The following is a 57,671-nucleotide window of genomic DNA, read 5'->3' as shown; positions in this document are numbered from 1 at the left end:
CAGTATGTTAATTTTTGGCTAATACTGTTTGTTATGGCTTAAGATAGTTTTGAATATCTTGTTTAGTAATTTTGCTTGGTTTAGTTCGACCAGATTTTCTGTAAAGATCGATCAAATCTTGCGGGCTCCAAGACATTGAGTCATAGCCAAACTTGCCTACACGTTTACGCAGTTGAGCTATTTGCTTGTTAGTAACTGTTTTACCATGTACCTTGTGGTTGCCCATAGAACCTTCACCGGTTTTACCGGCATTGCCAGTATCTGGTCCTTTGCCTGAAATTGAATTGTAGCTTTGACTTGAGGAACCATTATTATTTTCTTTAGCAGCTTTTTGGTTATCTTTGAGACCTTTTTCTGCTTTTGTCTTGTACTGACTGTAATATTGTTCATCAATATAAGGCAGATCCAGCACCTTTTGGTATTGGTCAGCTGCTTTAAGATATTGCTTAGCTAATTCCGCTTGGGATGCAGCGAGGAAGATTGGTTGAATTTCATGTTCATAATTATCTTGAACATCTTCGATAGTAGTCTTTAATTTTTTACCTTGTTTTACTAAAACTGCATAGCCGTTTTTTCTTTGAATTACATTGGCAGTTTCGTTTAACGCATCATTATATTTGCCTTTTTTAGTTGCGTTAATTGCGGAAATCATATTATCCGACTGGTTTTTATAAGCTTTAGCCTGGTCAGTCTTCTTGATACTGAAAGCTTTGGCAAATGCAGAGCTTGCTTCTGAATAGTCCTTATCAGCAACCGCATTTTTACCGGTAGTCATTGCACTATTATAGGAAGCTTCAACTTTATCATTATTGGATTTTTGTGTTGCGTAAAAAACGCCACCACCAATAGCGATAATTACTACTGCTACAATCGTACCAATTGTCGTTTTTTTCATAATAGGAATTTATCCTCCTTACTAATACTTAGTTTAATTATAGATGGTTTAAGCAGATTTGACTACTCAATGGTGTTTTTTCACCTTTACGTGACCATTTTTTAAGAAAAAATGTTACATTTTGCCGCCCATTTTCGTTAGTAATAGTGTAAGACATCTGGCGCGCGGGTTGATTACACTATTTAGAAAAGGAAGAAAGATAATATGAATTTTGCATTATTAGAACAATCAGTCCAATACACATTTTTAAATTCCAAATACAGCAAAGACGGTACTAAATCACGAATTTTATAGAACGTTAGAGAAGGAGCAACAGCTGGCAGTTTGGCTAAAGTAGGTGCAGCTTTAGCACAGCTTCAGGGTGATGATCTGGGCGCAGCGACTTTAATTCAAAGACAAGGTATCCCTATTGGTGATGAATAATAAAATCTCTCAACTAAAAATGATTAAGACAGGAGCAAATAATATGGTAACAAAAACCAAAACTTTACAATTAGTATTTCTAAACGGTGCAAACAAAAAGGTTAATTTGTCTTTACCAGATGCTGCCGCTAATTTGGCAGGAACAGAGGTAAAGAAAGCAATGGAAACAATAGCAAATGCAAAAGCATTTGCGCAAGAAGGGGTGGATTTGTATAAAACTCCACAATCTGCTTCATATGTTGAACGAACTGTTACTAGTTTGTTCGATAATACTCAGGGTCAGTCAATGTAACCTGCAGTTTTTGGAGACAATTAAAGAAACGATAATTAAAATCAAACAATTTTGCGGTAAAAATAATTAGTAAAGATAGGAAATCACGTCAAGGCAAGTTTGGCGTGATTTTTACTTTATTTCAAATTATTTTGTTATTATTTTGTAAAATTTAATAGAAAATAAAATAACTTTATTAACTTTGTTAGCGGCAAAAAACATTGAATGTAGTGCTGTTGAGGGTTTTATTATTTTTTGAAAAGTAAAAAATAAGCTGTAAATCTGTAAGCGTTTGTTACAAAAGTATGTTAAATAACTACATGTCTTGCAATTTGAGCAAAAGGTAGGTACAATAAGAAATGTGGTAAGTAATAGCTATGCTTCAGGTTCGAATGCCTGTACGCATGCGCGTTCTTCAGCTCGAAAGCTACCTCATAAGAGTTATAAACTTATGAATTCGGCTTGAAGGGTGTTGTAACAATGTAGGCTCATCACGACTGAACCTATAGCCTATTACTATTTTGTATATACACAAGGAGGAAAGACCACATGAAGAAAAATTTAAGAATTGTTAGTGCTGCTGCAGCTGCTTTATTAGCTGTTGCTCCAGTTGCTGCAGCCGGTGTATCAACAGTATTTGCTGATACTAATATTCCAGTTGTTGGCGGAACTACACAAGACGGCATTACTACTGCTACATTGGAATTGAATATAACTAACGCTACTAGTTTAGTAGATGGCGATGTAGCATCCAAAGTTGCTGCTTCACTCTCTACCCCAACTTTGCCAACAGGTGCTAATGTAATTCCTGGTAAAGCTTCTATTTATGAAGCTACAGCAAATGCTGATGGCACTGGTACTGTAGCTAGCGGTGCAAAAGCAGTTGATAAGCTTGAAAAAGGTAAATCTTATGTAGCTATTGTTCCAGTTACTATTAGTGGCTTGAAAGCTAATACAGACTATACTGTTAATAAAGCTACTAAGCCTTCAGATGGTACTGGCGTAATTTCAGGAGTTCAAGTTCAAAGTAAAGTATTTAGTGTTGCTAACACTGATTTGAAGGGTGCACCATACGTTACTTATAGAGATAAAGATACTGATAAGGATGTAATTGCTGACTCTGGTTCAGTAGATCTTGATACAAATAGTTACAGTGTTTCTGCTGTAGCAGACAAGATTGACGCTTCAAGAGGTAAGAATGGTAAGTATACCCCTAGAACAACTGCTGGCAATGACTCTTCAGCTGCTACACCAAGTTTCTTGAACCTTGAACAAGATATTAGAGATGGCTTGAAGGCTGCTGGCGTTACTGTAAAGGCTAATGGTAGTTTTGACAAACCAGCAGCTCCATTTACAGTTACTACACACCTGTATGCAACTAATGGTAAAACTGCTACATTTAATGTACGTGTTAACCCAACAGCAACGGAAGCTGATGGTTCATTCCCTCAAATGTACTTTAATGGACAAAGCACTGCTTTGAGAGGTACAACTACTCTTGACACAATTGGTGATGTTAGTTTCAACTATGTTCCAGTTAATGGTGTAGTTAATACTAAGGCTATTCAAGATGCATTTAAGACACAAGTAAGTAGTACTGACACAACTACTATGATTCCTACAGTTGATGTAAGTAAAGTTAATACTAAGGTTGCTGGTAAATATCCAGTTACTGTAAGTGCTACTAATGCTGACGGTAAGACTACTAAAGTTACTTTCTTACTAACTGTTGGTGTTAAGGGTGCAGAATACAAGACAGTTCAATCAGATGGTGACGTTCCAGTTTACAAGATTGACGGTAACACTGTAACAGATTCAAAGACTACTGTTAAGAACGGTGATCAGATTGCTATCTTTGGTGAACCAATCAAAGTTGGCGATAAGACATATTACCGCATTAACAGTGCTGATTCAGACCTTTACGTAGAAAGCAAGTATGTTGACGGTACATTTAAGCCTGCAAACAAGGTTAAGAAGACTGTTATGCACAACTCATACATCTACGATAAAGATCACAAGCGTGTTGGTACTGATATGTTACGTGCTTACTCCACAGTTGAAGTAATCGGTGCAGCTACTAAACTTGCTGATGGCAGCTTAGTTTACCAAATTGCTGACAACCAATACGTAATGGCTGATAACATCGATGGTACTTCACGTACATTAAGCCACAACGCTTATGTGTACAAGACCAGCAAGAAGCGTGCAGACAGACGTGTATTGAAAGCTGGCTCAAAGGTTACTACTTTTGGTTCACCTTACACATTCAAGAATGGTAAGGCTTACTACAGAATTGGTGGACCAAGCAAGCAATACGTTAAGGTTGCAAACTTTGCTAACTAATTATTAGTTTTATAGCTAATTAAGGAACAGGAGCGATTATATCGCTCTTGTTTTTTTGTGCTTTTTTACCTTTGATTGAGCTATGCAAGCGATAACATTTTCAGTATAATAGTATTCGTCTACTTTAATTAAAGGAGAGGAATGAATTGTCAAAAAAAGAAAGTGATATCTGGAACCTGCCTAGTGGACATAAATATCGTTTTTGGTCGCAAAAGCTTTTGCGTCAGAGAATTGGGATAGATCGAAAAATAGATAAATACTTGGTTGAAGATGAACTTTATTGTGTAAATCCTGCAACTATTGCTTTATATCAGTTTCAGAAGCAACCCCTTTTAGGAAAGTACAAAAGCTAATTTTTGACTGTGATCAGGGGATTATTTTAAGTTGTCGCAGTACTCAAGCCCACCTAACATCTTTTGCTCAGAATTGTCTGTTAGCAGGGCTGGAATTTCAAAGAGAATTTGCACGTAAGATTAATTTAGTCGGGCACAATGTGATTGCCACAGGACGCTTAGCTTATTTTTCCTTGCGTAGCTATAATACTGGTAATATTGACTGGATTGCTCTGCATAATATGGCAAGTTTTTCGTCATTGCGAAATAATGTAACTGCTTTTGAATCCGTGACAGTTAATCGCTTTAGCTATATTTTCACGTATAATAACTGCAGTCGTCATATTCCCCGCAAAGTTAGCGATAGTTTATTTTTTAATCACGCACTTTACCTTCTGGGTACAGTACATTTAAAAAGTAATTTAGGCTGGCGGGTCAAAAGTTCTGTCGGAGATTCTCTTATTGACCAGTCTTCTTACTTTCATCCCCATCAATCTCTGGAAGAAATATCGTTAAAAAAAGTAATGACCGAATTATTAGATAAAAAGCATGCTCGGTATGGCAATTTATTAGCTGATTATTATGAATTACCGTTAATTTCTGATGCTCACAAATCTGCTTATTTAAACAGTAAACGTCCAGATACTCTTTTTTAAGAAAATGCACAATCTTTCTGAAGTTCGTATATTTTTTTACTCTTTTTTTACCCGTAGATTTATTGTAATTATGATATATGGGATAAGCTTAAAGAAATTAAAAGTAAAAGTTAAATGTTTATTAATCTAAACGCTAAAAAATTAATATTATGTTTTTTAAATTTTAAGCAGTATTGCTAATCTATAAGAGCACAAGCGCTTGTGACATATTTGAAACAGAGGAATGTCACAAATGAAGATTAGTAGAAAAGCATTTATAACTGCATGGCAGAATCAGAAATTAGTCAGAGGCGCATTGAAGTACGCCCACGTCAGAATGGACTATACTAATTACGAAGACTTTTTGCAGGAAGGTATAATAATTTACGCAGAAATGTTAACGCGATTAGCAGGCAGAACAAGAACTGAAGTTGATCGGCTTAGTTTTCGTAAAATTATTTGGCATACTTTGGACTTATTGCGTAAGCAAAAGCGAATAACTGAGCAAGAAATTGGTTTTGACTCTGCTGAACAGGTAGGGTTGCTGGATAACTGGAATAATCATTTGGCACTTGAAAAAGAGTTAGCGCAAATGACTAAGGTTGAACGTATTTTGTTCATAGGTCATTTGCTGGGTGGACAGACAATCAGTGCTTTAGCTGAGAAGACTGGTATTAATCGAGTACAACTTCAAAGATTGAAACGAGAACTTTTGTATCATTTACAGGAAGTCTTAGACAAATAAATTACTATTTGTAATATTAAAACTGACAATATTACTTTTTGACTACAAATAAGCGGATTCTATTGTTAATACTTTAATTGCTCGATACAATAAAGATGTCGGTTAAGGAGGAAATTTTATTTATGAAGAAAAAACTAATCACTGGTTTTTCAGCAGCGGTGCTTGGTGCAGCGCTCTTGATGCCGGTTACCAACAACTTAATTGCCACTTCTCCAGCAAAGGCTGAGACAGTATCTGCAACTAAAGCAGATGAAACAACATTTTTAAATACTGCTGTTAAGCAGGCACAAAAAGTTTCTAAAAAATATGGGTTATACCCTTCAGTTATGATTGCACAGGCAATTGTGGAATCTAACTGGGGCAAATCAGGTTTGGCCGTTAATGCCAATAATTTATTTGGAATGAAGGCTGATGATAGCTGGCAAGGAGCAACCTATTCTTCTAAAACACGTGAAGAAGACAAAAATGGCAAGAGCTACTACGTGACAGCGAAATTTAGGAAATACAATACTTACCAGGATTCATTTGATGATAATGGTAAAAAACTTCGTTTAGGTGTTACCTGGCAGCCAGAGCGCTACAAAGGAGCATGGCTCGAAAATGCTGCTTCTTATGCAGATGCCACCAAGGCTCTAACTGGTACATACGCTACCGCCAATAATTACAACACTATTTTAAACACCAGAATAACTACTTCGAACTTAACGCAATATGATCCTAAGATTTCGAACACCAGCAAATCTTATGTTGTTAAAAAAGCAGGTGCCACTTATGCTTGTCCAACTGACCACTCAGTATCTGCCAAAACCGATTCAGTTGCTAAAGGTGATGCAGTTACTGTAACTAAGACCATTACTTTTTACAACGGTAAAAAGCGCTTGTACATTGCCGGTAAGGGCTGGGTTAACGATACTATTTTAAATATGGGCAGTGCTCTTCCACCGGCTTCTCAAGCTCCAAAGGGTGAGAAAAAAGTTAACAAGACTTTGATGCATAACGCTTATGTTTATAATTCCAAAGGCAAACGAGTAAAAAAAGTTAAGGCAATTAAAGTAGGCAACACCGGCAAGGTGATTGCTACCTATGGCACTAAAACTATTAATGGCAAAAAGTATTATCGCATTGGTGAAAATCAGTACATTGCCAGTGGCAATATTGACGGCACTATGAGACTTCTCAAGAAAAATGCTTTTGTTTACAACGACTATGGCAATCGTGACAATAAAAAGGTGTTAAAGAAGGGTCAATCCATTGCAACCTACGGTGGAGCAATTTCAATATACGGACTTAAATATTATAGGGTAGGCATTCACCAGTATGTTAAGAAAGGCAATTTTTAGACAAAGGTAATTTCTCACAAACGAAATAAGGAATGAAAATTTAGATGAAGATAAAGAAACTAATAACTACTGTTGCTATCGGAGTAGGTTTAGTTGCACCTATTTTTAACGTCAGTCAATCTCAGGCGGTAGAGGCTGCCTCAATTAACTCGATTGCTAAACAAAACAGCTATGTTGACGTTACTTTTTTATATAAAATGCTCCAGACACAGAACATTAAGTATAACAAATTTTACGCCAATGGCAATAAGATCAAGTACAGAAAAGGAAAGCCGGAAGGTATTGTAATTCACGAAACTGCAACTCCCGGGGCATCCGCTTATAATGAAGCTATTTATTTTAACCGTGAATGGAAAAATATGTACTCTTATGTCCACGCTTTTGTTGACCACAAACAGATTATTCAGATGATGACTCCAGGATATGGCGTCTGGGGTGCTGGAGCAATAGCCAACAACCGTTTTATTCAAATTGAACTTTGTCAAGAAACTACCAGAAATAAATTTGCTAAAAGTGTGAATAACAATGCCATTTATGCGGCTAAGTTGTTGCATCGATATAACATCGAACCCTCTAATGCTTCAAATACTGGTAAAGGGACAATCTGGTCTCATCATGCAGTATCGCGCTTTTTAGGAGGTACTAATCATACCGATCCTGATGGCTATTTCAAAAAATGGGGTTATTCAATGAATGACTTTTACTCACTTCTGAAGTACTATTACGATTTGCAGGCAGGAGAAACAGTTACTTCTACCCTTCCTGACGATTCATCAAATGCAACAGATTCTGATCCTGTTTCTCAAGCGCCTACTGGCAAGAAAACCTTGATGCATGATGCTTATACATATGATGCTCAAGGTAAACGCACTGATGCGGCATTAAAAACCACTGGGACGGTCGTAACCGTGGCACAAGAAAAGGTAATAAATGGTAAAAAATATTTGCAAATTGGTAAAAATGAATACGTTGTAGCCAGCAATATCATTGGTTCCAAGCGTGTATTAACCCATAATGCCTATATTTACGATACTACCGGAATTCGTATTGGCACTACCAAGTTTTTGAAGGGCAAATCCGTTCGGACATATGGTGGTCGCGTCAATATTAATGGTAATAAGTACTACCCAATTGATACTAATCGCTTTGTTAAAGCAGCCAATTTTTAATTAAAGAAACAGGTCATGATAATTGTCATGACCTGTTTTCATGTGCAGAAAAATTTTAATTTATTGATTTTTGAAAGCTATGAATACTTGCTACCCTTTTTATTTTTTCTGCTCGTCAATATTTTGTATAATCGACTAAGAATAAATGAGGAGGTAATCCTGTTGGCCCAGTTGTCTTTATTCCTAGTTGTTTTGTTTGCCTTAATTGTTCCTATTTTAATGGCACGATTAAAGGTAAATGCTGTTCCTACGGCCGTTGCAGAAATTATCATTGGTATTATTCTTGGTGCAAGTGGGTTTGATGTTGTACAGCCAACGCATGACCTCTCGTTTTTATCAAATTTGGGCGTCATTTTGCTATTGTTTTTGTCAGGGATGGAAATCAACTTTGATTTGTTGAAACCAAAGCATAAGCAAGAACAAAAGCCGGATCAGATATCTCCCTTTAAAATTGCTTTAGAAGCATTTTTAGGTGTGGCCCTTTTATCTGTTTGCCTAGCATTAGTTTTAAAATGGTTTGGCTTATTTGGCGATACGATGCTTGCAACCATTATTTTCATGACTATTGCACTGGGAGTAGTAATTGCGACCTTAAAAGAAAAAGATATTTTAAATAGACCGATAGGTCAGACGATTTTATTAACTGCAGTTTTAGGAGAAGTAATTCCGTTGATGCTGCTGACGGTTTATGCTGCAATTAATGGTGGCAATACTAGACAATTGTGGCTCATTATTTTGCTTTTTGGCGTGGCTATTTTACTGTTGTGGCACTTTAAGCAGCCTTATTTGTGGTTTGTTAAAGTGACCAAGTCAACTACGCAGTTAGATGTTCGGTTAGCCTTTTTCTTAATTTTTGCTTTAGTAACAGTTGCTGAAAGAGTCGGGGTAGAAAATATTTTAGGGGCATTTTTAGCCGGCATTGTCATGAAGCTGCTGGAGCCTAGTCAGGAAACTGCTGATAAGCTAACTTCAATTGGTTACGGCTTCTTTATTCCTATTTTCTTTATTATGACGGGAGTTAAACTCAATTTAAGATCACTTTTGGCACATCCCAACTCTTTAATTCTGTTACCAATATTAGTTCTGTTTTTATTTCTGGCAAAATTGCCTGTTGCGTTAGTTTATGCCAGAAAGTTTGGTTTCAGAAATGGTTTTGCGGGTGGTTTTTTAACCGCTACTACGATCACCATTGTTTTACCAACTTTAGCAGTGGCCAGAAAACTAAATGTTATTACACGCTTGCAATCTGATGTTTTTATTCTAGCCGCTGTAATAGTTTGCATTTTTTGCCCGATACTTTTTAATGCAATATTTAAATTAAAAGCTGAGGATCGTATCAAGGAAAAAGTTATAATTATAGGCACCAATGCGTTAACAGTTCCAGTCATGCTTGATTTGCATGATAATTGGTATTCAGTTCAAATGTATACTACCAGTAGTGAACACTATAATATTTATAAGAGTCGTGTGCCGGATTTAAAATTATTACCAAAACTGGATGAAGCAAATCTGCGTCAATCTGATGTTTTTGCCGGGAATATTTTTGTTGCAGCTATGAGATCTGACAAAACTAATTTGCGACTGGGGCAATTGGCAAAAGCTAAGGGTAATTTCAAGCGGATTATTATTTGTCAAAAACGTGCTGACATTGCCAAGGTCGAGCAATTGCGCAGCAGTGGCATGGAAGTTTTTGATTTAAGCAATGTTACTTCATCATTGCTGCGAGCACTGATAGAATCGCCTGCTGTTTATAATGTGATGAGCGATACCAAAAATGCTGTCTATTCTGTTGTTGTCCGCAATAGGCAGTACTCAGGTCGTCAATTGATGGATTGGGATATAGCAAGTGATATCACAGTCAGCCGTATTCGTCGTGGACAAGAATGGCTGGTTCCACATGGTCATACAGTTATTGAAATGGGAGACGAATTGATATTTACTTCTAAATATCAGGTTGCTGACCGTATCCGCAGGGTTGTAGGCAATAAGTAATTTTGTTAATTAAAAAAAACAGTTTGCAGGTATAACACTTAAATGTGGGATACTTTATTAGAATTTTAACTAAGGACTAACTTCCTATACAATAAGAGTTAGTCTTTTTTGTATGTCACATTTTGATAAATTGTAAAAGTATAGGAGATAATTTGATATTATTAAAAAGCAGACTGCTTAATTGCAATATACAAAATGTTTGCTGTAAAAATAGCAAAAATTAGAAAAAATTTTGCGAGTGTGTATGACAAAAAATAATAATTTATTAAAACTATAGTCTTTTTTTTGGATGTTTATAGTGCTAAAATTAATCCTATGTAACTCAGTAAGAGTTATAGCGTTCTTAAGTCTGTTTAGCTAGGGGCGTCGAATTTGTCAATGAAAAAGGAAGGCTCAAAAAAATGAGTAAAAATAGTTTTTATAAGAAAATGATAGTTTCAGTAGCTGGTGCATCATTATTAGCTGTTAATGTTAATCAGTTACCTACTAACGCTCTAAGTAGTGTCCCAACTGAAGTTAGTGCAGCTAAGAAGGCCGCTAAGACCAAGAAAGTCGGTGCTAATTCTGCTGTTTACAAACTTAAGGGCAAAAAATTAGTTAAGACTAAGAAGACACTTAAGGTTGGTCAAAAAGTAACTGTTCTTGGCAAAAAGACTGTTAAGGGCAAGAAGTACTACAAAGTTGGAAAGAACCAATACATCAAGGCTGTTAATGTTAATGGTAAGGCTGCTAAAGTAGCTAAGAATACTGTTTTGGTTACTAGGAGTGGCAAGGCTTTGAAGAACGGTAAAGTTCGTAAGGGCCAAAAAGTAACTGTATTTGGTGCAGCTGTTACCATTAAGGGCAAGAAATACTACTCAACTTCAGCAGGATACATTAAGGCAAGTGCTTTAGCTAAGAAGAAGACTTCAACCCCATCAACTGGTTCTAACGGCTCGACAAGTTCAACAGGTTCCAACGGATCTAATGGCTCGACAAGTTCAACAGGTTCCAACGGATCTAATGGCTCGACAAGTTCAACAGGTTCCAACGGATCTAATGGCTCGACAAGTTCAACAGGTTCCAACGGATCTAACGGCTCGACAAGTTCAACAGGTTCCAACGGATCTAACGGTTCTACTGGTTCCAACAGCTCAACTGGTTCAACCGGATCCAACGGTTCTACTGGTTCCAACAGTTCAACTGGTTCAACCGGATCCAACGGTTCAGCTAGCTCAACCCCTTCAAAGTAATGAGTAATCATTAATTTGCTTTTTATATTAAATTATTGAGTAAATTTAATATAAAAGATAAAGAGGTCTTTGATGTTTTTTGAAAAAATTGCTTTTACAGGTTTTTTCAAAATTCTCTGACCTCTTTTTTGATACAAAAAAACGCAACTTTCTCAACTGGAGAACTGATTGCGTTTTTTAGTTAATAATATTAATTATTAGAAACAGACTGCTTTGCTTTGGCTAATACATCCATGACAGCTATGCTATGCTCGTATAAATCATTAGCTTTCTGTGTATCGTGGGTATCAATAATTTTCACAAAATCCGTAAACTCACTTGCCATTCGGTGGTCAAACTCGTTAAAGTTGAACTCACTGTCATCACCGTTTCTGTGTTCAACCGTGAAATTTTTAATAACACCAGTTGAACCATCAAAATAGATAGTTCCTTTTTCACCTTCAATAAACGATCTTGGAGTAGTATAACTGTCTTTTGCGGCAATTAAAACTGCTTGTTTATCAGGATAAACTAAATTAAGTATGCCTGAAGTATCAACTTGTTTTTGCATTACTGGATAATATTGCACTTTTTCCGGCTCACCAAACAAACCAACAGCTAAGTGAATATTGTAAATGTTCAAATCGGTTAGGGTTCCACCATCTTTAGCAGGATCGAATACAGGCGCAATTTTGCCTTGCAAAAAATCATCATAGCGACTGGAATACTGCGTATAGTTTAAAGAAATAATGTGAATAGGTGCAATTTCAGCTAATTGTTGTTTAATCGCTTTGAAATTTGGCAAGTGAATATTTGTGATAGCCTCAACAATGATTAAATCCTTTTTGTCAGCTAATTCTTTAAGTTCTTCAGCTTGAGCAACATTTTCTACATATGGTTTTTCACAAATAACATTTTTGCCTGCAAGAAGAGCTTCTTTTACGATTTCATAATGTAAAGAATTAGGTACGGCTACATAAACTGTGTCGACATTTTCATCATGACACAACTGCCCGTTATCAGCAAATACCTCTTTAATGTTGTATTGCTTAGCTAAGTTTTTGGCAATAGGCTGACTACGTTTAGTAGTGGATATTGCTGCAAGTTCAAGGCCTTTAATTTTAGCAGCAGTCGTTAAAAAATCGTGAACAATTTTACCGCTGCCAATAATTCCTAATTTCATTTTTGGACCTCCGATTACTAATGAAAATATTTAAACGACTCTATAGTCATTTTATCTCATTAAGTAACCTAAAAGCACCATAATTATGATAGTTAAATATTTACTAAAAATAGTTGTTTTCATATAAAGACCTTTACTTTATTGCTCAAATTAGTTTGCAGATGCTGGAGTGGCGATTTTGACTTCATCTGGTAACTTCAAAGAGTCGGAATTACCGAAGCCAAAGATTCTAAAGTTGAATGAAGCTGGCATTTTTTTGTCGTAGTTCATTTTAAAAGAAGTAGCAGAGCTTGTTATTTTTTTATCTTTGATTTTAAAAGTAACATTACACTTGCTGAGTTTAACGTGCTTTTTGAACGACTTGAGATCTACCTTATAGTCTTTAAAAATTTTGTTCAGAAATTTACTTGCCTTAGTAATATTGACATTACTTTTGAGGGTATAAACTCCATCTTTATGACTAAGTTTGGCATTCTTGCTCAAATCAGTAGTGATGCTTTTAGCAAATTTCTTCAGATCGCTACTATATTTTTTTATATCAGTTTTGGCAGTATCAGCGTCTGCAATAGGTGTATATTGCCATTTGCCATCTGCTTTGGTGTAGACACGTTTTGCGTCCATATCAATCCATTGCTCTACTGTTTCAGCGTGTTTGCCAGATTTTACTTTAGTAATGGCTTGAACTAGTTCAGGCTTGGTGGTAAAAGCACCATGAGAGTCGAAATTTATTTTTTGCTTACCACTTTTAATCTTTGTGCTGGTAGTATATTGGCCACTAGTTTGGTTGCTCTCTTTCTTTTTAACAATTGCAATAGCCTGCTTTTTTGATAATGCTGCATCGACTGTTTTTGCATGAGTTAGACCACCACCAACTAAAGTGGCAGACAATAACATAGCCGTCAAAAATTTCTTCAATTTCATTGTGGACATCTCCTTTTTAATATTTTTATTTTACCTTAAGGAAATTATATAGCATTTTTAGTTAAGTTGATATAAAAACTTGTCCGATTTTTTTTCAGCGTAACAATTGCATCATTGACGCAATAGAGTTTAAAAATGATAAGAAATTGTTTTGTACATTAATCAGAGTATGATTTTTTAATTTTTTACATAAATTAGGCTTAAAAAAACAGGTTTTTGATGAATTAATTAATCCTAAATTTGCAAGTCTTGGTTTTGTCTCTGGTCAAAGAATTATCTTAGAAGTCTTACACAAATAAAAGCCCCGAAAGTTTTAGTTTCGAGGCTATGATTTAAAATTATTTTTTCTTTTTGTTGGTTTTAGGCAGTGGTTTAGCATTAAGGGCATTGGTAGGTATCTTTAAGAAGTCTTTGCTGCCCATGTTGCCATAACTTTGTCCAGCGCTGAATTGCATTAATTTATTTACTCTAATTTTAACTAGATATTGAAAGCTATACATCTTTTTATTTTTAACCACAAGTTTTGCAGTCATACCTTTAATTTTGCCCATTTTGACTAATTTATGATAGATGGTTTTTTGCTTAGGGCTTTGAGTATTGGTGGTAAATATCGGATCTAATGCATCTTTCATCGTTTTCTGGTCTGTGATGTTCGCTTTTAAAGTATAAGTGTGACCTTTTCTAGTCATTTTATAAGCGTTAGTAAGAGCCTTAGGTGGATCCATTAACATTGAATTATTAACTATAGAATCGAGTAAATCAGCGTAAGAGTGCCCGGTTAATTTGTTAAAATCCGCTTTATACCAGTCACTTGAGCCGTTAATATAAACGTGATTGGAATTATCAACCCACTCTTGCGAAGATTGTGTTTTACCTTTGGCTTGAGTTTGGTAGTTAAGTTGAAATACAGTAGGGTTGCCACCAAAAACAGCAGTTGTAGTAACAATTTGCTTGGAAGTATCGGTTCCTAAGGTTACGACCTGCTTGGCTTGTCCACTCTTAAATGATTTCTGTGAACATTTGATTACTTGGCTTTTAGTTAGAATGGGTTCGCTTTGCTTTTTCTGCTTGGAGCATCCGCCTGCAGCAAGCGCTGCAACTAAGCTCAAGCCCATTAATAATTTTTTGAATTTCATAGTGAGTTAGGTATTCTCTTTTCTTATAATCATCATTATATCTATTGTATCGTAAAACTTGGATTTTAAAAATGATTTTTAGTCCTAAACCCTATGAAAACAAAATGTAAATGTGTAAAATAGTAAGTGAAACATTTAATTTGCAAAGGAGATATTTCATGTCAAAATTAGTTTTGATCCGTCACGGACAAAGTGAATGGAACCTTGAAAATAAATTTACTGGTTGGATTGATGTAGATTTATCAGAAAAAGGCGTTGAAGAAGCAAAGAACGCAGGTAAGTTAATTAAGGAACATGGTCTGCAGTTCGATCAAGCTTATACATCTGTTTTAACTCGTGCCATTAAGACTCTACACTATGCTTTGGAAGAAAGCGGCCAACTTTGGGTTCCGGAAACTAAGAGCTGGAGATTAAACGAACGTCATTACGGTGGCTTGCAAGGCTTAAACAAGAAAGCTACTGCTGACAAATACGGTGATGAGCAAGTTCACATTTGGCGTCGTTCATATGATGTTTTGCCACCAAAGATTGAGGATGACTCTAAATACAGCCAAGTTCATGATCGTCGTTATGCCGATCTTGATCCACACATCATTCCTCGGACTGAAAACCTAAAGGTTTGTTTGGAAAGAGTTATGCCTTTCTGGGAAGACCACATTGCTCCAGACTTGTTAGCTGGCAAGAACGTTATTATTGCAGCTCACGGTAATTCACTTCGTGCCTTGACTAAGTACATCGAAAACATTTCTGATGCTGATATTATGAACTTGGAAATGAAGACCGGTGAACCAGTAGTTTACACCTTTGACGACAAGTTGAATGTCACTAACAAAGAAAAATTAGACGACTAATTTTAAGTTAAAAAATAAAATTCCTAACTTTCACAGTTAGGAATTTTTTTAGTACTTGCAACTAAGTTGTTACTTGTTACAAAAATGTTAAGTGCTGTCACTGTAACTCAGTATATTTTGATGAAACTTTAATCTATAGAAAACCAGAAAGATATATCTTCTCGCCTTTTATTTGCCTCAAGTTCTTAATCCGGTTCATTAATGTTTAAAATTGCATCGAAGACGCTTTGGGGCAACTTAATGTCGCTTTTAACAGCTTGTCTTTTATTTAAACTTTGTCTGCGTAAAAGTTGTTGCTTTTTCGAGATGCTTCTTTTTTCACCGTTCACAGCCGCATTTTTGCGTAAAGGCGGCACGTCAACTCTCGCAATTGATTTGTTTTCCACCATTGCTTGCACAGGCATCGGGTATAGATGACGCGGCACAGTATATTTCAATTTTTTAACTAACTTATGGGCGATCAAATCGGCTTTTTGACGTGGCACAATAATGTCGAGAGCATCAACAACGGCATAGTTGATCTGAATTTGAATTTTGACTACATCAACCAGTTCGTAATCCAGAAATTCGGTATCAAGTGTAGCAAAGCCATGAGTAATTGATTTTAAGCTGTTGAAAAAGTCATAGGCAATTTCAGAAACAGGCAATTTGTATGTCAATGTGACTAAATCTTGTTGATTGTCCAAGTCAATCATCTCTCCAAAATGCTGGTCACATAATTTCATGACTGCACCTAAATATTCATTGGGCGTTGTAATGACTGCTTTGACATAAGATTCAGTGACGTAATCAATCTCAGAAAAGTCAGGAAATTTCGCTGGATTGGTGATTATGAGGTATTCCTGCTTAGGCTGAGGCTGCTTGAGATAAACATGATAGGTTGCATTCGGTGCAGTGGTTAATACTTCCACATGATATTCATCGCGCAGTCGTTCCTGGATTATTTGCAAGTGAAAAATGCCTAAGAAACCGCAGCGAAAGCCAGCATCAAGAGCTTCAGACTGTTCGGGAGCGTAATGAAAAGCGGAATCATTTAGAGCCAGCTTACTAATAGCTTGTTTTAAGGCTTCATAACTGGTATCTCCCTTAGGATAAAAACCGGCATAAACCATTGATTGCGCTGGCTTAAAGTGGGGAATGGCATTTCTAGTAGGATTTTCTGCAGTGGTTAAGGTATCGCCAACCTGGACACTGGCAACATCTTTAATTCCAGTCACAATATAGCCGACTTCTCCCGCATTTAATTCCTTTACCGGCTGCATGTTTGGAGTGAAAATCCCTATTGCTTGCGCATTAAACTTGCTGCCGCCCTGCATTAGCTGCAATTTTTGCTGGTTCTTTAACTGACCATCAATTAGTCTGACATCCGCGATAATTCCCTGATATGAATCATACTGTGAGTCAAAAATCAGTGCCTTAAGTGCTGCATCGGGTTTTCCCTGAGGGGCTGGAATTTTTTGATAAATTGCTTCTAAAACTTGATGAATATTTTCTCCTGTTTTAGCAGAAATTTTTAAAATATCCGCATCTGCAAATTCTGGTCTTAAGGCACGTATTTGTGCCTCTGTTGCCTCTACGTCTGCCGCTGCATTGTCAATTTTGTTAATCACCGGAATGATAGTCAGATTATGTTTTAAAGCTAAACGCAAATTGGCTACGGTTTGTGCTTGTACACCTTGAGTTGCGTCGACCAGTAAAATAGCACCATCACTTGCAGCCAGACTTTTAGAAACTTCGTAAGAAAAATCAACGTGCCCTGGAGTATCGATTAAATTGTATTCGTATTCCTGACCGTTATCCGCTTGATAAAAGTTACGCACTGATCTTGATTTGACTGTCACGCCATGCGCCTGCTCAACTTCCATGCTGTCCAAAAGTTGGTCACTTAACTGTCTTTTGCTCACAGTATCAGTTTGTTCCATAATTCTGTCAGCTAATGTTGATTTACCATGATCAATATGAGCAATTATGGCAAAATTTCTAATATTAGCAAGTTTCATTTTATTTTGCTCCTTCCAGTTTTTGCTCTATGCCTTGTAAATAAAAGAGCATTAATTGATTTGCTTCTTGTTCGAGGTCGATTTGAAAAACTTTAAAATCAACGGGTAATTGATCGTGGTGAAACTCATCCAGGTTCATCATATTCATTAGTCCGCTAATAATTGCACTTTGAATGATGAAAAGGTGACTGGCTTGCTTAACGCTAAGCAGTGAAATTCTCTCGGCTATTGCTTGTCCCAATTTCCTGTTTATTTCGTAGAGTTTTTCGCGACCAGCCAATGTCTGTTCTCTGTCAGCGGCAGTTTCTAAAATTGGACCACGTAGCGCGTTAAGACGTAATAAATCAGTCCTCTGACTAATTAACAAATGGTTTTGCTCTAGTATAAAAGAGGAAAAATCAGCCCAAGAAGTGATATTTTCAGTTTTTTGAAAACGCAGAAGAACTTCCGTGAGGTAATCTTGGTAACCAGAAAGCAATAAGTACATAAAGATATTTTCTTTAGTTTTAAAATAATTAAATAGTGTGCCCTTTGCCACGCCAGATTCATTGGCAATTTGCGCCATAGATATTTGGTTAAAATCATTTTTTTGAAATAACTTGCTGGCAGCAGTTGCAATGAGCTGTTTTTTTGCTTCTTTTTCTTTGGGAGTCAAGACATACATAATGGCAAATATACTCCTTTCATTCAATAATGACCATCGGTCATTTTACAAATAATCATGAATTTTTGCAAGAAAAAACCATCTTTATATGAAGATGGTTTTCATTGCTGATTTAATTATTAATGTATTTCTTTAATTGCTCATTTTTCAGACCAGCACTTAAACCAACTAAGAGCTTAATTCTGGCTTTTTGTCCATTGAGGCCGCGGCAGAAGATAATGCCCATTTTGGCTAATCCGACACCGCCACCTTGATAATCATAAACTGGTTCAGCAATACCGTTAAAACAACGGGAAACCAATACCAGGGGAATTCCATTATCAAGCAGTTTTTGCAATTCAGGTAATGTTTGGGGTGGCATGTTACCGGCACCTAAAGCTTCAATTACTAACCCGTTTGTTGATGGCTTGTTTAAAGCTTGAAAGATCTCTGGTCCCATTCCTGCATAGGCCTTTACTAAATAAACATTTGAAATAATGTGGTCAATTGGTAAGTGTTGCTGGGGATTGATGGTTTGCACGTAATTAACGTGACCTTCGGATACAACTCCTATAGGACCAAATGTGGCTGTGCGAAAAGTAGCAACATTTGTAGTATGGGTCTTCGTAACATAACGGGCGGGATGAATTTCATCATTCATCACAACTACAACACCTTTGCCAATAGAAGCATCAGAACTGGCTACCATGATTGCGGTTCTGAAATTGTACAGTCCGTCGCTGCCAATTTCATTAGAAGAGCGCATAGCTCCGGTTACTACCACAGGCATTTTACTGGAAATGGTTAAATCTAAAAATAAAGCTGTTTCCTCCAGAGTGTCTGTGCCGTGAGTCACGACTGCCCCGAAAAAACCTTCGGCTTCTGCTTGGCGGATCCGCAAAGAAAGTTGCAACATGCACTCCGGTGTCATATGAGGAGAAGGCAAGTTGAAAATTTCTTCAGTAACTATCTGAACATCGTCATTAACGTTTAAAGACAGGTCAGCCAAGGGATTTTGACTGTTAGGCTTAATTTTTCCATTTTCATCTTCTGACATTGAAATGGTGCCACCAGTATGTAAGATTAGAATTTTTTTACTCATAATAGGTTTTTGCTCCTGTGATTTCTTTAATTAATACTTCTACAGGTTAGCATAAAATTAGGGATGCAGAAACCGTTTAAGACCATAGATTTTAGACATAAAAAGCAGCCGGACAAAAGGTCAGCTGCTTTAAATTAAAGGCTTTAATCAGTGAAAATTTCTTTTGCCAAATCAAAAGCAGACCAAGCCTTCGGCCAGCCGCAATAAAATGCCAAATGAGTAATCAGTTCGACTATTTCGTCTTTCGTAATGCCGTTCTTTTTTCCAATAATCATATGTGATTTAAGTTGAGGAAAAGCTCCTTGTGCCATTAATGCGGCACAAGTAATTAAACTACGGTCACGTGCAGACAACTTGTCCTCTCTTGACCAGACTTCACCAAATAAAACATCATCATTCAATTCTGCAAACTTAGGTGCAAAATCACCTAAATTATCTCTACCGGCTGTTTGCTTTTTCATTTTTAATCCTCCAATTTTTCATATTCTTCATCTGTGACTGGCTCCAGCCATTTTGGTGTTCCCGCAGTGATTGCAATATGCGCAAACCAACTTTTTTTGGTAGCACCATGCCAGTGCTTAACACCGTCGTGAACAACTACTACATCTTCCGGATGTAATTTACGTGCACTCTTTCCTTCTTCTTGATACCAGCCTTCGCCAGCTGTAGCTAATAAAATTTGAAAGCCGCCCATATGTTGGTGCCAGTTGTTGCGACAACCCGGTTCAAAACTAACGTTTGAGACGCTTACGTTAATCTTAGGATCATTGACCAAGCTTTGCAGGTAACTCTGGCCAATAAAATATTTTTGATAAGCAGTATTCTTTTCACCCAAAGCAAAAGTACCATTTTGCACATCATCTTTGTGATCGTCCATATTGATTCTCCTTTACCTGATTTATACGATTACTTTAGTACTTAATGTGTACTTTAAGTCAAGTTATTTTAACAGTAATTATGAGTTAAATTACATTTATTAATAATTAGTTATTGTTTTGTGAATTTGTTATTTTGTTAAAAAATAACGTGATAAAATTAATTTGATAAATGAAAGCGATTTATACAAAGGAGATTAACATGATTTATCAAAAGAATATTGCATGGGATGCAAATTATGATGTTGTTGTTTTAGGATTTGGCGGTGCTGGTGCCACTGCTGCTCGGTTTGCGGCTGATCATGACGCTAAAGTGCTACTGGTTGATGCAGCTCCTGAAGGGCACGAAGGTGGTAATACCCGGTATTCTGCCCAATTAATTGGTACGGGTAATGACTTTAATGAGTTGAAAAAGTATTATCAGAAACTAACGGCGCCAATGGAACTTGACGAAGAGATGATTGATACTTATGTCGATGGGATGGTGCACATTCCTGAATATGTTTCAAAATATTTGGGTGTTAAACCAAATAGTGCTAAAGAATATGCGCCAGATAAAAGTTATGCTTTCAGAGAATTTCCTGAGTTTGAGGGTTCAGAGTCTTATGACTTTACCACTGTCACTAAACATTGGTTTGACGCTTCCTTATGGCAGATTTTAAAAGAGCAAGTAGTGAAACGGCAAGACAAAATTGATGTTTTGTACAGCACGCCTGCTCAAGAACTAATTCAAGATCCGGAAACTAAAAAGATTTACGGCGTAGTGATTAAGCGTGACGGTAAGCTGCTCAAAGTTCAGGCTAAAAATGGTGTTGTCATGACTACCGGTGGTTTTGAAAATAACCAAAGAATGATTGAAGACTTTATTGGCGCCAAGAGACTGGCACCACTGGGTACCCTTTATAACAAAGGTGACGGTTTGCGAATGGCTCAAGAAGTTGGCGCCGACTTTTGGCATTTGCACAACTTTGAGTCTTTGGGTTTGCTTCATGGCATGGCTTTTGCAGTTCCAGCGGGCCAGCGTGGTCGTTTAATGCTGGGAGCCCAAAATGAAGCTGTTTCTACTGGTAGTGCCTTTGTTATAGGTGATGACGGTACCAGATACTTTAATGAAGCAGAAGAAAATCGTCACGGTCACATCAAGAATCACGGTCAGTGGAAAGTACCACTAAATCAAGAACACCCATACTTGATTTTTGATGAAACCAAAAAGCATGAATTAGATAATGATAAAATTATTGGCGATTACGAGCCATACACAGAAAATGTTATCAAGGCTGACTCTGTTTCCGAACTAGCCGATAAAATTGGAGTTGATCCAGCAGTTTTGTCTGATACTCTCAATCGTTTTAATAAAGCATGTCAGGAACAAGACGACCCCGAATTTAGAAGAGATCCAGCTACTTTGCGTGCGTTTGACGGTAATACAATTTATGCCGTCAAACTAGAGCAGACAATGCTTAACACTCAAGGTGGTCCAAGAAGAAATAAGAATGCGGAAATTTTGGATACCAGAGGAAAAGCGATCCCTAACCTTTATTCTGCTGGTGAACTTGGCGGTATCTGTGTTAACCAATACCAAGGCGGCAATAACTTGGCAGAATGTTTGATTTGGGGCAAGATTGCCGGAGAAAATGCGGCTAAACCCAAAGTTGATGAAACAACTGATGCAGCAAGTGGGGCTACTATGCATGAAAAGCATTTAACTTCAGATCTTAAACATGAAACCTATGAAACAGGAGAGAACCAATACATTGGTAAATCTACTAAAGGCATGGGTGATGAAATAGTTGTACGGGTAACTGTTGATGAGCAAAAGAACCTAAAGAATATTGAAGTTTTGAAACAGGCTGAGTCAGATGACTATGGTTTGAAAGCTATTAAGACTCTGCCTGCTAAGATGGTTCAGGAAAATACTGTTGATGTTGACGCAGTCAGTGGTGCTTCGAGTTCATCACGTGGTCTCAAAGACGCAGTTAGGGATGCACTAAGTAAAATAAAGTAATAAGTATTGCTAAAAAGGGTCATTAAAATTAAATGACCCTTTTGTATAGCTCAAAACAGTAACTAATAGGACAGTCTTTTTTAAGTATGTTAATTTTTAGTATAATATACACAGGAAGAAAATTTTTGTTAATTTGATGAGGTAATAAAATGAATTTCACTCAATTACGCTGTTTTATTAAGGCCATAGATAATTCCAGTTTTACTATTGCAGCTGAGCGCTTAAATTTCTCCCAGTCGGCAGTTTCTAAAAATATTAAGGATCTTGAGGATACACTGGGGGTAACTTTAATCAATCGTGCTCATCACCGTATTTCCTTAACGAGCGCTGGCAAGTACTTCTATCGTGTTGCGCGCAATGTGGTAGATGATATGGATTACACGGTAGCATACTTGCAAAGCAAAAAGAATGACCCAGAAACGCTTTTAAGAATAGGGGTCTGCGATACACCGTTTGAACAAAAAATTCTGCCCATTTTTTTGCGCAAATTGCGTGAATCTGGGAGTAATTTGAACATCCAGTTTGTCTTTGTACTCAACAATTCTATTGGTGAGCTTCTTAACCATCACGTTGATTTGTGTGCAATTGCACGAGAAGATGTTGATGTTGTTGAAGATATTCACTTTGAGCCAATGGTTCAAGGTAAAGTGGTAGTAGCTTGTCAAAAAGATTCTCCTTTACCAGAAAAATCTAAGATTTCTATTTCAGATTTAATTGATCGTGACGTATTTTTGCTTGATCCTAACAGTTCTTTAAATGTACAGTTGAATTTTCAAACTGCTTTAATCAATAAATTAGGTATGGAACATATCAAATTTGTGCAAGATTTCTTGGCCATGGATATTTATGTCAGAGGCGGTTGGGGTTATGGCATTTTGCCCAACTTCATTGCAGATTATCAATCAGAGGGAATTAAATATATTCCCATTGATTATCATGATATTTCACCATATGGAATTGCATACATGGAGAGTTTTACTAATGATTCTGTACTTGAAAAAGTGGTCAGTACATTAAAAAAAGCAATAAACGAATATTTATCTGAGGATAAAAATAAGTAATGCACAAATAAAAGTTGTTTTTGGAATGCTTGTAGTCAGCACTTAAACGTTGATCTTACAAGCATTTTTATTTTGCCTTTTTAAATTGTTATGTTCTGTATTCCATTTAGTAATTCTTAATTCTAAATATGGTGCATAAATTCACTTGATTCATAGTATTATGAAAACGGTTAAAGGATTTGTTTAAAGAAGTGAGGTATAAAAATGGAAAATACTTATGATGTCATTATTGCTGGTGCCAGCAATGCTGGCGCAATGGCAGCTTGTGCTGCTGCTGAAAAGGGAGCAAAAGTTCTCCTGATTGACAAGCAAGGAAGTTCAAGATTTTTATTCCGTTCATTCTTTGCTGCGCTGGACAGTAACGCCCAAAGAAGAGCAGGAATTAAAGTTGATAAAGCTAAACTAATGAACTTTTTAACCTTGTTCTTCCAAGATAACGTTGATGAACGTTTACTTTGGACTTGGGCAAATCATGCAGACGAAACTGCCAATTGGCTTGAAGATAACATTTTGAAACCAAATGGCGGTGTTTTGAGACCACAAAAAGATGCCCACTATGAAACTGTTGTTAATACAGCTTTCAATACTGAGTTAGCAATTGCAACACCTGACAACGGCTGGGCTCATTATGGCGATTGGGTAATTGATAAGGTCAAAGAACTAGGAGTCACCCTTAAATACAACACTAAATTAGAAGAATTAGTGACAGATGATAGTGGTGCAGTAACCGGTGTAATTACCAGCGATCGCGGAAGTGGCGAAAAGACTGAATATAAAGCTAATAAGGGTGTCATCATTTGTACTGGCGGTTACGGTGCCAATGTTGAATTGATGAAGAAATGGGATCCACTTGGCTACAAGAAGAATGTTTATTCAGATGGACCTCGTGATGATGGTTCAGGTATTCTTGCTGGCCTTAAAGTCGGTGCTGCTCGCGATGAAGAACCAGCTGAAATCATTTTTGACCGTGGTGCAGTTCCTGTTGGCACTAAGGCTGAAGACCATTATGTCATTGACTTTAAGGATCCAGGCTACTTCTGGATGGGTGCTTACCCACTACTAAAAGTTAACTTAAAAGGTGAGCGTTTCGGCAACGAAAGTGTACCTTACCAATTTGATATTAATGCAATGGCTAAGCAACCAGGCTACCTTGAAGCACAAATTTGGTCTGAAGATACTATGGATCACTTGGCACAATTTGATACTCAAGGTTGTTCTCGTTTAGGCTGGCCTGGTATTTACAATACAGAGGAGAACAAAGAAGAGATTCAACGCAGAATTGATGACGGCCTGGTTAAGAAAGCTGATACCATTGAAGAATTAGCTGAAAAATTGAATTTGCCAAAAGATAACCTGGTTAACAGTGTTAAACGTTATAACGAGATGTGTGAAAAAGGCGTTGATACCGACTTTGGTAAAGAGAAGTTCAGATTATTCCCAGTAGATAAAGCGCCATACTATGGTGTCATCATGGGTGGACGTTTGCTTGCTACTCTAGATGGTTTACGGATCAATACTAAGATGGAAGTCATTGACCAGAATGGTGATCCAATTCCTCACCTATACGCAGCTGGTAACGCCAGTGGTGGTTTCTTCTGGGGCAGTTATCCAGATAGAATTCCTGGCCTTACTTGCAGTCACGCCCAGACCTTTGGTCGTCTAGCCGGACAATATGCTGCTGAAAATTAGTTTTTATCATAAAAGGAGTTTTTATATATCATGGATGAAAAACAGTTACCTAAACTTTCAAATTATAGGTGGGTAATTTTAGCAATAGCTGCTTTGCTTGACGCAATTAGTAGTTACATTCAATTTCAGATTTCTGCTTTAGCTGTCCAAATTATGCCAGCGTTGCACATTTCACCAGCACAATTTCAAAGTTTATTAATGGCACCAATGCTTATTGCAGTTTTCTTAAGTATTCCTGCCGGCTCTCTTGCTGATAAGTTCGGAGCTAAGAAAATCGTTTCTGTTGGTTTGGTTATCTCAGTACTAGGTGCATATGGTCGCCTTTTTGCTAATAACTTTATCACAATGTTTATTTTCCTGTTACTTTTTGGAGTTTATATGGCTCTGTTAAATGCTAATACTCTGAAAATCTTTGGTACCTGGTTTAAACAAGATACTAATACAGCTATGGGTGTCTTCTTTGCTTCTGCCAGTGTCGGAATTATGCTATCCCAAGCTACCAGTTCTTTATTCCCGACTGTTGAAAAGGCATATATCTTTTCATCAACGGTACTATTGGTTTTAGCTGTTTGCTGGATGATCTTTGTTAAAGACACTCCTAAGGGTGAAGAAGTTCCACAACCTCAAACAGAACAAGGCAAATCTGAGTCATCGTTTGAATTCTTCAAGGCTGCTGCCAAAAGTAAGAAAACTTGGTATGTTGCTTTAGCCGTTGGCTTTGGTATGGGTGCTAGTGAAGCCTTTTCAGGCATTTTGCCCCAAGCATTTGCTGCCAGAGGAATGACTCCTGCAGCTGCTGGTGTGGTTGCTTCTGTTGCTACTATTGGTAGTTTAGCAGGTTCACTCTTTGGCCCAGCAATTATCAATAAGGCCAAAAAGGCTAAACCAATGATGATTGTTATTACTGCTCTTGGTGGTCTGTTGATGGCCATAACTTGGTATATTCCATTAGGAATGCCATTAAGCATTGCACTAATCCTTGGCGGCGTATTTGGCGCTATGACTGGTCCTATTATGCAGGCTATGCCAATTACATTCCCAGAGATCGGTCCTAAGAACGCTGGTAGTGCTGGTGGACTTGTTGGTACAGTATCACTGCTATTATCATTCTTCCTTCCAGTTATTATTTCTTCAATTGCTGGTAAGAACTATGCATTAACCTTTATTATTCAAGGTCTTGTATTTGTAGTACAAATTATCGTACTGGCAGTTTTACCAGACGCAAACGCTGCTCGTCGTCATGCTGAATAAGATTTTTTAAAGTGAAAGGGGTCATTTACATGGCAAAAAAAATAACCGAGAACCCAGGAAAGTATACCGGTTCTGGTCAAGGTAAGGAAAGTCAAATTAATCTTGAAGTTGAGGTTGACTCAGACAAGATAGTAAATGTTAAACCGTTAGATAAATATGCTCCCGATAGTTTAGCTGATAACGCATTTAAGAAAATGGCACAAAAAATTGTGGATCAGCAATCAGTCGATGTTGATGTTGTTTCTGGTGCTTCTGAAACTTCACACGGTATTATTGAAGGCGTTAAAGAAGCCTTGAATAAGGCAGGGGTTGACTTTGATGCCCTTAAAGAAAATGGTGGCCAAACTGCTGGCAAGAAGGAAGAAACTATTGATGTTGATGTCGCAGTAGTTGGTGCCGGTGGTGCAGGCGTAGCAGCCGCTTTAGCAGCTCGTCAACATGGTGCAAGTGTAGCTTTGCTTGAAAAAACCATTTCTCCACTTGGTGCGACTACTTTTGCTGGTGGTATGTTTGCCGGCGACAGTCAACAACAAAAAGATCAAAATGCGGTTGTTTCTAAGAAATGGCTTTATGACGAATACATGGATGCCTCCCAAGGCTACATGAACTCAATTCTTGTGCGCCGCATTATCGACGAATCAGGTAAGACGGTTGACTGGTTAAATGAAAACGGTGCAATTATGAAATTGGTTGACGCTGGTACAGGTGGCAGTTACGATCACATTGGTATGCCAGCCACTCTTCATGGCTATCAAGAAGGTGGCACTAAGGCCGTAACCAAACTAATTGAAAAATTCAAGTCAATCGGTGGCAAGATGTACTTTGGCTTTGCAGGTAAAAAATTGTTGCAAGATAGTGCAGGTAAAGTCACTGGTTTAATTGCCGAAGGTGATGAAGAAACTCTTCACGTTAATGCTAAGAAAGTAGTTATTGCAACTGGTGGCTTTGGTGGCAGTCCTGAAATGCGCAAAAAGTATCTTGGCGACGTCAGCACGCAAGGTCAAGTTTTGCAAAATACTGGTGATGGTTTGAATATGGCCTGGGATGCTGGTACTGCTCACCACATTAATGGCTCAACGCACTACTTCTGGCAAACTTTTAGTGATAAAGATATTGGCGAAATGGCTAAACTTGTTGGTCCAAACTGGATGCCTGTCAATGCCCTAGCTGATTTTCCGAACTTGCGTGTTAATAATCGTGGTCAACGTTATGCTAGTGAAACCCATGCAATAGATTTCGCTGTTCACGGTGCAGAATTGTCAGAACAACCACAACAAACTGAATTTGTTGTCTTTGACCAGGCAATGCTGGATAAGATTAAAGAAGGCGGCACAGTTGCAATCGAAGACCACTATGGCAAGTGGAAGAATCATCATCAATTTTACATGGAATTTAACTTCCCAACGGATACTGATGAAAATATTAAGCACGAACACGAGAAGACAGACTTTACTTCATTATTGAATAAACTGGCTTCAACCAATGTTATTTTTATTGCAGACACCATCGAAGAATTAGCTGAAAAGATGGGTGTTGACAAAGATAATTTGGCTAAATCAGTTGAGCAATACAACAACGCTAAGAAGAAGGGCGAGGATGACTTGTTCTTCTCTGATACCAAGAGAATGATTCCAGTAGAGCAGGGTCCATTTTACGCTGTGAAATTCATCGCCCGTAACCTGGGCACTCTTGGTGGTGCAACCATTGATGAAAAAATGCACGCCTTAGCTCCAAATGGTGAACCAGTACCAAACCTTTACGTAGCTGGTGCCGATGCCTCAGGAATGTATGGCAAAGCTTACGTTGATTTTGAAGGTGGTACTTTAGGCTTTGCTTATATTTCTGGTAGACTAGCCGGAATTGATGCGGCTGAAACTGCTAAAGCCTGTAAGTAGATTATGGCAAAAATCATGTATGAATTAATTGATTTGTACATAATTTTTACTAGAGGAACAAATTATGACACAAGAAAAATATGATGTAGTTATTGTGGGAGCAGGTCTTGCAGGCTTTGCTGCTGCAGATGAAGCTGTCGACAATAATTTAAAGACCTTGCTGGTCGAAAAAGGTAAAACAACCGGTGGCACTGGTAACTATGTTGAAGGAGTTTTCGCTGCCGATTCCGAACTGCAAAAAAAGGATAATGCAACTCTTGATAAAGATGATTTGCTCAAAGAGGAGTTAACTTATTCGCACTATAAAGCAGATGGCAAAATGTGGCAAAAATACATTGCCAATGCCGGCAAAAATGTTTCCTGGCTCGAAGATCATGGTGCTAAAATTGAAATGGTAGCAAATTTAGGTTCTGGAGCTAGAACTTGGCACTTGTTTAAAGGCAAGGGTCATGATGCCATTCACAATGGTTTAGAACCATATGCTAAGAAGAAGGGCATCACCATAGTTACCCTAACTAGCGTGACTGATCTAAAACAAAATGCTGACCACACTTTTGATGTTACTCTAACTAATGTTGTAGCAAAAACTACTAAAGTTGTTAATGCTAAGAATGTGGTTTTGGCTACCGGTGGTTATTTAAATGACCAAAAGTTGTTAGAAAGTACGCCTCACCAAAACCCAGACAATATTATTCCAGTTAACTCTGGTAAAAATACGGGAGACGGTTTGAGATTGGCCTGGAAGTTGGGCGCTAAGAAGTACTTTACCGGAATGGCGATGATGTTTGGCGGTCAATTGAAAGATAAGACAGTCCCATCATTTAAATTGTGGGGTACCGCTATCTGGAGTTCAGTTTGTGATCAACCGCAAATGTGGGTTAACGAACTGGGCGAGCGCTTTGTCGACGAAAGTGCAGCTGTGGTCAACTGGGCTAATGAAGGCAATTCAATGAACCGTCAAGACCGCGTCTTCTGCATTTTTAGCCAAAAGATCTTGGATGACTTTACTGACAAGTCTTATCCAAGATCCATGAAACCATTTGTTCCAGAAGACAGATATCCCACTTTGCGTGATGATATTGCCAAAGCCGAAAAAGAAGGCCGCGAATACCTGCATAAAGCTGCAACGCTGGAAGAATTAGCTCGAGAAATTGATACCCCTAACCTAGTGGCATACGTCAAGCACTATAATGAAATGGCTGCAAACGGTGAAGATACTGATTTTCATAAGCCAGCTAAATACATGTTGCCAGTAGATGGCGCTGGCCCGTTTTATGCTATCGAATTAGGTGTGGGTGCCTATACTACCGGTGACGGCTTGCGGGTTAACACTAATAATGAAGTATTGGATACTAAAGGTAGACCAATTGAGGGTTTGTATGCTATTGGTGGCGATGGCTCTGCAGTTCTTTATGGTGACACCTATGGTGTTAATATTCCGGGAACACATGCAGGATTTTGTATCTTTTCAGGTCGTAATGCAATTAAAGCAATTGCAGCCCGGAAGTAAAATAATCAAAAAAATAATTTCTAAAATAATAAAATAAAACACTATACCAGCGAAAAAGCCAACTCATTTAATATGAGCTGGCCTTTTTGTATGAGTTCTTAAATTATGCGTTGGCTTTTACAAATTGATCAATTTCATCTAAATATAATTGCTTTTGCCGTTGACTTATCCAGGAAGTTTCAAAAGAATTTTTAGCAAGTTGCACGATTTGGTTCTGAGAAAGATCATATTTTTGTGCTAAAGCATAATAATTATCGCTAATATAACCTTTAAAGTAGGCAGGATCATCTGAGTTAATAGATACTTTGACTCCTGCATTCAAAAGATCGATTACTTCTTTACCTTTCATTTCTGGTGAAACAAAACTGTTAGATAATGGGCAAGATGTTAAGCCAATCTGTCTTTTGGCTGCTAATTCTACCAAATCTGGATCTTCCACGATATTGGTACCGTGATCAAGACGTTCAACCTCCATAATTTCTAAAGCTTGACGGATATGTTCGATTGAATCTTTTTGATCAATATCACAGTGAGTGGTGATATGAAGTCCAGCAGCTGCTGCATCTTCAAACTGGCGGGCAAATTTTAGCGGTGGATTGTTATGCTCATCAGAATCAAGTCCAATACCAATAATTTTATCTTTGTATTTCAGACCTTCTTTCAGTGTTTTTCTTGCTGATTCCTTTGAAAAATCACGTAAAAAGCACATGATTAGATGAGCATCAACGTTTAATGCCCGTGCATCAATAGTAGCTTGATAAAGACCATTGAGTGCAACTTCAAATGGGATGCCGCGGCTAGTATGAGCTTGGGGGTCAAAAAATAGTTCTACATGTCTAACGTTGTTGGCGGCAGCCTTAGTTAAATAGGCCCAGGCCAAGTCGTAAAAGTCTTCTTCAGTTTGTAAAACATTCATTGCTGGATAATAGACAGCTAGAAATGATGCCAAATCATGGTAATTATAAGTCTTTTGGACATCTTCAATTGTAGTTTGTCCTATATCCACATGATTACGTTTAGCTAATTTTAGTTTCAATTCAGGTTCTAAAGTACCTTCAACATGCAAGTGCAATTCGGCTTTAGGCAGGCCACGAGTAAATTCTGGTGTAACGACTGAACTCATATAATCCTCCTTAATAATGTTCTTGCTTTTTTACTTTTTATTTTAGTTTAGCACAATTTTTATAATAAAAATAGAGTTAAAAACGAACAAATTAAAGAGCATTGACGGATATGTTCCTAATAAAATACCTAACTAAGAATCTAGTTAGATAAAATAATTAAAAATTCCAATTAAATATTTTAGTCGCAATGGCGCCATTTTGCGTCCGTTAAAATGCGAGCAGTAAGTAAACCGATTGGCAGAGCAGTAATAATCATTAAAGCATCCATAATCCAATAAGCACCGACATTAATGTTAGTAATACCAAAATTAAAGACAGCGCGATACATGTATAAACCGGGGACCATGATGACAATTGCGGGAACCGTGATTGCAATGCGGGGAAAACCAACTTTATCCCGCACAAAACTGGCAATTAATCCTGCTAATAATGCTCCGATGAAAGCTGCTAGGGCGACGGGAACGTGATTAAATTCAACTAGACTTAAACGCAAGGTATTTGCTAACGCACCAATAAGTGCCGCTACAGTTGCCATTGATACTTTGGCGTTAAACATGATTGAAAAGCCAAAAACACCGCAAAAACTGGCAATAATTCTAAGCATTGTTAATAAAGCCGGATTAAGATTTAATTTGGGCATGGTACCTGGCGACAAATTGAGCATAGTAGCCATGCCCCAGCCTACCATTGCCGCAATCATAACAACTAAGATAGCATAAGCCAGCCTTTCAAGACCAGATCGCATATCAAGCTTTGACATATCAAGGCCAGAAGTAATAAAAGGGAATCCAGGTATGACATAAAGCATCGAACCGATGTAACCATAAGCATGATTGTTACTCCAGCCACAAATTAATGTGCCTAATCTAAAACAGATGAAATAAACGGCGCAGGAAAGCGCTACGCCAACAGTTATTTTGGCGACCAAAGTAACTTTTTTCTTCCCTAATAATTGGCGCAAATAGTTGCCAATAAAGGCTCCAAAAAATGTGCAAAACATTTCCGGTATTCCGCCACCAAGTAGAAAAATAAAACTAGCACACGCCAGGCCGGCACTCAAAGCGGAAATGATTAAAGGATAATTTTGAGTATGGCGTTCAATTTGATTCAGTTTGTAGTGAACAGCTCCAATTGTCAAATAATTATTTTCAGCTTCAAATTTACGGACAAATTCTTCCATTTCATTGAGCTTGTTCATATTTACTTCCGTAGTTGGTAAGGAAAGAGTCTGTGAGTATGATTTGTTATCAACATCAAAGCAGGTATAGCTAATAGTTACTAAACCAATGTCAGCTGAACAAGTGATTTTGAGTGCCCTTGCAATGGTATTCATCGAATCGCGCACGCGCCAGGCTCCAGTGCCGCATTGCAGCAGCATTATACCAATTCTTCCGACTAAAGACCCTTTTTCTACCAAGGTGATATCTTTGACTAAGGTATCATCTGAACTTTTGAAGAACTCTTTCCAATGAATTCTCATATGGTGTTTACTAGAAATCTTGGGATATGATTCTGGAGTCTGCTTGTCTTTCATAACTAAATTTATGACCCTTCTTTTGATAACGTAATATTTTAATTTTACCACACTCGTGGTTGGACCAATTTTGTAGAATTGAGTTTTTAAAAACATGTTTATTATAAAAAAGTGTAGTATACTACAGTATGATAAAATATTAGTCTGAGATTTACTTCTAAGGGAATTAATATGACAACTTTTTTGAATCGAATTGGTCCCAAAATTAAAATTGCAAATACTTTGATTGAAAAGGAATTAAACAAGCAGTTTGCAGAAATCTTTAAAGATTATTCTTTAACAGGTGCCCAAATTTCTCTGATGATTTATTTATATGAATCAAAAGCGCGGCAAATTACCCAAAAAGAAGTGGCAGATGCGTTTGTGCTGAGTCATCCTACAATTAGAGGAATAGTTAAACGCTTAGAAGCAAATAAGTTAATTGTTACGTCGCGTTTAGAAAATGATCAAAGGCAAATTGTTTTAAGGCTTTCGGATAAAGGCTTTCATTTAATTGACAAAAATATTGCCAAGATTCGCACAATAATGACAAATATTAATACTCGTATTACCAAGGGGTTGTCTCAGCAAGAAATTTTAAATCTTGAACAAGTTTTAAAAAGAATTTCGGATAATTTTTAATTATTATTAGCAAAAGTGTAGCATGCTACATAGATGAAAGGATAAAAATGATCAAAAATATTTCTAGTAAAAAAAGAAATTTAATGATGGCTGTTTTACTATTTGGAGCATTTGTTTCGCTGTTGGCCGAAACTTTTCTTAATAATGCTCTGCCAACAATAATGACGGTTTTTAAAGTTAATCAATCAACTGCTCAATGGCTTACTACTTCTTATTTATTGGTCGTAGGGCTAATGATTCCCATGTCGGCATGGATCTTTGAATCATTTAACTTAAGACAAAACTTTTTAACAATGATGCTTATTTTTTTAGCAGGTTCACTTATTTGTGTTTTTGCGCCTAATTTTCCGGTGCTATTGCTAGGCAGAATTATTGAAGCAGTTGCGGCTGGTAGTTTAATGCCTTTTATTCAAAATGTCATTTTACTTATCTTTCCTCCTGAAAAAAGAGGTGTGGCGATGGGAATTACTGGACTAGTAATTGGTTTTGGACCTGCTGTTGGTCCCACAATTTCAGGATTAATTTTAAAATATGCAGACTGGCAAATGCTTTTTATCATTTTAAGTATTGCCAGTGGTATGGTAGCCATTTGTGCAACTTTTTGTATGCAAAATATCATTGAACCCCATAGAAACACTACCGATTTAATATCATTTATTGAATCAATTGTCGGCTTTGGTTTAATTTTGTACTCCCTGTCAGATATTGGGAACACTGGTAAAGTTACGATTACAATAGCTGCATTCTTTACAATAGGTCTGCTAATTATTCTGTTATTTTGTCGTCGGCAGTTGCATATGAAAAAACCTTTGCTTAATATTAGAGTTTTTCAAAATTTAAAATTTGATTTGTGTACTTTATTAAGTACTATTAGCAACATTTCAATGGTAGGAATTGAATTAGTTTTACCTTTATATTTACAAACTACTAGACAAGAGAGCGCATTAACCTCTGGTTTAGTAATGATGCCAGGGGCTCTATTAATGATCATTTGCAATCCTGTATCGGGCGTTTTATTTGATAAATTTGGTATTAAAAAATTGGCACTTTTTGGTTTTTCTATGCTTTTATTAGGGACGTTCCCAATGACTGTTTTTAATAGCAAAACAAGTCTGGCTTTAATTAGTTTGTGTTATGCCTTACGCATGGTAGGCATTTCTTTTACTATGATGACAACTTTTACCGCAGGCATCAACGTGGTAGAACCTCAAATGACTGCACATGCTAATGCGGGTTCTTCTACAGTAAGACAAATCGGTGGCTCACTGGGAACGGCATTATCAATGTTAGTAATTAGCTTGTGTGCAAGTGGCGCTTCAAATGCTGAGACTGCAAATTTGACAGTTGCATACCGCTGGGGTTTTGTCTTAATGCTGACTTTTGCAATAATCGGATTTTTAGGCTCATTATTCTTGTCTGAAAAAGAAAAATAAAAAATTTGTTGAATTAACCACAAATAAGGCAAAACTAGTTAAGATTTTACTGTTGCTTGTTTTTAAGTAATATCAACTAATAATTCAGTATTAGTTAAACTTGAATTATCAGTTGATTTTTTATTTATATGACTAAAAAATGTTAATCCTGCTCGTTTTTGCCAGAAAATGACAAATTATGATTGAAAATGATTGCTTTTAATTATTAAACCGCATAAAATACTGTCTGGAGGTTAAATGTATGTTAACGCAGGAACGGCAAAAAGTGATTGAAGACTACGTTAACCAGCATGGACTGTGCCGGGTGAGTGATCTTTGTTCAATGACTTCAACATCCGAATCAACGATTAGGCGTGATCTTAACCAGATGGAAGAACAAGGCTTAATCAAAAGAGTACATGGTGGTGCGCAGTCAGTCAAAAGCTTCACTCATGATGTGTCTCAACACATTCGTTTTTCAATGAATCATAATGATAAAAAACTAATCGCTCAGTATGCTGTTAAAAACTATGTCCATCAAGATGATTACATTTTTATTGACGCAGGTACGACAACTTATGAAATGGTTCCTTTTATTGCCATGACTCCAGGAGTAACGATTGTCACAAATGGTTTAGAAACTGCACTTTGTGCCCTTAATCATGGAATTGAGACTATACTTTTAGGTGGTCGGATTAAAGAAAATACTCATGCTGTGGTGGGGCAAACTGCTCTAAAACAATTGCAGCAAATGAACTTTTCTGCCAGTTTCGTTGGCACCAATGGACTTGATAGCCAGGGGAACTTGACTACACCCGATACTGAAGAAGCAGCAATTAAGAAAATTGAAATTGCTCAGGCCGATCAGGCATACATTTTGACCGATACTTCTAAAATTGGTGAGCGCAGTTTTGCGACTTTTGCACAAGTAAAAGACGTAACAGTTCTTACTACTTCTTTAAGTGCCAAGAATAAAAAATTGTTGCCCGCTAAAATTAATTTGAAGGAGATTTGCTAATGATTTATACGGTTACCGTTAATCCTGCTTTGGATTATGTAATTCAATTAGAGCAGGTTAACCGTGGTGAAGTTAATCGTGCTGATAACTGCACGTTTCTGGCAGGCGGCAAGGGAATTAATGTTTCCCAAATTCTTAACCAGTTGGATATTGATAATACTGCCTGGGGCTTTGTTGGTGGTTTTACTGGCAAAGAGTTAGTACGTCAGCTAAACCAGCGCCGCATTGTTAATGATTTTGTCACTATATCTGATGTGACCCGCGTGAACGTTAAAGTACATGCAGAAGAGGAGTCAGAGATTAATGCCGCTGGTCCTAATATTACAGATCAGGAAATAATTGCTTTTAAGGCACGCCTTAGCGATTTGCAAAAAGGTGACATTGTGGTTTTGAGTGGTTCCTTAGCACCAAGCTTGCCAGTAGATTTTTATAAAGAACTTCTACCTATTATTAAAGAAGCAGGGGCAGAATTTGTAATTGACACAACTGGTCAGGCTTTGCTAGATACTTTAAGTTATAAGCCACTGGTAATTAAACCAAATCACCACGAACTAGCTGATTTATTCAAAACTACATTTGAGTCAGATCAGGAGATGCTTGAGTGTGCGCGCAAATTGCTTGACATGGGTGCCCAAAATGTTATGGTCTCCATGGCAGGTAAAGGTGGCTACTTGATTACACCTAAGCATTTTTATCATGCCAAAGCAGCTGTTGGTACTGCCGTTAATTCCGTTGGAGCTGGAGACTCCATGACAGCTGGCTTTGTCGGTACTTATGTTAAAACAAAAGATCCGGCCGAAAGTTTCCGTATCGGTATGGCCTGTGGAGCTGCTACAGCCTTTACTAAAGATATTGCTGTTAAAAGTCAGATTGATGCGGTCTTGCCGCAAATTAATGTTGAAGAAATTTCGTAATTTGAGGAGAATTTAAAATGAAAATTAAAGATATTTTGGCTCCTGAATCCATGATTATGGCGCTTAAAGCGACTAACAAAGAAGATGCCATTAAGGAAATGGCTGACCTAGAAGTCAAAACCGACATCGTCAATGACGAAGATGAATTCATTAAGTCAATTTGGGCTCGTGAAAATGAATCTACCACTGGTATTGGTGATGGAATTGCGATGCCCCATGCCCGTAACAAGACAATTAACAAGGCTCGTGTGCTTTTTGCTAAAAGTGAAAAAGGAATTGATTACAATTCGCTTGATGGTCAACCAGTTCATTTATTCTTTATGATTACTGCACCTGCTGGTGCCGATAATACTCACCTTGAAGCTTTAGCTAAATTATCCGGTTTATTAATTGATCCTGATCTGGTTAATGCTCTTAAAAAAGCCCAAACTCCTGAAGAAGTGATTCAGCTTTTTGAAGATGCAGAACAGCAAAAGGATGAGGCTAAAAAAGCCGAAAAAGAGCAAGCCGCAAGTGCTAGTGAAACTAAAAAGGAAGAAAAACCTTTAATTGTCGGCGTTACTGCATGTATCAACGGTATTGCCCATACTTATATGGCCCAAGAGGCTTTGATCAAGGCCGGTAAAAAACGTGGCGTTGATGTCCGCATTGAAACCAACGGTTCAGAAGGTGTCAAAGATAAATTGACCGCTGATGAGATTAGCCGCGCTCAAGGTGTTGTTATTGCGTCTGACAAGAAAGTTGACATGCCTCGTTTTGATGGCAAGCCGTTAATTTCTCGTCCAGTTGTTGACGGTATCAACAAACCTGACGAATTGATTGATAACATTTTGAATTCTAAAGCTAGCGTTTACCATTCAAACGGTGAAAAGAGCAGCGATGATAGTGACAATGCTAAAGAAGGCGTTTGGGGCTCAATTTACAAGAATCTCATGAACGGTGTTTCCCACATGTTGCCATTTGTTATCGGTGGCGGTATTTTAATGGCAATCTCCTTTATTGTGGAAAACTATGCTGGTGGTCCAAAATCTCCTGCATTTATTTTCTTGAACAATGCCGGTAACATGGCTTTTGCGTTCATGGTGCCAATTCTATCAGGTTACATCGCTGAATCAATCGGTGACTTACCGGCTTTAATGCCTGGTTTTGTCGGCGGATTTATGGCGACAGTTTATAGTGGCGCTTACGGTGGTGCTTATGTTGCCAATGTGGTAACTAATGCTAAATCACCTGCCGGTTTCTTAGGTGGTCTGGCTTCTGGATTTATTGCCGGATACTTGGTAGTCGGCTTAAAGAAATTGTTTGCTAAATTGCCGAAGTCTCTTGAAGGAATGAAGCCAATGCTCATTTATCCAATCTTGAGCCTGCTCTTCATTGCTCTTATCATGTACTACATTGTTAACCCAATCTTTAGTGCAGTTAACTTCGCCATTACTAACTTTTTAAACCAAATGGGTACGGGCAACTTAGCTGTTTTGACAACTATTTTAGCTGCCATGATGTCAATTGATATGGGTGGACCTTTCAACAAGGCTGCTTACGTCTTTGCCTCTGGTGCTTTTGCCAACGACCCACATTCAACTGTTGCTGCTGTAATGATGGCTGCCGTAATGGTTGGCGGTATGGTACCACCATTTGCGACTGCAATTGGTACGACTTTCTTTAAGAATAAATATACTTTAGATGAACGCCGTGCAGGTTTAACCAACTGGATTTTAGGCTTTTCCTTCATTACTGAAGGTGCAATTCCGTTTGCTGCAGCTGATCCTGGACACGTTCTGCCTTCATGCATCATTGGTTCTGCTGTTGGTGGTGCCTTAGTGGGCATATGGCGCATCGGTGTTCCTGCACCTCACGGTGGTCTCTGGGTATCTCCGCTTGCTAACCATATTGTGCTTTACTTTGTTGCTACTCTTATTGGCTCCATTGTTGCAGGCATCATTTTAGGTCTGTGGAAAAAGCCAGTAGATCAATCAGAAAATAATTAATCAAGTTGAACTTTTATTAATATTAAAAAATTGGCATCAAGCTGTATAAGCAGCTTGATGTTTTTTACTTGTATAATAAATTTTAAAAACTTAGTGAATTTAAGGCACAGATTTAATCATTTCAGGCACTATTTTGAGCAGTTGAATACGATTACTATTGCGTAAGCTAAAAAAATTGTCATACTTATATGATATAAAAGGTAAATTCTATCTTAGTTTACGGATTGGAGAAAATCGTGTTCAATCTATTCATATTATTATCAGAACGCCTGGGTATTATTATGATTCTGGCGTTTCTCCTTGTTAACATGCGCTTTTTTAGAGATTTAATTGAAAAAAGAACTCTAAAATCGCAAATCTGGTTATTTATCATTTTTTCACTCTTTGTTGTCATTGCCAATCTCACCGGTGTAGAAATTTCAAGTTCAAAAGAAATAGTTACCCCACTTATTCTGACAGAATTACCTCAATCTGATTCAATAGCAAATACCAGGATGCTAGTTATCACTACCGCCAGTCTGACTGCTGGACCCTATGTAGGACTTTTAGTTGGTTTAGTGGGTGGTTTGCACCGCGTAATTTTTGGTGGCTTTTCGGATTATTTTTATATTGTCAGTTCAGTTCTAATCGGATATTTAATTGGCGTTTTAGGTGATAAGGTTAAGAAAAATAATTTGTACCCTTCAACCTTTTGGGTAGCAGTTTTATCTTTTTTAGCAGAACTAATTCAGATGGCCTTTATTTTTGCATTTCATGGCTTCGGCTTGATTAAATTAATTTTTGTACCCATGATATTATTGAATACAATTGGCTCTTGCTTGTTTATAGAAATTTTGAAAACTTATCTATCAAATGAGCGTCAATTGCGTGCTGTTCAAACCAAAGATGTTTTGGAATTGGCTAATAAAACATTGCCTTATTTTCGGCATGGCCTAGACTTTGATTCTGCAGAGCATGTCTGTAAAATTATCAAAAAATACACTAATTTTGATGCGGTAGGCTTAACTGATCGCGTTAATGTACTGGCCCATGTTGGCGCGGGACAAGATCACCACATTGCCGGTGAACCGGTAATAACTGATTTATCAAAAACGGTTATTGCTTCAGGACATGAAAAACTGGCACATTCAAAAGAAGAAATTGGTTGTCCCCATCAAGATTGCCCATTAACGTCTGCTATCGTTTGTCCACTGCAAGTAAATAAAAAAACGATTGGCGCACTAAAGCTGTACTTTTGTGCTGAACAAGAAATGACTGTGGTCGAAGAAAATCTGGTTCGTGGTTTGGCTATGATTTTTTCCGGTCAATTGGCTATTGGTATTGCAGAACAGCAGACCAGTTTGGTTAATGAAGCGGAAATTCGGGCATTACAAGTGCAAATCAATCCGCATTTTTTCTTTAATGCAATTAATACAATTGGCGCCTTAATGAGGGTTAACGTTAGCGAGGCTCATAGAGCTTTAATGCAGCTTAGTACATTTTTCAGATTAAGCTTGAAAAATGGTCAGGCAAAAGAAATCACACTTGATCAGGAAAAAAGGTATGTTAGTGCTTATACTGGAATCGAGGAGCTGCGTTTTCCGCATAAATTTAAGATTGACTATCAAATCAGTGTGCCCGATAGTACGCTGCTGCCATCGTTTTGTTTACAAATCTTTGTGGAAAATGCTATCAAGCATGCTTTCAAAGGCAGAAAAACTGGTAACAAAATTATCATTAATTTAAGTCAAAAAAAGGATTACTTGCAGATCTTAGTAAGTGATAATGGCGTTGGTATTAAATCGGAAATTTTAAAAAGGCTGGGTCAAGAACCAATAAGTGAATCTGGTGGCAGCGGGACAGCACTTTATAATTTAAATAAGCGGCTGATAGGCTTATATGGGACTAATAGTCAATTGCATATCAAAACTGGTGAGAAGGGAACGACTTTTCAAACCGAGATACCACTAAAACAAGCTGAAAAAAATGATTTTGAAGGTTAAGAGGGAGCTAAAAATGAGAATTTTGGTAGTTGATGATGAACCACTAGCCCGCACTGAATTATCTTATTTGATTAAAAAAAGTTCAGTCTTAAATAAGCAAACCGTTAAACTCTACGAAGCAGAAGATATCAAAGAAGCACAGGGAACTTTGCTTAAATATAAAATTGATTTACTGTTCTTGGACATTTCACTTAATGAAGAAAATGGCTTTGAATTGGCTGATGAATTGAAGCAACTGAGTTATTCACCGATGATTGTATTTGCTACTGCATATGATAATTATGCTGTGAAGGCTTTTGACGTTGGTGCACTTGACTATGTACTGAAACCATTCGAACAAGAGAGGGTAGATCAGGCACTGCAAAAAGCTGTGAAAGTTTTAAACAGTCAAAATAATAATTCTGTGCAGGTCCAAAAATCGGGAAGTGATATTCTTAGTATTGAGCTTGAAGATCGCAATGTGGTTATTAAGAAACTGGAAGTAATAGCTGCAACGGTTAATAATGGTGTACTAACAATTGAAACGAGCAAGCAAAAATACGAAACACGCAAGACCTTAGCTTGGCTCAAGGAACGCTTAACAGAGCCATGCTTTTTACAAGTCCACAGAAATGCCATTGTAAATATTGAAGATATCAAGGAGGTCCAGCCCTGGTTTAATCATACCTTGATGTTGATTATGAATAATAATTCTAGAGTTCAGGTAGGGAGATCTTACCGCAAGGAATTGAATCAGAAATTAGGCTTATAAATAACTCATTAATTTATATTGACTTGTGAATTTGCTTTAGTGCAGTTCACAGGTCATTTTTTGCAATTCACGAGTTAATCGCTTACAAAAATCGTATTTTCTATTATCTTATTACTTGAAAGCAAGAAAGCTGAAAATGAGAAAGGAAATCGATCTTATGAAAAAAGAAAAAACAAAATCAGCTCCAATTTTAGTACAAATGTTTATTTATGCTGCAATTTTGTTTGTGGCACAAGTAATTTCTGATTTGATGCCAAAGTCTTTTCCCGTACCGACTCCAGTAATAGGGTTAGTTTTACTTTATTTTTTATTAACTGTTCACGTAATCAAAGTTGAATGGGTTGATTCTTTTGGCAGCGCATTAATCTCACTAATTGGTTTTATGTTTGTTCCTTCTGGAATTTCATTAGCTGCAAATTTAAAGATTATGCAGGAACAGGGAATCCAACTGATTATAGTGGTAATAGCTTCTACAATAATTTTATTAGTTGTTACTGCTTATACAACTAAATTCTTTAGTTGGGTTATAGGAAAAGTAACTAATAATCAACTAACTATTATTAATCACAAAAAAGTAGGGGATGTTAAATAATGCAATATATTACGAATCCATTATTTGGAGTTTTCTTGTCATTAATTGTATTTTTAACCGGACAATGGCTGTTCAAAAAATCAAAAGGTTTTTTCCTTTTTCAACCACTCTTTGTAGCAATGGTTTTAGGAATAGCAATTCTGATTATCCTTGCTAAGTGCTTTGACGTTTCAACAGCTACTGTTTATGCTAAAGCTTATAAACCAGGTGGAGATATTATTTTCTGGTTCATTACGCCAGCTACAATTGCTTTCGCAGTACCGTTGTATAAGCGTAATGATGTTGTAAAGAAAAACTGGCTGGTAATTCTTTTAGGGTTGGTTTTCGGTACGCTAATTTCAATGGCTTTAATAACACTTGTTGCTAAAGCAGTCGGTTTAAATACTGTCGGCATAAAGTCAATGCTAAGTCAGTCTGCTACTACTGCAGTAGCGATGCCAATAACAAAAGCTATTGGGGGCAATGCCTCTGTTACAGCTATGGCATGCATACTCAATGCTGTAGTAATTTATGCCTTAGGCAAGCAATTAGTTAAGTGGTTCAACTTGAACAGTGATCCATTAGGAACTGGCTTGGGGTTAGGCTCTGCAGGACATACTATCGGTTCAGCTTTTGCATTGGAAATGGGTTCTGTGCAAGGAGCTACTGCTGCAGTAGCAGTTGTGGCCACAGCTTTAGTAGATAATCTGTTAGTTCCAGTTTTTGCCCATTTAATTGGGTTGTAGTTTATAATTTTATAGTTGTTTTGTTTACTTACTCAGAAAGCACGCGAATTTATGGCGTGCTTTTTGATTACCTTAAATTTATTTTTTTAAAGCAATGAAATTGTAACAAAACTATAATAGGGCGTTGCTTTTAAAGCACTCCCTAATTAGTGTATAATGGTTATTAATTGTAAGTAACTTTTATTTTGTACTGCAATTAAAAAAGTTGCCTTATTACCTAAAAACTACACTTAAATACGAAAAGGAATGACAACAATATTGAAATTTGTTAAATTTAAAAAATTATTTGCTGCAGTTACCTTATTAGGCATAGTTCTTTTAACATTAGGTGCATGTTCACAAAAGTCACACAAAAGCAGTAAGATATCAATTATGACGACGACGAATGTCTATTCTGACATTGCTCAAAATATAGTTGGCAAATATGGCAAAGCAGAAGCAATTATTAAAAAATCTGCAATTGACCCTCACGATTTTCAACCTACTACTAACGACGCTAAGGCTCTATCTAACGCAGACATAGTAATAGAAAATGGCTTAGGTTACGACAGTTGGATGGATAAATTGGCTTCTTCAGTTGACAAAAAGCCGGTTCGCGTTGGTGAAGACTTGATGGGTTTAAAAAAGGGAGATAATCCGCATATTTGGTTTGATTTGACTATGCCCACTAAGTATGTTAATTACTTAGTTAAGAGCTTGTGCAAAAAGGATCCAAATCATGCTCATTATTATAGAAAAAATGCGAAAAGATATTTAGCTAAAATTGCTCGTATTAAAAGAGCTTCGGCTAAATTAAATCATCACGTGGAAAAACCGGTTTATGTCAGTGAGCCAGTTTTTGATTATGCGTTAAGTTCTGTCAATATTAAAGTCGCAAATAAAGATTTTGAGAAAGCAATCCAAAATAATACAGATCCGAGTCCAGCGGCTGTTCAAAAAATGACTGATGGCATTAAGAAACGAAAAATTGCATTTTTTGTGATCAATGAACAAACTTCAAGTTCTACAGTAGACACTTTTCTAAAATTGGCTAAAAAGCAAAATATTCGTATCTTAAAAGTAAGAGAGACCATCCCGGATAATACTAATTATCTTGACTGGATGAATGATAGTTATCAGGATTTGGCTGAAGTAGTCCGAAAATGATTATTATGAGGCGTTAAAAATGAAGAAATTGATTGCCGTTTTAGCTTTAGGAGCGAGCATTGCAACTGTTGCTGCTCCAGAGACGATGATAGTACAAGCAAGTACAATTAATGATACTGCTAAGCAAAATAGTTTCAGCGGTGTAACTTATGCAGAACAAGTATTAGCGCAAGAAGGTATTAAATATAACGATTTTTCTGCTGCTAATCCGATTAATTATCGCAATGGCAAGCCTGAAGGCGTTGTTATTCACGAAACTGCAACACCCAATGCTACTGCACGTAATGAATGTATTTATTTTAATCGTGAATGGATGAATATTTATTCTTATGTTCATGCTTTTGTGGATAAAACAGGTGTCATTCAAATGACAAGCCCAGATTACGGTGTATGGGGTGCTGGTCCTGTTGCTAACAACCGTTTTGTTCAGGTAGAACTGTGTGAAGAAAACAATCTGGCTGATTTTGCCAAAGGCGTGAATAATGACGCAATTTATGTTGCGCAAATTTTGCACAGATATAATTTGGAACCTGACAACGCTGTTCATGATGGCAAAGGGACAATTTGGTCTCACCATGCTGTGTCTACCTTTTTAGGAGGTACTGATCATACTGATCCGGATGGTTACTTTGCTAAATGGGGTTATTCAATGGATGATTTCTTTGATCTGGTTAAATATTATTATGATCAAGGAACGCCAGCTGATAATGCACCTGTTGATAATGATACAGTAACTCCACCAGCACCTGCAACACCTGCTAAAAAGCCGGCTGTTCTACCTAAGCCAGTTGCTACCAAAGTCTTAATTCATAATGCATTGGTTTATGATGAAAATGGTGTGGCGACTGATTTACCAACTAAAAAGGCTGGTACCAAGTTAACAATTTATGGCAATCAAACCATTAAAAAAAGAAAGTATTTGCAAATAGGTGTTAATCAATATGTTGTTGCCAGCAACGTTGAAGGCAAATTACGTCCATTAAGCCACAATGCTTACCTTTACGATGGCAAAGGGAAACGGGTTGGTACAAACAAGTTATACCGCGGCAATTATGTGCGGACATATGGCGGTCGCGTTAAGATTAAGGGTCGTAAATATTACCCAATTGATGTTAATCAATTTGTCAAAGTGGGCAATTTTAAATAGATAATATAGGAAAATACAAATTGTCTGATATTTTAGAAGTTAATAATCTCTCAATGAGATTTGATAAAAATAATGTTTTTGAGAACTTAAAGTTCAAGTTAAAAAGGGGCTCATTGACTGCACTGTTAGGTCCCAATGGTACTGGAAAGACTACCTTAATAAATATTTTAATGAAGATGTTGACTCCTAGCTCGGGATCTTTTACATTTGCAGACGATGTTCGTCTGGGTTATGTACCGCAGTTTCGCAATATTGATGCTGAATATCCATTATCAATTGAGGCTTTTGTGGGTTTGAATGCACCGATTATTAAAAACAGCCGAACTAAGGAAGCAATAAAAAAGCAGTTAGAGGAAACCAATTTATACCAAATTAAAAATACTCGTATGGGGGAAGCTTCAGGCGGGCAAAAACAAAGAGCCTATTTAGCTCAAGCCCTGCTTGATAATCCTAATATGATTATTTTAGATGAAGCTACGGCAAGTCTTGATCCTATGGCAAAAGATGAGCTGATGAAGCTGATCAGACATTTGAATGAAAAACATAAAATAACAGTTTTGTTTGTAACTCATGATATATCATTAGCTCACAAGTATATGCAAAACTATTTATATTTAAATCATGGTCAAATTGAACATGGCGAAATGTCCCAATTTAAGGAGGCATATGAATAATGTTTGCATATGGCTTTATGCGTAATGCATTTTTGGCGAGTACTTTTATTGCGATAACTTGTGGCACTGTTGGTGTCTACGTAGTCGCACGTAATTTTAGTTTTTTGGCACACACGCTTTCCGAAATTGGTTTTGCAGGTGCTGCATTTGCAGTTTGGCTGGGAATTGGGCCTTTGTGGGGGATGCTTTTATTCACTCTCTTGGGTTCTATCAGTGTTGGGGAATTGTCACTTCATAGTGAACAAAAGGAATCCTCAATTAGTGCTATTTCAGCTCTATTTACTGGTTTAGGAGTGCTGTTTCTTGCCATTTCAGGTGCTAACAGTAATTATGCTACGAATATTTTATTTGGCAGTATTATCGGCGTTGATCATCAGGGCGTGATCCAACTTATAGCTCTTTCTATAATTGTATTGTTGATGATTTTTAGCATTCAGCGCTCATTAAATTTCGATTCATTTGACCATATTGGTGCTCTTGCTCATGGAGTAAAAACTGGTGCAGTCAGTGTTATTTTTTTAATTGCTCTGGCGATGTCGGTATCAATTGGTGCTCAAATAGTGGGCTCGCTTTTAGTTTTTATTTTGCTAACATTACCACCAGCCACTGCAAACTATTTAGGGAAAACAATTCCGGCGATGATTGGCTGGTCTGTCTTTTTTGCCTTGATTGGCGTCTGGCTTGGTCTATATTTGGGCTATATTACGAATTTGCCAGTAACTTTCTTTATAGCTGTCATCGAAGTTGCGGTGTATCTTGTTACCTATTTCACTCATATTATTAAGCATAATTTATAGTAATTATTAATATAAAAATAACATTAATTATTATTTTTGCTTTACTTTGTGAAAAAATATACAGTGGGAATCCCGTTATTTAAACATTTATTTTTAAATTTCACTAACTTTTGTAAGCATTTACATGTATAATAGAAGTTGGAAATATTAAATAAAGAAGGAGTCTTAAAAATGACATCATATTATAATGGTTTTCCCCAAAGTGATCGTGACGAAACACTAAAGATGATTAACCTCGATGAGCTTGAGGAGCGTGCAAAGAAAGTTATGCCAGAAGGTGCATATTACTATATTGCTTCAGGTTCAGAAAATGAGTGGACTTGGCGTAATAACACCACTGCCTTTAATCACTTTCAAATTGTCCCACGTGCTTTGACCAATATGGATAGTCCTCAACTGGATACTGAATTTATGGGTATGAAATTAAAGACACCTGTAATGATTTCACCTATTGCCTGCCATGGTATCGCCCACAAAGATGCAGAAATTGCTACTCAAAAGGGTGCAGCTGCAGCAGGTGCTTTGTTTGCCTCAAGTACGTATGCTAATAAGAGTGTAGAAGAGATTGCGGCAGCAGCTCCAAATGCACCACGTTTCTTCCAACTTTATCTCAGCAAAGACTGGGGCTTCAACAAGATGGTCTTTGATGCAGTTAAAAAAGCTGGCTACAAGGGCATTTTCCTGACAGTAGATGCTTTGGTATCAGGCTTTCGTGAAGCTAACCTCAGAACTAAGTTTGCCTATCCTGTTCCACTAGACTTCTTTACTCGTTACCAAGGAGCAAAGGGTGAGGGCCAAACTGTAGCGCAGATGTATGCTTCTTCAGCCCAAAAAATCGGACCAGAAGATGTTAGACGCATTAAGGAAATGTCTGGTTTACCTGTCTTTGTTAAAGGCGTTGTTTGTGCTGAGGATGCATATTTAGCTATGGGCGCTGGTGCTGATGGTATTTATGTTACCAACCATGGTGGTCGAGAAGTTGATTGCGGTCCTGCTACTATTGATATGTTGCCGGAGATTGCTAAAGCTGTTAACCACCGTGTACCAATAGTCTTTGACTCAGGTGTTCGTCGTGGTTCGCATGTCTTTAAGGCTTTGGCACTTGGTGCCGATATGGTTGGTGTTGGTCGTCCATACTTATACGGCCTTGCACTTGGTGGCGCTAAGGGCGTTCAATCAGTTATTGAGCAATTGAACCAAGAATTATTAATTGATATGCAATTGACTGGCTGCAAGACAATTGAAGATGTTAAACACGCCAAGATTACTCATATTAATTACACTGCCGACAACTTGAAGTCAAATACTGATCCTACAAGAGTTAAGCCATATCCTGTAACAGCTGAGAATCAATTAAAAGAAGATGACTCAGACGCTGTAACTGGTGCTTCTCAAGCATAGTTAATTTAAAAGCTTAAGTATTCAAATCGCTCTGCATATATTAGCTGCTCTAACTAATGTGCAGAGCTTTTTTTATTGCTTAAAAAATGATTGTTTTTAATTAATAGTTGTAATTTAATTTTTATATCTTTATAATTGTAATAATAAAATTATTAATGGAGGAAAATTATGAAGAAAGCGTGGAAATTGCTTGAGACTTTGTTGATAGCATTTATAATGTTAACCCTGTTACCCCAGAATGCAGCAGCCGCTGATAAAGGACAAACTGAACAAAGAACCGACAATTATCTACGAAGAGTCAAACAAAAAGGTGAACTAGTCATGGGGACTAGTCCAGATTATCCTCCTTACGAATTTGTCAAAAATATTAAGGGCAAATCAAAAATAGTTGGTATGGATGTTGAAATAGGGCAAAAAATTGCCCATGATATGGGTGTTAAGCTTGTTGTGCGGTCAATGGACTTTGACTCTCTTTTAGTGGGTCTTGAGACAGGTAAAATTGACATGGTCATTGCCGGAATGAACGCGACGCCTAAGAGGGCAAAAAGCGTTGCCTTTAGTCAGCCATATTATAAAAGTGAGCAAAAATTACTGATAAGAAAAGAAGATAAAGGCAAATATCATAATTATAAGTCTTTTGCCGGCAAAGCAATTGGTGCTCAAACTGGCAGTATGCAGGCCACAATGATCAAAAATCAAGCCAAAAATGTCAAACTGAAAACCATGGATAAAGATAACGACTTGGTTTTAGGATTAAAAACGCATAAGGTTGATGCAGTTTCAGTTGACAAGGCGACAGCCGAAGCTTTTGCTCAAAATACGGACGGGATTATGGTTATTCCGGCAGGCCTTAAGACAGAGTCATCCGCTACTTCTGTTGCTTTTCATAAAGGAGCCAATAGTTTAGTTAAAGCTGCAAATAAATCAATAGCGGAGATTAAGCAAAAAGATTTAATAGATAAAGAATATTTACCCAAAGCTGGAAAATATTTAACCGCCGGTAAGACAAAAAAGGAAGTCAAAGCGTCTAATTCGATGTGGGCGTATAAAGACTTCTTTATAGCGGGCGTCGGGTACACTTTACTTATTTCTGCTATATCAGTTTTCTTTGGCTTTTTGTTAGGTGCAATACTGGCATTTATGCGCTTAGGACACAATCAAATTGCACGTTCAATTGCGACAGCTTATGTAGAATTTATTCGTGGCACGCCGTTAATGGTACAACTGCTGTTTATTTACTTTGGCTTGGGAGTAGTAGTAAATATCCCAGCTTTACTTTCGGGTATAATTGCCGTTTCCCTTAACTCTGCAGCTTATGTAGCAGAGGTAATTCGTTCGGGTATTAATTCGATTGCTGTGGGACAGACTGAAGCATCTCGTTCTTTGGGCTTGTCACGGACAGCAACTATGCGTTATGTTATTATGCCACAGGCAATGAAAAATATTTGGCCGGCTCTGGGAAACGAATTTGTTTCTCTCATCAAGGAAAGTTCTATAGTTTCGGTAATAGGCGTCAAAGATTTGATTTATCAGTCACGGGTAGTCCAGGCTGATACCTATCGTGGAGTTATGCCATTGGTAATTACAATGATCTTATACTTTATCATTACTTTTGGCTTATCCAGCTTAATGAAAGTATTTGAAAGGAAAATGAATCATGACTAACGCAAATCCCGTAATTAGAGTTGAGCACTTACAGAAAAATTTTGGCAATAATAAAGTTTTAAAGGACATCAATGCTCAAGTAAATGAAGGTCAGGTTATTTGTCTAATTGGACCGTCTGGTGCTGGTAAAAGTACATTTTTGCGTTGTCTGAACCTATTAGATCAGCCATCTTCTGGCAAAGTGATTTTTGAAGATAAGGAATTAACTGCCTTAAGTGAAGATCAGCTTGATCAACTGCGTGAAAGAATGGGGATGGTTTTTCAGCAGTTTAATTTGTTTCCCCATATGAATATTATTGAAAATATTAAATTAGCGCCTATGAAAGTAAAGGGCATGAGTGACAGTGCTGCTAAAGCAAAGGGAATGGAGCTGTTAGATCAGGTTGGTCTGGCAGATAAAGCAGAAGCATTTCCAACCAATCTTTCAGGTGGACAGCAACAAAGAGTCGCAATTGCCCGGGCTTTGGCAATGGATCCAGAAGTAATGCTTTTTGATGAACCCACCTCAGCACTTGATCCGGAAATGGTAGGGGAAGTATTGAAGGTAATGCAGGATTTAGCTCAAAAAGGGATGACTATGGTAGTCGTAACCCATGAAATGGGTTTCGCTAAAAATGTAGCGGATGAAGTGTGGTTTATGGCAGATGGCTATATTCAGGAAAAAGCAGCACCACAGCAGTTTTTTGCTCAGCCACAAACTCCGCGTGCGCAGGACTTTTTGGAAAAAGTTCTTGAAGCTTAGGTGGGAGAAAGTAAGTGGAAGAAGCACAAGCGATTAAAATATTAACTGACTTGTTAGCAATAAATTCGGCAAATGATCATGAAGGCCTGATAGCTGATTATATAACTGCATTGTTTAGCGAATATTCAGTAGAAATTCACAGACTTTCTTATTCTTCTGGCAGAGATAATTTGGTGGTAACGATTGGAGATCATGGGCCTCTTTTAGGTTTTTCCGGTCATGAAGATGTTGTTGCAGCGGGGAATTTGACCAATTGGCAGACAGAACCGTTTACGCCCACTTTGAAAGACGGAAAAGTTTTTGGTCGTGGTGCAAGCGATATGAAGTCTGGCCTAGCGGCAATGATTGTGGCAATGCTTAATTTACTTGATAGTAAGAAAGAACTGCCTGGTCGTATTAGACTTTTAGCCTCTGTAGGTGAAGAAACCGGTGAATATGGGGCAGCGCAGTTGACTAAAGAAGGCTATGCTTCTGATTTAGATGGACTTGTTATTGGTGAGCCCTCTAACTTTGACGTACGTGTGACCCATAAAGGTGTTATCGACTATTATGTTTATTCTAAAGGTATTTGCGTTCATTCTTCGACTCCTGAAAAGGGGCAGAATGCGATAATGCCACTGATTGAATTTGCACAAGAAACGCAACATTTAATGGATAGGCATCAAAAGAAGGATCCAGTTTTAGGTTCTTTTACTCATGTGATTAGTCAAATTCAGGGTGGGAGTCAAATTAATTCTGTTCCCGATAGTGCTTGGCTTTCAGGTAATATCAGAACGACACCAGTATATCCCAATGAGCAAATATATACTGAACTTGAACAAATAGTTGCTGATTTAAATAAAAAAGGCGCGCGGTTAAAAATTAGATATAGTTTTCCTGAGGTGCCTTTACCTGACCAATCTCAAACAAAATTAGCTAAAATGGCTCAAAAAGTTGTTGAGCAAGAAATTGGCAGGCCAAGTGAATTCGTTGCAGGGACTGCTGCTACAGATGCATCAGAATATATTCAAGCTGGAGATTTTCCTATTATTATTCTGGGGCCGGGAGCAGGAACTACTGATCATGAGCCAAATGAGTATATAGAAGTAAATGCTTATTTAGCTGGCTGTCATTTATACCAAGAATTAGCAAGGCAGTTTTGGAACTCATTAGACTGATTTTTGACTATCATTAATATTTTTATAACAGAAAAAAGCCACTTCTTAAAAATAGGAGTGGCTTTTGATGTGAGAAATTATTATTTACATACCAGTTATATTATTTGTAACTAAAAGATGCAAGTATTAATTATAATTATTTTGGATAATTTTCCTAAATTCGCTTAAACGATTGGCAAAAGTTTTAAAAGCTTCTTCTAAATAATCAGGCTTCGTCATATCAACTCCAGCTTTTTTCATGATTTCAGCAGGATAATCACTAGAGCCAGCTTTTAGAAAGTTCAAATAGGCATTTCGTTGCTCGGTAGATCCATGAACGACATTGTTTGCTAAGGCAGTGGCTGCGGCAAAACCTGTAGCGTATTGATAAACATAGAAGTTGTAATAAAAATGAGGTACTCTGGCCCATTCTTTAGCAATTTCTCCACCAGATTCTACTGCATCACCGTAATAGCGCTGATTAATTTTACCGTAGATATCATCTAAACGATCAGCTGTTAATGGTTCACCATTTGCATCCATTTCGTGAATTTTTTGTTCAAATTCAGCAAACTGCGTTTGCCTAAACAAGGTTCCTTTGAAAGAATCCAGGTAGTAATTAAGGACAAAGGCACGCGTTTTAGGATCGGTAATATGAGCCAAAAAGTATTCTGTTAAAATATTTTCATTAGTTGTAGAAGCTATTTCAGCAACAAAGATAGGATAATCACCATAAACATACGGCTGATTTTGCCTAGTATACATACTGTGGACAGAGTGACCTGTTTCATGAACTAGTGTGTATAATGAATCAACATTGTCTTCCCAATTGAGTAATTCATATGCATCTGTGTCATAGCAGCCGCCAGAATATGCTCCGGTAGCTTTATTCTGTGATTCAACCACGTCAATTACGCGATTATTAAAAATATAGTCGACCTGCTTTAAATAGTCCTCTCCTAATGGTGCTAATGCCTTTTTGGCTTCTGCTTTAGCTTGCTCAAAAGTATAGCTCAATGCTGGTTTACCAGTTAATGGAACATACATGTCCCACATTTGCAGATCCTTTAAGCCTAAAATCTGTTTGCGTAACGCTACATATTCATGCAATAGGTCTAAGTGTTCATCGACTTCATCAATCAAAGTATCGTAAACGACTAATGGTACGCCATTTGCATTCATTGCACTCTCACGAGCTGATAGATAATGGTGAACGCGGGCATTATAGTTATGTTCCTTGACAGCACCCGAAAGGGTTGCCGCCAGGGAATTTTCAAATTGTCCGTAAGTAGTATACATGGAATCAAAAGCATTTTTACGTACTTCACGATTTTGGGATTGAATAAGCAGCGAGTATAAGCCATCGGAAAGTTGAACCATTTCACCGTTATCATCCTGAGTATAGCCATATTCCATATCTGAATTGGTTAGAACGTTATAAGTGTTTTCGGAAGCAGATAAAGCATCACCAGCATCTGCAATTAGCTTTTCTTCTTCTGCAGATAGCGTATATGGTCGCAATCTGGTAATTTGATCAAGTAAGTGTTTGTAGTTGCTGAGTTTAGGCTCTTCTTGTTCTAAAGCACCCAACTTTTCTGCTGAAAGGCTTAAAATTGCTGGATTCATAAAAGAAGTAGCAGCTTCGAACTGGCTGGCTAGTCCCTGCACTTGAGCTACATAGCTTAAATAGTGGGCATTTCCAGTATCAACATCACTGGCAAGAGTAGCATAAGAATAGACTTTTTCCAGTCTCCGACCAACTGTTAAAATTTGAGTAATATCATTATATAAAGATGCACCAGAAGTGGTAAAATTTTCTTTTAAAGTGCTTAAAACTGGTATTTCTTTTTTGACAAGTGTATATTCATCTTTCCAGTCATTATCAGTTTTAAATATCCTGGTTAAATCCCATTTAAGATTTTCTGGGACTTCATCACGTTTAGGAATTGACATAAAGATTCTCCTTTTTAGCTATTTAACTAAATTATACTAAAGATTAAAAAATAAGATATTATTAATTATAATTGATATTATTTTAATTCAAGTTTGAAAGTGTTAAAAATAATAGATGGACAACTACGAAAGGGTTTGTATAGAAGAATGAATCCAAATTCAAAACGCAGAGAAGATTACCGTAAAAAGCATTTTTCTCTAAATCTTCATCGAAATATTGCTTTAGCAGAACCAGCTAAAGCCTTTAAAGGCAGCGTTTTTGCTCGGATTTGTGGTATAGTAACTGTTTTATGTGTCTGCTTCGGGCTGGCCTGGATAGCTCACATGTATTTTGCTTTGCACAGTGCAATTGATGGCAATGGTGGTAATTATGCCACATCTGCACGAATTGCCAATAGACAACCAATTTCTGTTTTAATTCTCGGAGTTGATCAAGGAATTGAAGGACGACATGACAAAGGAAATTCGGATACTTTGATTTTGGCAACAGCAAATCCTGCTAAAAATAAGTCGACAATGACTTCAATTCCTCGAGACACTCTTGCTAATATATTAGGTGATCCTGGAAACAAGTACAATATGTTTCGGGTTAATTCGGCATATGGTATTGGAGGCAGTTCTGCTTCAATGAGAACCGTTTCAGCCCTAATAGGTGTTCCTATTCATTACTATGTGGAAGTAAATATGAAGGCACTAAAAAGCCTAGTTGACGCTGTTGGTGGAGTTGACGTTAAAGTACCTTTCAAGTTTTCATATGATTGGTGTGATTTTCACAAGGGAAAACAACACTTAAACGGACGTCATGCTGTAGCATATGTTAGAATGCGCCATGATGATCCTCGAGGTGATTATGGCAGGCAAATGCGTCAAAGGCAAGTTATCACTGCTGTAGTTCATAAAGCTATTTCAGTTGATTCAATTACGAATTATCGCAAGTTGGTTAATATCTTCTCAAAATATGTCAAAACTAACCTTACGTTTAATGATATGCTAGCCTTAGCTCTGACTTACCGCGGCTGCTCACAGAATATTTCCAGTGGTTATATTCAGGGGCATGATGCTTGGATTGATGGAGCATCTATTCAAGTAGCATCAACTAAAGAACTTCAAAAAGCTTCTGACAAGATACGTACCAATCTTGACTTGGATAAAAGAGTATTGGATAATGATGAAACGAAACTCAATAAGTTAAATGAGCAGAATAATAATATTAAGTGGAAGGATCCCAGTCCATTTACTAATTACCAAATTTACCGTTCAGTAGTAACTGAAGAATCAACTGACAATTTTTCAGGAACTGGAACAAGTGGAGATAATTCTGCAGGTCAATAACTGTTCTAGCAAAGGAGCATAATAAATATGCATAAGCAATCTGTTTTCCTAGCTGTTTATAGTACTATATCAGCCTTTATTGCTTTTATTGCGATAGCGTTCATTTGCTTACGCACATTTCATTGGAATTTAACCGTTGCTGTATTAACAGCAAGCTTATTTGCCTTATTTTTCTTTGCTCTTTCATGGTTTCGCGGTTATGCCTCCGTTGAAATTAAACGAATTGCACGTGAACATCATTTATCTAATAAAGATTTAGCTAAAATTACTGGTATGAAAGCAAGCGATTTTCCAATATATAATGATAAATTGCAGTTGATTTTACCTAAGCGTTATTGGCCTAAAGTATTGGATTCCTTGCAGAAATATGAGCAAGAAAATGATGAAAAGGTGGGCAAATAGCCCACTTTTTTATTGTGCATATTAGCAAAGCCAGGCCAAAAGATTAAAGGTAGTTTTACTTTATTTTGTACAACTTATATTGATATTTAGGGAGATGCATAATGAGCTTACTCACAGTTAAAAATTTGGGACAAGGTTTTGAAGATAAAACTTTGTATGAAAATGCTAGTTTCGTACTCAACAAAGAGGATCATATGGGTGTGACTGGTCAAAATGGGGTCGGTAAATCAACCTTGATTAAAATTTTAACTGGTGAAATACTACCTGATGAAGGACAAATTAGATGGCAAAACAAAATTACTATAGGTTACCTTGACCAGTATGCCAAGTTGAAACCGGGGGTAACAATTCGCCAGTTTTTACGCACAGCTTTTGCACCACTTTATCGTAAAGAAAAAGAATTAAGTTCTTTGTATGAAAAGTATGCAGCTGAAGGTGATAGTTCTTTACTAGAAAAAGCGGGTAAAATGCAAACCTATTTGGAAGAAAATAATTTTTATAATATTGATACCGAAATTGAGCGCGTTGCTTCTGGGTTAGGTCTGGCAGAGCTGGGATATGATCATGATGTGAGTCAATTGTCAGGTGGTCAAAGGTCAAAAATTATTTTAGCTAAATTACTCTTGCAAACACCAGATGTATTGCTGTTAGATGAGCCGACCAACTATCTTGATGTTTCACACATAGATTGGCTCGTTGACTATCTGAATAATTTTGCTGGTGCTTTCATCGTTGTTAGCCATGATTACGACTTTTTAGACAAAATTGCCAATTGTATTATTGATATAGATATTGGTACAATAACGCGTTATACCGGAACTTTAAAACAAGCAATGCGTCAAAAAGAAGCTAATCGGGAAACGTATATGAAGGCTTACAGTAATCAGCAGCGCAAGATCGCCAAAACTGAAGCTTATATCCGTAAAAATAAGGCTGGTACCCGTTCAAAAAGTGCAAAATCACGGGCACGGCAACTTGCGAAAATGGATGTACTGAATCCACCTAAAAATAACCATAAACCGCACTTTGCATTTCCTTATGTGGCTACAGCAGCCAACCTTTTATTGCAAACGCAGGATTTAGTAATTGGTTATGACCAGGCGTTAGTCAAAGAAGCGTTCAATTTTTCGGTTGGAGGCAATGAAAAAGTTGCTATTACCGGTTTTAATGGTATTGGAAAATCAACACTATTAAAAACATTATTAGGTCAACTAGACCCGATTTTTGGCACTTATAAATTATCTGAAACTGCCAAAATTGCCTACTTTAAGCAGGAATTAACTTGGCCGAATAACAATATGACGCCTCTGCAATATTTGCAGGAAAATTTTGAACGCATAAAGCCTAAAGAATTAAGAGGAGCTTTAGCAAAATTGGGCGTCACTGCTCAACAGGCAATGAGCCCTTTGAAAAAGCTATCAGGCGGTGAGCAAGAAAAAGTCAAACTGGCAAAAATGTTATTTGAACCGGCAAATTTATTATTTTTGGATGAGCCAACCAATCATTTGGACCGGGATTCTAAAGACGCATTAAGACAGGCTATCATCAAGTTTCCTGGTGGAGTGATTATTGTGAGCCATGAACGTGATTTTTTCCAAGGCAATTGGGTTGATAAAACTATTGATATTGAGACTATGAATAAACTTTGAGGTGAAAAATGAGTGCTAGACCAGGTGAATTATTTTACCAAGATTTACTTGAGACTTGCCTAACTGCCGGTGAATTAATGATTGAAGGCGGCAGTGAAATGTATCGGGTTGAAGATACAATGGTGCGCATTGCTAAAAGCGCCGGTGAACCTGATCCACGTGTTTTTGTGGTACCAACTGGTGTATTTATGAGTTTGGATCACGGTAACTATTGCCAGAGTACTCTTGTACATGAGCGCAATATCAACTTGGAACTAGTTGATCGCATTAATTCTTTGTCCCGGGCTTTTGCGGATAAAAAAATTACTTTGCAAGAGGTTAAAAGCGAAGTTACCAAGATGGCCAAGGGAAGTTATCCTACTTTTCCTATATGGCTGCAGACAACTGGCGCCGCAATTTTGAGCGCAACGCTCATGGTATTGTTCATGAATAATTATGACTGGATTGATTTTCCCGCAGCGGCTGTTGTGGGAGCAGCCGGGTTTATCTCATTTTATTATTTTAAACGTTTTACTAACGTTAGATTCTTAGCAGAACTTGTTGCAGCTCTGATTATGACGGTCATTGCTGCCGGTTTAGTTCGACTTTTCCCACAGATGATTATTGACCATATTCTAACAGGTGCATTAATGCCGCTTGTTCCGGGTCTTGCCTTGACTAATGCATTGCGAGACCTGTTTAAAGGCGATATACTTTCAGGAATGGTAAAAATTTGTGAGGCGCTGCTGACAGCATTTGCATTAGGCGGTGGAGTTGGTATTGTATTGAAATTTTTAGGAGCTTAAAAAATGCCTTTTTGGTTAGAAATCGTAATTAATATTGCTTTTGCCTACCTTGCTTCAGCTGGCTTTGCCTTAACAATCAATGTCCCGCGCAGAGTACTTAATTTGGCCGGTATGAGTGGTATTATTAGCTGGATTATTTACTGGCTGGCAATGAGAGCGTCAATGGGACGGTTATTATCCAATTTACTAGGCTCTTTTGCTATCGGCATTTTAGGCATAGTTTTTGCCAGAATGAAAAAATGTCCGGCTACAGTTTTTTACATACCTGCAATTGTGCCTTTAGTGCCAGGTGTTCCCGCTTATCAGGCTGTGCGTGAATTAACTTCCGGCAATTTGCGTGGAGCAAATGATGCAGTATTAAGAGTGATAATTGTGACAGGTTCAATTGCTTTGGGAATGCTTTTGTCAAATATGTGCGTGGAAATTTTCTTCAGAATAAAAAAATTTTACAAACGTCATTTAGATAAGTATAATAATTAGTGCGAGTCGACAAAAACGCGAGATGCGTATTTGTATGAGGACACCCGCCTTAAGTGACAGGCACGGGAAGTGCTGGTGGTTGACCAACCTGATGTGAACAGAAGTAGTCACCTGTTAATTTTAACGGGCCTCGATTTGAAAAAGAGCAGATTCTTAATTGAATCTGCTCTTTTTTATTTTAAATATAATGCTTGTTTACCTTGCTGGTTATAACTTTTTTCCA

51 protein-coding genes and 1 pseudogene (1 of these 52 cut by a window edge) are annotated in these 57,671 nt (G+C 37.4%); 39 read left to right on the top strand and 13 right to left on the bottom strand.

The window, feature by feature from the left end; translation table 11 throughout:
- Positions 1-31: 31 nt before the first annotated feature.
- Complete coding sequence (locus tag ERK18_RS01685; RefSeq protein WP_109586782.1) at positions 32-895, bottom strand: hypothetical protein; 864 nt, start codon at positions 893-895, stop codon at positions 32-34.
- A 306-nt stretch (positions 896-1,201) separates the two neighbouring features.
- On the opposite strand from ERK18_RS01685, the pseudogene ERK18_RS09665 reads away from it, so the two are divergent.
- From ERK18_RS09665 to ERK18_RS09660, 10 genes and pseudogenes are all read left to right on the top strand, one after another.
- Positions 1,202-1,318 (top strand): annotated as a pseudogene (locus ERK18_RS09665) (DUF1659 domain-containing protein); the annotation flags it as partial.
- Positions 1,319-1,361: 43 nt separating this feature from the next.
- On the top strand, positions 1,362-1,610 hold the full coding sequence (locus ERK18_RS01675; protein ID WP_109586780.1) for a DUF2922 domain-containing protein: 249 nt from the start codon (positions 1,362-1,364) through the stop codon (positions 1,608-1,610).
- Positions 1,611-2,138: 528 nt separating this feature from the next.
- Positions 2,139-3,932, top strand: coding sequence for an SLAP domain-containing protein (locus ERK18_RS01670; protein ID WP_187154020.1), 1,794 nt, complete (start codon positions 2,139-2,141; stop codon positions 3,930-3,932).
- 146 nt (positions 3,933-4,078) lie between these two features.
- Positions 4,079-4,285 (top strand): hypothetical protein, encoded by a 207-nt coding sequence (locus tag ERK18_RS01665; protein WP_187154019.1) that lies wholly within the window; start codon positions 4,079-4,081, stop codon positions 4,283-4,285.
- 140 nt (positions 4,286-4,425) lie between these two features.
- Entirely contained in the window at positions 4,426-4,920 is a 495-nt protein-coding gene (locus ERK18_RS01660; protein ID WP_187154018.1) for a hypothetical protein, read from the top strand.
- Positions 4,921-5,152: 232 nt separating this feature from the next.
- On the top strand, positions 5,153-5,644 hold the full coding sequence (locus ERK18_RS01655) for a sigma-70 family RNA polymerase sigma factor (protein WP_187154017.1): 492 nt from the start codon (positions 5,153-5,155) through the stop codon (positions 5,642-5,644).
- A 122-nt stretch (positions 5,645-5,766) separates the two neighbouring features.
- Positions 5,767-6,984, top strand: coding sequence for an SLAP domain-containing protein (locus tag ERK18_RS01650; RefSeq protein ID WP_187154016.1), 1,218 nt, complete (start codon positions 5,767-5,769; stop codon positions 6,982-6,984).
- Positions 6,985-7,028: 44 nt separating this feature from the next.
- Positions 7,029-8,153, top strand: a complete 1,125-nt coding sequence (locus tag ERK18_RS01645; RefSeq protein WP_187154015.1) for an SLAP domain-containing protein — start codon at positions 7,029-7,031, stop codon at positions 8,151-8,153.
- 162 nt (positions 8,154-8,315) lie between these two features.
- Positions 8,316-10,145, top strand: coding sequence for a cation:proton antiporter family protein (locus tag ERK18_RS01640; RefSeq protein WP_187154014.1), 1,830 nt, complete (start codon positions 8,316-8,318; stop codon positions 10,143-10,145).
- Positions 10,146-10,546: 401 nt separating this feature from the next.
- Positions 10,547-11,377 carry an SLAP domain-containing protein gene (locus tag ERK18_RS09660; RefSeq protein WP_187154013.1) on the top strand — a complete coding sequence of 277 codons (831 nt, stop codon included), beginning with the start codon at positions 10,547-10,549 and terminating at the stop codon, positions 11,375-11,377.
- Positions 11,378-11,567: 190 nt separating this feature from the next.
- Here the strand turns inward: ERK18_RS09660 and ERK18_RS01630 are convergent, their stop codons facing one another.
- The 3 genes from ERK18_RS01630 to ERK18_RS01620 form a co-directional block, all read right to left on the bottom strand.
- Positions 11,568-12,539, bottom strand: coding sequence for a Gfo/Idh/MocA family protein (locus ERK18_RS01630; RefSeq protein ID WP_187154012.1), 972 nt, complete (start codon positions 12,537-12,539; stop codon positions 11,568-11,570).
- Between the two features lie 150 nt (positions 12,540-12,689).
- Positions 12,690-13,460, bottom strand: a complete 771-nt coding sequence (locus tag ERK18_RS01625; protein ID WP_187154011.1) for a hypothetical protein — start codon at positions 13,458-13,460, stop codon at positions 12,690-12,692.
- A 338-nt stretch (positions 13,461-13,798) separates the two neighbouring features.
- On the bottom strand, positions 13,799-14,596 hold the full coding sequence (locus ERK18_RS01620; RefSeq protein WP_187154010.1) for a DUF6612 family protein: 798 nt from the start codon (positions 14,594-14,596) through the stop codon (positions 13,799-13,801).
- A 158-nt stretch (positions 14,597-14,754) separates the two neighbouring features.
- Here ERK18_RS01620 and ERK18_RS01615 point away from each other — a divergent pair, with 158 nt between their 5' ends.
- The gene (locus ERK18_RS01615; protein ID WP_034978190.1) at positions 14,755-15,447 is read left to right on the top strand and encodes a 2,3-diphosphoglycerate-dependent phosphoglycerate mutase; all 693 of its coding nucleotides are present in this window, start codon (positions 14,755-14,757) and stop codon (positions 15,445-15,447) included.
- A 185-nt stretch (positions 15,448-15,632) separates the two neighbouring features.
- Here ERK18_RS01615 and lepA read toward each other — a convergent pair whose 3' ends face one another.
- From lepA to ERK18_RS01590, 5 genes are all read right to left on the bottom strand, one after another.
- Entirely contained in the window at positions 15,633-17,447 is a 1,815-nt protein-coding gene (gene lepA, locus ERK18_RS01610; RefSeq protein WP_187154009.1) for a translation elongation factor 4, read from the bottom strand.
- 1 nt (position 17,448) lies between these two features.
- A complete protein-coding gene (locus ERK18_RS01605) occupies positions 17,449-18,111 on the bottom strand; it encodes a TetR/AcrR family transcriptional regulator (protein ID WP_222710076.1) in 663 nt (220 codons plus the stop codon).
- Positions 18,112-18,223: 112 nt separating this feature from the next.
- Entirely contained in the window at positions 18,224-19,192 is a 969-nt protein-coding gene (locus ERK18_RS01600; protein WP_187154008.1) for an asparaginase, read from the bottom strand.
- 143 nt (positions 19,193-19,335) lie between these two features.
- On the bottom strand, positions 19,336-19,653 hold the full coding sequence (locus tag ERK18_RS01595; protein ID WP_187154007.1) for a carboxymuconolactone decarboxylase family protein: 318 nt from the start codon (positions 19,651-19,653) through the stop codon (positions 19,336-19,338).
- Positions 19,654-19,655: 2 nt separating this feature from the next.
- Positions 19,656-20,069: a cupin domain-containing protein gene (locus tag ERK18_RS01590; RefSeq protein WP_187154006.1), complete on the bottom strand. Its 414-nt coding sequence runs from the start codon at positions 20,067-20,069 to the stop codon at positions 19,656-19,658.
- A gap of 200 nt (positions 20,070-20,269) precedes the next feature.
- On the opposite strand from ERK18_RS01590, the gene ERK18_RS01585 reads away from it, so the two are divergent.
- From ERK18_RS01585 to ERK18_RS01560, 6 genes are all read left to right on the top strand, one after another.
- Positions 20,270-22,072 (top strand): FAD-binding protein, encoded by a 1,803-nt coding sequence (locus ERK18_RS01585; protein ID WP_187154005.1) that lies wholly within the window; start codon positions 20,270-20,272, stop codon positions 22,070-22,072.
- Positions 22,073-22,221: 149 nt separating this feature from the next.
- A complete protein-coding gene (locus ERK18_RS01580) occupies positions 22,222-23,133 on the top strand; it encodes a LysR family transcriptional regulator (protein WP_187154004.1) in 912 nt (303 codons plus the stop codon).
- A gap of 204 nt (positions 23,134-23,337) precedes the next feature.
- On the top strand, positions 23,338-24,822 hold the full coding sequence (locus ERK18_RS01575) for an FAD-dependent oxidoreductase (RefSeq protein WP_187154003.1): 1,485 nt from the start codon (positions 23,338-23,340) through the stop codon (positions 24,820-24,822).
- A 30-nt stretch (positions 24,823-24,852) separates the two neighbouring features.
- A complete protein-coding gene (locus ERK18_RS01570) occupies positions 24,853-26,073 on the top strand; it encodes an MFS transporter (protein ID WP_122052919.1) in 1,221 nt (406 codons plus the stop codon).
- Positions 26,074-26,102: 29 nt separating this feature from the next.
- Positions 26,103-27,968 carry an FAD-dependent oxidoreductase gene (locus ERK18_RS01565; RefSeq protein WP_187154002.1) on the top strand — a complete coding sequence of 622 codons (1,866 nt, stop codon included), beginning with the start codon at positions 26,103-26,105 and terminating at the stop codon, positions 27,966-27,968.
- A 64-nt stretch (positions 27,969-28,032) separates the two neighbouring features.
- Positions 28,033-29,478, top strand: a complete 1,446-nt coding sequence (locus ERK18_RS01560) for an FAD-dependent oxidoreductase (RefSeq protein WP_187154001.1) — start codon at positions 28,033-28,035, stop codon at positions 29,476-29,478.
- 103 nt (positions 29,479-29,581) lie between these two features.
- Here the strand turns inward: ERK18_RS01560 and add are convergent, their stop codons facing one another.
- Together add and ERK18_RS01550 are read right to left on the bottom strand one after the other, a co-directional pair.
- Complete coding sequence (gene add, locus ERK18_RS01555) at positions 29,582-30,601, bottom strand: adenosine deaminase (protein WP_187154000.1); 1,020 nt, start codon at positions 30,599-30,601, stop codon at positions 29,582-29,584.
- Between the two features lie 179 nt (positions 30,602-30,780).
- Positions 30,781-32,136: a threonine/serine exporter family protein gene (locus ERK18_RS01550; protein WP_187153999.1), complete on the bottom strand. Its 1,356-nt coding sequence runs from the start codon at positions 32,134-32,136 to the stop codon at positions 30,781-30,783.
- 171 nt (positions 32,137-32,307) lie between these two features.
- On the opposite strand from ERK18_RS01550, the gene ERK18_RS01545 reads away from it, so the two are divergent.
- The 17 genes from ERK18_RS01545 to ERK18_RS01465 all read left to right on the top strand — a co-directional run bounded on the left by ERK18_RS01545 (position 32,308) and on the right by ERK18_RS01465 (position 50,868).
- Entirely contained in the window at positions 32,308-32,757 is a 450-nt protein-coding gene (locus ERK18_RS01545) for a MarR family winged helix-turn-helix transcriptional regulator (protein WP_187153998.1), read from the top strand.
- A gap of 47 nt (positions 32,758-32,804) precedes the next feature.
- Positions 32,805-34,190 (top strand): MDR family MFS transporter, encoded by a 1,386-nt coding sequence (locus tag ERK18_RS01540; protein ID WP_187153997.1) that lies wholly within the window; start codon positions 32,805-32,807, stop codon positions 34,188-34,190.
- A gap of 241 nt (positions 34,191-34,431) precedes the next feature.
- Positions 34,432-35,187, top strand: a complete 756-nt coding sequence (locus ERK18_RS01535; protein WP_187153996.1) for a DeoR/GlpR family DNA-binding transcription regulator — start codon at positions 34,432-34,434, stop codon at positions 35,185-35,187.
- A complete protein-coding gene (gene pfkB, locus ERK18_RS01530) occupies positions 35,187-36,101 on the top strand; it encodes a 1-phosphofructokinase (RefSeq protein ID WP_187153995.1) in 915 nt (304 codons plus the stop codon). Before ERK18_RS01535 ends, pfkB begins: the two co-directional genes overlap by 1 nt.
- 17 nt (positions 36,102-36,118) lie before the next feature.
- On the top strand, positions 36,119-38,089 hold the full coding sequence (locus tag ERK18_RS01525; protein ID WP_187153994.1) for a PTS fructose transporter subunit IIABC: 1,971 nt from the start codon (positions 36,119-36,121) through the stop codon (positions 38,087-38,089).
- A 281-nt stretch (positions 38,090-38,370) separates the two neighbouring features.
- A complete protein-coding gene (locus ERK18_RS01520) occupies positions 38,371-40,071 on the top strand; it encodes a LytS/YhcK type 5TM receptor domain-containing protein (protein WP_187154260.1) in 1,701 nt (566 codons plus the stop codon).
- A gap of 13 nt (positions 40,072-40,084) precedes the next feature.
- On the top strand, positions 40,085-40,822 hold the full coding sequence (locus ERK18_RS01515; RefSeq protein ID WP_046332615.1) for a LytTR family transcriptional regulator DNA-binding domain-containing protein: 738 nt from the start codon (positions 40,085-40,087) through the stop codon (positions 40,820-40,822).
- A 157-nt stretch (positions 40,823-40,979) separates the two neighbouring features.
- The gene (locus ERK18_RS01510; RefSeq protein WP_187153993.1) at positions 40,980-41,414 is read left to right on the top strand and encodes a CidA/LrgA family protein; all 435 of its coding nucleotides are present in this window, start codon (positions 40,980-40,982) and stop codon (positions 41,412-41,414) included.
- Positions 41,414-42,139 (top strand): LrgB family protein, encoded by a 726-nt coding sequence (locus ERK18_RS01505; protein ID WP_034978143.1) that lies wholly within the window; start codon positions 41,414-41,416, stop codon positions 42,137-42,139. Before ERK18_RS01510 ends, ERK18_RS01505 begins: the two co-directional genes overlap by 1 nt.
- A 246-nt stretch (positions 42,140-42,385) precedes the next feature.
- Positions 42,386-43,285 (top strand): metal ABC transporter solute-binding protein, Zn/Mn family, encoded by a 900-nt coding sequence (locus ERK18_RS01500; protein ID WP_187153992.1) that lies wholly within the window; start codon positions 42,386-42,388, stop codon positions 43,283-43,285.
- Positions 43,286-43,304: 19 nt separating this feature from the next.
- Complete coding sequence (locus ERK18_RS01495; protein WP_187153991.1) at positions 43,305-44,432, top strand: SLAP domain-containing protein; 1,128 nt, start codon at positions 43,305-43,307, stop codon at positions 44,430-44,432.
- Positions 44,433-44,485: 53 nt separating this feature from the next.
- On the top strand, positions 44,486-45,106 hold the full coding sequence (locus ERK18_RS01490) for an ATP-binding cassette domain-containing protein (RefSeq protein WP_109587028.1): 621 nt from the start codon (positions 44,486-44,488) through the stop codon (positions 45,104-45,106).
- A complete protein-coding gene (locus tag ERK18_RS01485; RefSeq protein WP_109586748.1) occupies positions 45,106-45,903 on the top strand; it encodes a metal ABC transporter permease in 798 nt (265 codons plus the stop codon). Before ERK18_RS01490 ends, ERK18_RS01485 begins: the two co-directional genes overlap by 1 nt.
- Positions 45,904-46,074: 171 nt before the next feature.
- Positions 46,075-47,304 (top strand): lactate oxidase, encoded by a 1,230-nt coding sequence (locus tag ERK18_RS01480; protein ID WP_109586747.1) that lies wholly within the window; start codon positions 46,075-46,077, stop codon positions 47,302-47,304.
- 168 nt (positions 47,305-47,472) lie between these two features.
- Positions 47,473-48,969 (top strand): ABC transporter substrate-binding protein/permease, encoded by a 1,497-nt coding sequence (locus tag ERK18_RS01475; RefSeq protein WP_122052901.1) that lies wholly within the window; start codon positions 47,473-47,475, stop codon positions 48,967-48,969.
- Positions 48,962-49,711, top strand: coding sequence for an amino acid ABC transporter ATP-binding protein (locus tag ERK18_RS01470; protein WP_187153990.1), 750 nt, complete (start codon positions 48,962-48,964; stop codon positions 49,709-49,711). Before ERK18_RS01475 ends, ERK18_RS01470 begins: the two co-directional genes overlap by 8 nt.
- 14 nt (positions 49,712-49,725) lie before the next feature.
- Positions 49,726-50,868, top strand: a complete 1,143-nt coding sequence (locus ERK18_RS01465; RefSeq protein ID WP_187153989.1) for an ArgE/DapE family deacylase — start codon at positions 49,726-49,728, stop codon at positions 50,866-50,868.
- Between the two features lie 126 nt (positions 50,869-50,994).
- Here ERK18_RS01465 and pepF read toward each other — a convergent pair whose 3' ends face one another.
- Positions 50,995-52,800 (bottom strand): oligoendopeptidase F, encoded by a 1,806-nt coding sequence (pepF, locus tag ERK18_RS01460; protein WP_187153988.1) that lies wholly within the window; start codon positions 52,798-52,800, stop codon positions 50,995-50,997.
- Positions 52,801-52,947: 147 nt separating this feature from the next.
- Here pepF and ERK18_RS01455 point away from each other — a divergent pair, with 147 nt between their 5' ends.
- The 5 genes from ERK18_RS01455 (at position 52,948) to ERK18_RS01435 (ending at position 57,448) form a co-directional block, all read left to right on the top strand.
- On the top strand, positions 52,948-54,132 hold the full coding sequence (locus ERK18_RS01455) for an LCP family protein (RefSeq protein WP_187153987.1): 1,185 nt from the start codon (positions 52,948-52,950) through the stop codon (positions 54,130-54,132).
- Between the two features lie 27 nt (positions 54,133-54,159).
- A complete protein-coding gene (locus ERK18_RS01450) occupies positions 54,160-54,534 on the top strand; it encodes a hypothetical protein (protein WP_187153986.1) in 375 nt (124 codons plus the stop codon).
- Positions 54,535-54,635: 101 nt separating this feature from the next.
- The gene (locus ERK18_RS01445; RefSeq protein ID WP_187153985.1) at positions 54,636-56,183 is read left to right on the top strand and encodes an ABC-F family ATP-binding cassette domain-containing protein; all 1,548 of its coding nucleotides are present in this window, start codon (positions 54,636-54,638) and stop codon (positions 56,181-56,183) included.
- Positions 56,184-56,191: 8 nt separating this feature from the next.
- On the top strand, positions 56,192-56,968 hold the full coding sequence (locus ERK18_RS01440) for a threonine/serine exporter family protein (protein ID WP_187153984.1): 777 nt from the start codon (positions 56,192-56,194) through the stop codon (positions 56,966-56,968).
- Between the two features lie 3 nt (positions 56,969-56,971).
- Positions 56,972-57,448, top strand: coding sequence for a threonine/serine exporter family protein (locus tag ERK18_RS01435; RefSeq protein WP_187153983.1), 477 nt, complete (start codon positions 56,972-56,974; stop codon positions 57,446-57,448).
- 173 nt (positions 57,449-57,621) lie between these two features.
- On the opposite strand, the gene ERK18_RS01430 is transcribed toward ERK18_RS01435, so the two are convergent.
- On the bottom strand, positions 57,622-57,671 hold the 3' end of the coding sequence (locus ERK18_RS01430) for a C39 family peptidase (protein WP_187153982.1). The gene runs 661 nt beyond the window's last position; 50 of the gene's 711 nt are visible here — the last part of the coding sequence; the start codon falls outside the window, past its right edge; its stop codon occupies positions 57,622-57,624.

Origin of the sequence: Lactobacillus kimbladii (assembly GCF_014323605.1) — a bacterium.
In the GTDB taxonomy this organism is placed as follows: domain Bacteria; phylum Bacillota; class Bacilli; order Lactobacillales; family Lactobacillaceae; genus Lactobacillus; species Lactobacillus kimbladii_B.
Note: the sequence above shows the minus strand (reverse complement) of the source record. Positions and strands in the feature narration are given on the sequence as shown.

Bases quoted from the DNA above. Each gene is read 5' to 3' on its own strand.
- ERK18_RS01595 (WP_187154007.1), bottom strand. From the start codon at position 19,653: ATGAAAAAGCAAACAGCCGGTAGAGATAATTTAGGTGATTTTGCACCT.
- ERK18_RS01455 (WP_187153987.1), top strand. From the start codon at position 52,948: ATGAATCCAAATTCAAAACGCAGAGAAGATTACCGTAAAAAGCATTTT.
- pepF (WP_187153988.1), bottom strand. From the start codon at position 52,800: ATGTCAATTCCTAAACGTGATGAAGTCCCAGAAAATCTTAAATGGGAT.
- ERK18_RS01575 (WP_187154003.1), top strand. From the start codon at position 23,338: ATGGAAAATACTTATGATGTCATTATTGCTGGTGCCAGCAATGCTGGC.
- ERK18_RS01590 (WP_187154006.1), bottom strand. From the start codon at position 20,069: ATGGACGATCACAAAGATGATGTGCAAAATGGTACTTTTGCTTTGGGT.
- ERK18_RS01485 (WP_109586748.1), top strand. From the start codon at position 45,106: ATGTTTGCATATGGCTTTATGCGTAATGCATTTTTGGCGAGTACTTTT.
- ERK18_RS01560 (WP_187154001.1), top strand. From the start codon at position 28,033: ATGACACAAGAAAAATATGATGTAGTTATTGTGGGAGCAGGTCTTGCA.
- ERK18_RS01670 (WP_187154020.1), top strand. From the start codon at position 2,139: ATGAAGAAAAATTTAAGAATTGTTAGTGCTGCTGCAGCTGCTTTATTA.
- ERK18_RS01515 (WP_046332615.1), top strand. From the start codon at position 40,085: ATGAGAATTTTGGTAGTTGATGATGAACCACTAGCCCGCACTGAATTA.
- ERK18_RS01450 (WP_187153986.1), top strand. From the start codon at position 54,160: ATGCATAAGCAATCTGTTTTCCTAGCTGTTTATAGTACTATATCAGCC.
- ERK18_RS01620 (WP_187154010.1), bottom strand. From the start codon at position 14,596: ATGAAATTCAAAAAATTATTAATGGGCTTGAGCTTAGTTGCAGCGCTT.
- ERK18_RS01675 (WP_109586780.1), top strand. From the start codon at position 1,362: ATGGTAACAAAAACCAAAACTTTACAATTAGTATTTCTAAACGGTGCA.
- lepA (WP_187154009.1), bottom strand. From the start codon at position 17,447: ATGAAACTTGCTAATATTAGAAATTTTGCCATAATTGCTCATATTGAT.
- ERK18_RS01545 (WP_187153998.1), top strand. From the start codon at position 32,308: ATGACAACTTTTTTGAATCGAATTGGTCCCAAAATTAAAATTGCAAAT.
- ERK18_RS01490 (WP_109587028.1), top strand. From the start codon at position 44,486: ATGAGATTTGATAAAAATAATGTTTTTGAGAACTTAAAGTTCAAGTTA.
- ERK18_RS01500 (WP_187153992.1), top strand. From the start codon at position 42,386: ATGACAACAATATTGAAATTTGTTAAATTTAAAAAATTATTTGCTGCA.
- ERK18_RS01520 (WP_187154260.1), top strand. From the start codon at position 38,371: ATGATTCTGGCGTTTCTCCTTGTTAACATGCGCTTTTTTAGAGATTTA.
- ERK18_RS01630 (WP_187154012.1), bottom strand. From the start codon at position 12,539: ATGAAATTAGGAATTATTGGCAGCGGTAAAATTGTTCACGATTTTTTA.
- ERK18_RS01565 (WP_187154002.1), top strand. From the start codon at position 26,103: ATGGCAAAAAAAATAACCGAGAACCCAGGAAAGTATACCGGTTCTGGT.
- ERK18_RS01540 (WP_187153997.1), top strand. From the start codon at position 32,805: ATGATCAAAAATATTTCTAGTAAAAAAAGAAATTTAATGATGGCTGTT.
- ERK18_RS01470 (WP_187153990.1), top strand. From the start codon at position 48,962: ATGACTAACGCAAATCCCGTAATTAGAGTTGAGCACTTACAGAAAAAT.
- add (WP_187154000.1), bottom strand. From the start codon at position 30,601: ATGAGTTCAGTCGTTACACCAGAATTTACTCGTGGCCTGCCTAAAGCC.
- ERK18_RS01625 (WP_187154011.1), bottom strand. From the start codon at position 13,460: ATGAAATTGAAGAAATTTTTGACGGCTATGTTATTGTCTGCCACTTTA.
- ERK18_RS01645 (WP_187154015.1), top strand. From the start codon at position 7,029: ATGAAGATAAAGAAACTAATAACTACTGTTGCTATCGGAGTAGGTTTA.
- ERK18_RS01445 (WP_187153985.1), top strand. From the start codon at position 54,636: ATGAGCTTACTCACAGTTAAAAATTTGGGACAAGGTTTTGAAGATAAA.
- ERK18_RS01605 (WP_222710076.1), bottom strand. From the start codon at position 18,111: ATGTATGTCTTGACTCCCAAAGAAAAAGAAGCAAAAAAACAGCTCATT.
- ERK18_RS01580 (WP_187154004.1), top strand. From the start codon at position 22,222: ATGAATTTCACTCAATTACGCTGTTTTATTAAGGCCATAGATAATTCC.
- ERK18_RS01535 (WP_187153996.1), top strand. From the start codon at position 34,432: ATGTTAACGCAGGAACGGCAAAAAGTGATTGAAGACTACGTTAACCAG.
- ERK18_RS01550 (WP_187153999.1), bottom strand. From the start codon at position 32,136: ATGAAAGACAAGCAGACTCCAGAATCATATCCCAAGATTTCTAGTAAA.
- ERK18_RS01650 (WP_187154016.1), top strand. From the start codon at position 5,767: ATGAAGAAAAAACTAATCACTGGTTTTTCAGCAGCGGTGCTTGGTGCA.
- ERK18_RS01655 (WP_187154017.1), top strand. From the start codon at position 5,153: ATGAAGATTAGTAGAAAAGCATTTATAACTGCATGGCAGAATCAGAAA.
- ERK18_RS01685 (WP_109586782.1), bottom strand. From the start codon at position 895: ATGAAAAAAACGACAATTGGTACGATTGTAGCAGTAGTAATTATCGCT.
- ERK18_RS01440 (WP_187153984.1), top strand. From the start codon at position 56,192: ATGAGTGCTAGACCAGGTGAATTATTTTACCAAGATTTACTTGAGACT.
- ERK18_RS01480 (WP_109586747.1), top strand. From the start codon at position 46,075: ATGACATCATATTATAATGGTTTTCCCCAAAGTGATCGTGACGAAACA.
- ERK18_RS01475 (WP_122052901.1), top strand. From the start codon at position 47,473: ATGAAGAAAGCGTGGAAATTGCTTGAGACTTTGTTGATAGCATTTATA.
- ERK18_RS01585 (WP_187154005.1), top strand. From the start codon at position 20,270: ATGATTTATCAAAAGAATATTGCATGGGATGCAAATTATGATGTTGTT.
- ERK18_RS01600 (WP_187154008.1), bottom strand. From the start codon at position 19,192: ATGAGTAAAAAAATTCTAATCTTACATACTGGTGGCACCATTTCAATG.
- pfkB (WP_187153995.1), top strand. From the start codon at position 35,187: ATGATTTATACGGTTACCGTTAATCCTGCTTTGGATTATGTAATTCAA.
- ERK18_RS01510 (WP_187153993.1), top strand. From the start codon at position 40,980: ATGAAAAAAGAAAAAACAAAATCAGCTCCAATTTTAGTACAAATGTTT.
- ERK18_RS01505 (WP_034978143.1), top strand. From the start codon at position 41,414: ATGCAATATATTACGAATCCATTATTTGGAGTTTTCTTGTCATTAATT.
- ERK18_RS01525 (WP_187153994.1), top strand. From the start codon at position 36,119: ATGAAAATTAAAGATATTTTGGCTCCTGAATCCATGATTATGGCGCTT.
- ERK18_RS01570 (WP_122052919.1), top strand. From the start codon at position 24,853: ATGGATGAAAAACAGTTACCTAAACTTTCAAATTATAGGTGGGTAATT.
- ERK18_RS01435 (WP_187153983.1), top strand. From the start codon at position 56,972: ATGCCTTTTTGGTTAGAAATCGTAATTAATATTGCTTTTGCCTACCTT.
- ERK18_RS01495 (WP_187153991.1), top strand. From the start codon at position 43,305: ATGAAGAAATTGATTGCCGTTTTAGCTTTAGGAGCGAGCATTGCAACT.
- ERK18_RS09660 (WP_187154013.1), top strand. From the start codon at position 10,547: ATGAGTAAAAATAGTTTTTATAAGAAAATGATAGTTTCAGTAGCTGGT.
- ERK18_RS01615 (WP_034978190.1), top strand. From the start codon at position 14,755: ATGTCAAAATTAGTTTTGATCCGTCACGGACAAAGTGAATGGAACCTT.